General features: G+C 64.1%; 51 protein-coding genes (1 of these 51 cut by a window edge). 35 read left to right on the forward strand and 16 right to left on the reverse strand.

Annotated features, from left to right (window positions below):
- Nucleotides 1-38 precede the first annotated feature (38 nt).
- Together ABGX75_RS04745 and ABGX75_RS04750 are read left to right on the forward strand one after the other, a co-directional pair.
- On the forward strand, nucleotides 39-1673 hold the full coding sequence (locus ABGX75_RS04745; protein WP_035414553.1) for a BCCT family transporter: 1635 nt from the start codon (nucleotides 39-41) through the stop codon (nucleotides 1671-1673).
- 122 nt (nucleotides 1674-1795) lie between these two features.
- On the forward strand, nucleotides 1796-1975 hold the full coding sequence (locus tag ABGX75_RS04750) for a hypothetical protein (protein ID WP_224113890.1): 180 nt from the start codon (nucleotides 1796-1798) through the stop codon (nucleotides 1973-1975).
- Here the strand turns inward: ABGX75_RS04750 and ABGX75_RS04755 are convergent, their stop codons facing one another.
- Complete coding sequence (locus ABGX75_RS04755) at nucleotides 1976-2404, reverse strand: hypothetical protein (protein ID WP_035414555.1); 429 nt, start codon at nucleotides 2402-2404, stop codon at nucleotides 1976-1978. It lies immediately after the preceding gene.
- Nucleotides 2405-2529: 125 nt separating this feature from the next.
- Between ABGX75_RS04755 and ABGX75_RS04760 the strand changes: the two genes are divergently transcribed.
- The 8 genes from ABGX75_RS04760 (at nucleotide 2530) to ABGX75_RS04795 (ending at nucleotide 9683) form a co-directional block, all read left to right on the forward strand.
- Nucleotides 2530-3237 (forward strand): extensin family protein, encoded by a 708-nt coding sequence (locus ABGX75_RS04760; protein ID WP_011505963.1) that lies wholly within the window; start codon nucleotides 2530-2532, stop codon nucleotides 3235-3237.
- A 115-nt stretch (nucleotides 3238-3352) separates the two neighbouring features.
- Nucleotides 3353-3979, forward strand: a complete 627-nt coding sequence (locus ABGX75_RS04765; protein ID WP_035414558.1) for a YbhB/YbcL family Raf kinase inhibitor-like protein — start codon at nucleotides 3353-3355, stop codon at nucleotides 3977-3979.
- Between the two features lie 25 nt (nucleotides 3980-4004).
- Nucleotides 4005-4538, forward strand: a complete 534-nt coding sequence (locus tag ABGX75_RS04770; RefSeq protein WP_011505965.1) for a hypothetical protein — start codon at nucleotides 4005-4007, stop codon at nucleotides 4536-4538.
- Nucleotides 4539-4928: 390 nt separating this feature from the next.
- On the forward strand, nucleotides 4929-5873 hold the full coding sequence (locus ABGX75_RS04775; RefSeq protein WP_011505966.1) for a LysR family transcriptional regulator: 945 nt from the start codon (nucleotides 4929-4931) through the stop codon (nucleotides 5871-5873).
- Between the two features lie 110 nt (nucleotides 5874-5983).
- Nucleotides 5984-7021, forward strand: a complete 1038-nt coding sequence (gene dctP / locus ABGX75_RS04780; protein ID WP_128689966.1) for a TRAP transporter substrate-binding protein DctP — start codon at nucleotides 5984-5986, stop codon at nucleotides 7019-7021.
- Nucleotides 7022-7094: 73 nt separating this feature from the next.
- Nucleotides 7095-7604: a TRAP transporter small permease gene (locus ABGX75_RS04785; RefSeq protein ID WP_347410620.1), complete on the forward strand. Its 510-nt coding sequence runs from the start codon at nucleotides 7095-7097 to the stop codon at nucleotides 7602-7604.
- The gene (locus ABGX75_RS04790; protein ID WP_347410621.1) at nucleotides 7601-8881 is read left to right on the forward strand and encodes a TRAP transporter large permease; all 1281 of its coding nucleotides are present in this window, start codon (nucleotides 7601-7603) and stop codon (nucleotides 8879-8881) included. Before ABGX75_RS04785 ends, ABGX75_RS04790 begins: the two co-directional genes overlap by 4 nt.
- Nucleotides 8882-8921: 40 nt before the next feature.
- The gene (locus ABGX75_RS04795) at nucleotides 8922-9683 is read left to right on the forward strand and encodes a M15 family metallopeptidase (protein WP_347410622.1); all 762 of its coding nucleotides are present in this window, start codon (nucleotides 8922-8924) and stop codon (nucleotides 9681-9683) included.
- Here the strand turns inward: ABGX75_RS04795 and ABGX75_RS04800 are convergent.
- Both ABGX75_RS04800 and ABGX75_RS04805 read right to left on the reverse strand, forming a co-directional pair.
- Nucleotides 9680-11047 carry a VOC family protein gene (locus tag ABGX75_RS04800; RefSeq protein WP_347410623.1) on the reverse strand — a complete coding sequence of 456 codons (1368 nt, stop codon included), beginning with the start codon at nucleotides 11045-11047 and terminating at the stop codon, nucleotides 9680-9682. The two genes, ABGX75_RS04795 and ABGX75_RS04800, sit on opposite strands and share 4 nt — an antisense overlap.
- Nucleotides 11048-11069: 22 nt before the next feature.
- Nucleotides 11070-12338: an aspartate aminotransferase family protein gene (locus ABGX75_RS04805; protein ID WP_347410624.1), complete on the reverse strand. Its 1269-nt coding sequence runs from the start codon at nucleotides 12336-12338 to the stop codon at nucleotides 11070-11072.
- A 200-nt stretch (nucleotides 12339-12538) separates the two neighbouring features.
- Between ABGX75_RS04805 and ABGX75_RS04810 the strand changes: the two genes are divergently transcribed.
- On the forward strand, nucleotides 12539-13453 hold the full coding sequence (locus tag ABGX75_RS04810) for a LysR substrate-binding domain-containing protein (RefSeq protein WP_347410625.1): 915 nt from the start codon (nucleotides 12539-12541) through the stop codon (nucleotides 13451-13453).
- A 129-nt stretch (nucleotides 13454-13582) separates the two neighbouring features.
- Here ABGX75_RS04810 and ABGX75_RS04815 read toward each other — a convergent pair whose 3' ends face one another.
- Nucleotides 13583-14497, reverse strand: a complete 915-nt coding sequence (locus tag ABGX75_RS04815; RefSeq protein ID WP_287125001.1) for a LysR family transcriptional regulator — start codon at nucleotides 14495-14497, stop codon at nucleotides 13583-13585.
- Between the two features lie 190 nt (nucleotides 14498-14687).
- Between ABGX75_RS04815 and ABGX75_RS04820 the strand changes: the two genes are divergently transcribed.
- The 4 genes from ABGX75_RS04820 to ABGX75_RS04835 all read left to right on the forward strand — a co-directional run bounded on the left by ABGX75_RS04820 (nucleotide 14688) and on the right by ABGX75_RS04835 (nucleotide 19336).
- On the forward strand, nucleotides 14688-16181 hold the full coding sequence (locus tag ABGX75_RS04820; RefSeq protein ID WP_287125002.1) for an aldehyde dehydrogenase family protein: 1494 nt from the start codon (nucleotides 14688-14690) through the stop codon (nucleotides 16179-16181).
- Between the two features lie 121 nt (nucleotides 16182-16302).
- Complete coding sequence (locus ABGX75_RS04825) at nucleotides 16303-17754, forward strand: sodium-dependent transporter (protein WP_179152830.1); 1452 nt, start codon at nucleotides 16303-16305, stop codon at nucleotides 17752-17754.
- The gene (locus ABGX75_RS04830; RefSeq protein ID WP_179152829.1) at nucleotides 17751-18059 is read left to right on the forward strand and encodes a hypothetical protein; all 309 of its coding nucleotides are present in this window, start codon (nucleotides 17751-17753) and stop codon (nucleotides 18057-18059) included. Before ABGX75_RS04825 ends, ABGX75_RS04830 begins: the two co-directional genes overlap by 4 nt.
- Complete coding sequence (locus tag ABGX75_RS04835; protein ID WP_287125003.1) at nucleotides 18056-19336, forward strand: FAD-binding oxidoreductase; 1281 nt, start codon at nucleotides 18056-18058, stop codon at nucleotides 19334-19336. Before ABGX75_RS04830 ends, ABGX75_RS04835 begins: the two co-directional genes overlap by 4 nt.
- Before the next feature lie 92 nt (nucleotides 19337-19428).
- On the opposite strand, the gene gnd is transcribed toward ABGX75_RS04835, so the two are convergent.
- From gnd to ABGX75_RS04850, 3 genes are all read right to left on the reverse strand, one after another.
- Nucleotides 19429-20406, reverse strand: coding sequence for a phosphogluconate dehydrogenase (NAD(+)-dependent, decarboxylating) (gene gnd, locus ABGX75_RS04840; RefSeq protein ID WP_110061885.1), 978 nt, complete (start codon nucleotides 20404-20406; stop codon nucleotides 19429-19431).
- 127 nt (nucleotides 20407-20533) lie between these two features.
- Complete coding sequence (locus ABGX75_RS04845) at nucleotides 20534-21796, reverse strand: ribonucleotide-diphosphate reductase subunit beta (protein ID WP_011505974.1); 1263 nt, start codon at nucleotides 21794-21796, stop codon at nucleotides 20534-20536.
- A gap of 136 nt (nucleotides 21797-21932) precedes the next feature.
- Entirely contained in the window at nucleotides 21933-24863 is a 2931-nt protein-coding gene (locus tag ABGX75_RS04850; RefSeq protein ID WP_347410626.1) for a ribonucleoside-diphosphate reductase subunit alpha, read from the reverse strand.
- Nucleotides 24864-25422: 559 nt separating this feature from the next.
- Between ABGX75_RS04850 and ABGX75_RS04855 the strand changes: the two genes are divergently transcribed.
- Both ABGX75_RS04855 and ABGX75_RS04860 read left to right on the forward strand, forming a co-directional pair.
- On the forward strand, nucleotides 25423-26142 hold the full coding sequence (locus ABGX75_RS04855; RefSeq protein WP_011505976.1) for a response regulator: 720 nt from the start codon (nucleotides 25423-25425) through the stop codon (nucleotides 26140-26142).
- A 2-nt stretch (nucleotides 26143-26144) separates the two neighbouring features.
- Nucleotides 26145-27797: an ATP-binding protein gene (locus tag ABGX75_RS04860; protein WP_011505977.1), complete on the forward strand. Its 1653-nt coding sequence runs from the start codon at nucleotides 26145-26147 to the stop codon at nucleotides 27795-27797.
- Between the two features lie 15 nt (nucleotides 27798-27812).
- On the opposite strand, the gene ABGX75_RS04865 is transcribed toward ABGX75_RS04860, so the two are convergent.
- Nucleotides 27813-28727: a LysR family transcriptional regulator gene (locus ABGX75_RS04865; protein ID WP_011505978.1), complete on the reverse strand. Its 915-nt coding sequence runs from the start codon at nucleotides 28725-28727 to the stop codon at nucleotides 27813-27815.
- A 168-nt stretch (nucleotides 28728-28895) separates the two neighbouring features.
- Between ABGX75_RS04865 and metE the strand changes: the two genes are divergently transcribed.
- Complete coding sequence (gene metE / locus ABGX75_RS04870; RefSeq protein WP_179152823.1) at nucleotides 28896-31181, forward strand: 5-methyltetrahydropteroyltriglutamate--homocysteine S-methyltransferase; 2286 nt, start codon at nucleotides 28896-28898, stop codon at nucleotides 31179-31181.
- Between the two features lie 283 nt (nucleotides 31182-31464).
- Complete coding sequence (locus ABGX75_RS04875; RefSeq protein WP_148266791.1) at nucleotides 31465-32157, forward strand: C-type lysozyme, inhibitor; 693 nt, start codon at nucleotides 31465-31467, stop codon at nucleotides 32155-32157.
- A gap of 9 nt (nucleotides 32158-32166) precedes the next feature.
- Here the strand turns inward: ABGX75_RS04875 and ABGX75_RS04880 are convergent, their stop codons facing one another.
- Nucleotides 32167-33045, reverse strand: coding sequence for a MurR/RpiR family transcriptional regulator (locus tag ABGX75_RS04880; protein ID WP_347410627.1), 879 nt, complete (start codon nucleotides 33043-33045; stop codon nucleotides 32167-32169).
- Nucleotides 33046-33176: 131 nt separating this feature from the next.
- Between ABGX75_RS04880 and ABGX75_RS04885 the strand changes: the two genes are divergently transcribed.
- From ABGX75_RS04885 to ABGX75_RS04920, 8 genes are all read left to right on the forward strand, one after another.
- Entirely contained in the window at nucleotides 33177-33974 is a 798-nt protein-coding gene (locus ABGX75_RS04885; protein WP_148266855.1) for an N-formylglutamate amidohydrolase, read from the forward strand.
- Nucleotides 33949-34563, forward strand: coding sequence for a TRAP transporter small permease subunit (locus ABGX75_RS04890; protein WP_347410628.1), 615 nt, complete (start codon nucleotides 33949-33951; stop codon nucleotides 34561-34563). Before ABGX75_RS04885 ends, ABGX75_RS04890 begins: the two co-directional genes overlap by 26 nt.
- Nucleotides 34563-35885, forward strand: coding sequence for a TRAP transporter large permease subunit (locus ABGX75_RS04895; protein WP_179152820.1), 1323 nt, complete (start codon nucleotides 34563-34565; stop codon nucleotides 35883-35885). The genes ABGX75_RS04890 and ABGX75_RS04895 overlap by 1 nt, the downstream gene beginning before the upstream one ends.
- 76 nt (nucleotides 35886-35961) lie before the next feature.
- Nucleotides 35962-37014, forward strand: a complete 1053-nt coding sequence (locus ABGX75_RS04900) for a TRAP transporter substrate-binding protein (RefSeq protein ID WP_347410629.1) — start codon at nucleotides 35962-35964, stop codon at nucleotides 37012-37014.
- A 100-nt stretch (nucleotides 37015-37114) separates the two neighbouring features.
- Nucleotides 37115-38476, forward strand: coding sequence for a glutamine synthetase family protein (locus ABGX75_RS04905; protein ID WP_035414577.1), 1362 nt, complete (start codon nucleotides 37115-37117; stop codon nucleotides 38474-38476).
- Between the two features lie 42 nt (nucleotides 38477-38518).
- Nucleotides 38519-39898, forward strand: a complete 1380-nt coding sequence (locus ABGX75_RS04910) for an aldehyde dehydrogenase family protein (protein WP_011505987.1) — start codon at nucleotides 38519-38521, stop codon at nucleotides 39896-39898.
- 62 nt (nucleotides 39899-39960) lie between these two features.
- Entirely contained in the window at nucleotides 39961-41106 is a 1146-nt protein-coding gene (locus ABGX75_RS04915; protein WP_179152817.1) for an iron-containing alcohol dehydrogenase, read from the forward strand.
- 233 nt (nucleotides 41107-41339) lie between these two features.
- A complete protein-coding gene (locus tag ABGX75_RS04920) occupies nucleotides 41340-41954 on the forward strand; it encodes an NAD(P)H-dependent oxidoreductase (RefSeq protein ID WP_011505989.1) in 615 nt (204 codons plus the stop codon).
- Nucleotides 41955-42056: 102 nt separating this feature from the next.
- On the opposite strand, the gene ABGX75_RS04925 is transcribed toward ABGX75_RS04920, so the two are convergent.
- Together ABGX75_RS04925 and ABGX75_RS04930 are read right to left on the reverse strand one after the other, a co-directional pair.
- The gene (locus ABGX75_RS04925) at nucleotides 42057-43130 is read right to left on the reverse strand and encodes a metal-dependent hydrolase (protein WP_347410630.1); all 1074 of its coding nucleotides are present in this window, start codon (nucleotides 43128-43130) and stop codon (nucleotides 42057-42059) included.
- A 61-nt stretch (nucleotides 43131-43191) separates the two neighbouring features.
- A complete protein-coding gene (locus ABGX75_RS04930) occupies nucleotides 43192-43731 on the reverse strand; it encodes a DNA-3-methyladenine glycosylase I (RefSeq protein WP_110061900.1) in 540 nt (179 codons plus the stop codon).
- Nucleotides 43732-43845: 114 nt separating this feature from the next.
- On the opposite strand from ABGX75_RS04930, the gene ABGX75_RS04935 reads away from it, so the two are divergent.
- Both ABGX75_RS04935 and ABGX75_RS04940 read left to right on the forward strand, forming a co-directional pair.
- Entirely contained in the window at nucleotides 43846-44286 is a 441-nt protein-coding gene (locus ABGX75_RS04935) for a VOC family protein (protein ID WP_011505992.1), read from the forward strand.
- Between the two features lie 84 nt (nucleotides 44287-44370).
- On the forward strand, nucleotides 44371-45066 hold the full coding sequence (locus ABGX75_RS04940) for a uracil-DNA glycosylase family protein (RefSeq protein ID WP_043557932.1): 696 nt from the start codon (nucleotides 44371-44373) through the stop codon (nucleotides 45064-45066).
- A gap of 22 nt (nucleotides 45067-45088) precedes the next feature.
- On the opposite strand, the gene ABGX75_RS04945 is transcribed toward ABGX75_RS04940, so the two are convergent.
- Nucleotides 45089-45493, reverse strand: a complete 405-nt coding sequence (locus tag ABGX75_RS04945; RefSeq protein WP_347410631.1) for a DoxX family protein — start codon at nucleotides 45491-45493, stop codon at nucleotides 45089-45091.
- A gap of 324 nt (nucleotides 45494-45817) precedes the next feature.
- On the opposite strand from ABGX75_RS04945, the gene ABGX75_RS04950 reads away from it, so the two are divergent.
- Nucleotides 45818-46909 carry a GGDEF domain-containing protein gene (locus ABGX75_RS04950; RefSeq protein ID WP_347410632.1) on the forward strand — a complete coding sequence of 364 codons (1092 nt, stop codon included), beginning with the start codon at nucleotides 45818-45820 and terminating at the stop codon, nucleotides 46907-46909.
- Nucleotides 46910-47131: 222 nt separating this feature from the next.
- Nucleotides 47132-48313, forward strand: coding sequence for a GGDEF domain-containing protein (locus tag ABGX75_RS04955; protein ID WP_181950021.1), 1182 nt, complete (start codon nucleotides 47132-47134; stop codon nucleotides 48311-48313).
- Here ABGX75_RS04955 and ABGX75_RS04960 read toward each other — a convergent pair.
- Both ABGX75_RS04960 and ABGX75_RS04965 read right to left on the reverse strand, forming a co-directional pair.
- The gene (locus ABGX75_RS04960) at nucleotides 48296-49006 is read right to left on the reverse strand and encodes a phosphatase PAP2 family protein (RefSeq protein WP_011505997.1); all 711 of its coding nucleotides are present in this window, start codon (nucleotides 49004-49006) and stop codon (nucleotides 48296-48298) included. The genes ABGX75_RS04955 and ABGX75_RS04960 overlap by 18 nt on opposite strands.
- A gap of 77 nt (nucleotides 49007-49083) precedes the next feature.
- Nucleotides 49084-50106, reverse strand: a complete 1023-nt coding sequence (locus ABGX75_RS04965; RefSeq protein WP_347410633.1) for a tRNA-dihydrouridine synthase family protein — start codon at nucleotides 50104-50106, stop codon at nucleotides 49084-49086.
- Nucleotides 50107-50196: 90 nt separating this feature from the next.
- Between ABGX75_RS04965 and ABGX75_RS04970 the strand changes: the two genes are divergently transcribed.
- From ABGX75_RS04970 to ABGX75_RS04980, 3 genes are all read left to right on the forward strand, one after another.
- A complete protein-coding gene (locus ABGX75_RS04970) occupies nucleotides 50197-50439 on the forward strand; it encodes an OadG family protein (protein ID WP_035414592.1) in 243 nt (80 codons plus the stop codon).
- Between the two features lie 70 nt (nucleotides 50440-50509).
- Nucleotides 50510-52324, forward strand: a complete 1815-nt coding sequence (gene oadA / locus ABGX75_RS04975) for a sodium-extruding oxaloacetate decarboxylase subunit alpha (protein ID WP_287125015.1) — start codon at nucleotides 50510-50512, stop codon at nucleotides 52322-52324.
- Nucleotides 52325-52334: 10 nt separating this feature from the next.
- Complete coding sequence (locus tag ABGX75_RS04980; RefSeq protein ID WP_011506001.1) at nucleotides 52335-53657, forward strand: sodium ion-translocating decarboxylase subunit beta; 1323 nt, start codon at nucleotides 52335-52337, stop codon at nucleotides 53655-53657.
- Here ABGX75_RS04980 and ABGX75_RS04985 read toward each other — a convergent pair.
- Nucleotides 53649-54272, reverse strand: coding sequence for a YigZ family protein (locus ABGX75_RS04985; RefSeq protein ID WP_035414596.1), 624 nt, complete (start codon nucleotides 54270-54272; stop codon nucleotides 53649-53651). The two genes, ABGX75_RS04980 and ABGX75_RS04985, sit on opposite strands and share 9 nt — an antisense overlap.
- On the reverse strand, nucleotides 54272-54745 hold the full coding sequence (locus tag ABGX75_RS04990) for a LexA family transcriptional regulator (protein WP_011506003.1): 474 nt from the start codon (nucleotides 54743-54745) through the stop codon (nucleotides 54272-54274). The genes ABGX75_RS04985 and ABGX75_RS04990 overlap by 1 nt, the downstream gene beginning before the upstream one ends.
- Before the next feature lie 194 nt (nucleotides 54746-54939).
- Between ABGX75_RS04990 and smc the strand changes: the two genes are divergently transcribed.
- Nucleotides 54940-56471, forward strand: partial view of a chromosome segregation protein SMC gene (gene smc / locus ABGX75_RS04995; protein WP_035414598.1) — the start only. It continues 1963 nt past the right edge of the window; only the first 1532 of its 3495 coding nucleotides appear in the window; the start codon lies at nucleotides 54940-54942; its stop codon lies beyond the right edge, outside the window.

Raw genomic sequence — 56471 nt, forward strand, 5'->3', positions numbered from 1 at the left:
GGAATATCGCCTTGTGGGTGACTCAAGAGGATAGCAGCATGGCCAACAATGGAAGGCAACGCGTATTTATCGTCTCCGCCTTGATCGTCGCGGTTCTCGTCGCCATCGGGGCGGCGTTTCCCGAGCGTTTCGGCAGCGCGGCGTCGTCGGCATTATCCGGCATTTCGCACTATTTCGGATGGTTCTACCTGTTTTCGGTGTTCGGGTTCGTGGTGTTCTTGCTGACGCTGGCGTGCAGCAAGTATGGCAAGATTCGGCTCGGCCCCCAGGACAGTTCGCCCTCCTACAGTTTCTTCTCGTGGGTCAGCATGCTGCTGGCGGCGGGGTTCGGCGTCGGCCTGGTGTTCTACGGCATGGCCGAGCCGATGACGCACTTCCTCGAACCGCCCTACGGTGATGTGGAAGGCGGTACCGAAGAGGCGGCACGCTATGCCATCCAATACAGCTTCTTCAACTGGGGCATTCATCAGTGGGCCGCGTTTTCCGTGGTGGGGCTGATCATTGCCTATTATCAGTTCCGCAAGGGCCAGGCGGGGCTGGTCTCCAACGTGCTTTCGAGCATGACCGCCAAGCGTCCCAAGATGCGCAAGCTGGGACCGGCGCTGGATGTCTTTGCCGTGGTCGCGACGGTGATGGGGGTGGCGACCTCCATCGGTCTGGCGGTGCTGCAGATCAACGGCGGCCTGCATGCGGTCTTCGGTGTCGAAGAGGGCATGACGTGGCAGTTCATCATCATGGGGGCGATGTTTTTGTGTTACATGGTCTCCACCTGGTCGGGGCTGGACAAGGGCATCAAGCGCCTTTCCAACCTCAACATGGCGCTGTGCTTCGCGTTGATGTTCTACGTGCTGTTCACGGGCCCCACCGTGGCCATTCTCGAGACCATCACCCTGGGGATCGGCGACTACCTGCAGAACATCGTGGGCATGAGCCTGCGGGTCGCGCCGTATAGCGACAACACCTGGGCCAGCAACTGGACGATCTTCTATTGGGCCTGGGTCATCGCCTGGTCGCCGTTCGTGGGCACCTTCGTGGCGCGCGTCTCGCGTGGGCGCACCATCAAGGAGTACGTGTTCGGCGTGTTGATCGTGCCGCCGCTGCTGGCCTGCCTGTGGATCGGGGTCTTCGGCGGCGCGGCGCTCAACATGGAGCTCACCGGCGATGTGGGACTGGCCTCGGCCACGGCAGACAACATCACGGTGGCGCTGTTCCGGATGTTCGAGCTGATGCCGTTCTCCAATGTGCTGTCGGTGGTGGCGCTGTCGCTGATCTTCATTTTTCTGGTGACCTCGGCGGACTCGGCGACCTATATCGTGTCGCAGATGACCGATGGCGGTTCGCTGAATCCGCCGCTGTTCAAGCGGGTGATCTGGGGGGTACTGATCGCGGCGATCTGTCTGACCCTGCTGATCGCCGGCGGGCTGAATGGCCTGCAATCGGCGGCCGTGCTGGCAGCGTTACCCTTCACCTTCATCCTGTACGGCATGATTGCCGTGCTGGTGAAGGAATTGCGCGCCGATCGCAAGGCGATGCTGACATCGCTTTATCATCGTCATGGGGAAACGCCGGTAGGCGCCGATGCCTTCGAGGCGGAAACGCTGGCGGAGGCCGAGCGGTACCGGCGTGCGCCGAACGTGGTCAACCGGCGCATCAATACGCGCGACGGTACCTGAGGACCGCGCTCGATAGTGGCTAATGCCCGGCCCCGGCCGGGCGTTTTGCGTCGTCCTCTGGTGGAATCGGACCACAGCCCTTATCGTTAGTCAGATCGTTCAGCACGGAGTCACGTATGCCCATGGCCAAAGCAAGCCGGCGTCAGCGCCATGGCGCCACGCGTCGTCTGGAAGCGCGCGGCGGCGGGTGGCGTTCGCGTCGCGGTTTCGATGCCTGGCTTGACCGGCTGGTGAGCGGCGCCGTGCTAACGGCGCTGCTGGTCGGCGTCCTGGCATTGCTCGTGACGCTGATATGGGGGTGATCAGGTGCGCGTCGCCGATGCCGGCGCAATGCCGAAGTAACGCGCGAAGATCCAGGTGCCGACGCCCCAGGCGCCATTGACCAGAAAGCCGATGGGGAACCCCGCAAGATTGAGACCGCGCCCCTTGAGCGGGAAGACGATGAACAGGGCCACCAGTGTCAAGGCGATACCGCCGAACACGAGGCCTTTCCACCACCCTCCGTGGCTGATGCGATAGCGCAGGAACAGCCACAGCATGACGATGCCCCACAGGCCGCCCCAGAAACTGGCCGACAGCCATTGCGGCACACCCAGCGGTGGCACCGATGTCGTGCTGTAGGGCGCGAAGGGCACGATCGCATAGGCATGCAGTAGCCCGGCCATCGGCTGGTGGAAACAGAGCACGGCGAGAAAGCCGGCGACGAAGGCGAGCGGAATCCAGCGCGGCATGGTGGCATCTCCTCGAGGATAGGGTGCATTCAGTGTCGCTCAAATTCTCGCAGTGCACCGCCACAATCGTCGCGTTGCCCGTGGCGTTCGCTACACTGGTGACGTTGCATCGACCGGGAACCCGCATGAAGCCTTCGCTTGCCACACTGGCCCTCGGTGGCGTGGTAATCGCCCTGGGCATCGCCCTGGACAAGGGGCTCTGGACGATCCCGCGTGAATGGAATCCCTTCCAACCCCTGTATCTCGAGGATCCGCTGACGCCAGTGACACAGTGGAAGCTCGGCCGCCTCGCGGAGGATCGCCAGGCATGCCTGGCCACGCTCGAGACGGCGCGACCGGGGACGCTGGCCTACACGCCGCTGGAGGATCATACCCCCGTGGCGGGGTGCCCGCTCGACAACGTGGTGCGCGTCCGGCGCGCCGGGGTCGATTTCAATGCCAGTTTCGTGGCCAGCTGCCCCCTGGCGGTGGCCTGGACGCTCTTCGAGCGACACCGCTTGCAGCCCGCCGCCCGGGACGTGTTCGGTGAGCCGGTTGCGTCGGTGCGTCACTTCGGCAGCTTCGCCTGTCGCAATATCTATCATCGCGACAACGCGCGACGCAGTCAGCATGCCACGGCGGAGGCGCTCGACGTGGCGGCCTTTCGCCTGGCAGACGGGCGGCGCATCGTCTTGCTGGACGACTGGGAGGGCGACGATTCGGCGGCCACGTTCCTGCGCCGTGTGCGCGATGGCGCCTGCGACGTCTTCGGAACCACACTGGGGCCGGACTACAACGCGGCTCATGCCAATCATTTTCATCTGGGCATGCAAGGGATGTCGCTTTGCCGCTGATCGCGGCGAAGGCGGCATGCAGGGCAGATTGGGGCGTTGCCATGTGCGCGATGGCGTATGAATGTGCCAAACTGGGTTCGATCATCTCAGCGTTACGTTTTGTCAGGAGACAGCCATGCGTATCGACGTGCAAGGCATCATCGATGGCCAGCCCATCCCGGGGCGCTTCGCGTTCGCCGTGCCCGATCCCGATCAGCACATTCGCTTCAGCGACAATCGTAACCCGGGGGTTCGCTGGCACGATGTCCCCGCCGGGACCCGCAGCCTGGTGCTGCTGGTGGTCGACACGGATGCGCCCTCGGACCCCAGCGACGTGAATCAGGAAGGGCGCAGCGTGCCTGCCGAGCTTCCCCGTAGCGACTTTTATCATTGGGTACTGATCGATATTCCTCCCGAAGTGACGGAAATCCCCGAAGGGGAGGATGCCGACGGTGTCGTGGCCAAGGGCAAGGCGCCGGGCCCAACGCCTCAGGGCGTGCGGGGCATCAACAGCTACACGGATTTCTTCATCGACGACGAACAGCTCGAAGGCATCTATGGCGGCTACGACGGCCCTTGCCCGCCGTGGAACGATAGCCTGGTGCACCGCTACTATTTCACCGTCTATGCACTGGACGTCGCCTCGCTGGAACTGCAGGGCGAGTTCACCGGCGACGAGGTTCTCGAGGCCATGCAGGGGCATGTCCTCGATCAGGCCAGCGTGATGGGCACCTATACCCTCAACCCGGCGCTTGCACGCTGAGCGCCATGACAGGATGACTCACGGAATGAGACGAATACGCGCCCTGTGTGGGCTGATGCTATGGGGCGGGCTGCTGAGCGGCTGCCAGATGTTGCCGCCGGGGGAGCCGACGCAACCCGTCGAGGTCGAAGAGGCCGGGCAGCCGGCGGCGGATGTCGTCGAGCGTCAGGTGGACTTTCCCGCCGCTGAATATGCCAAGCTGGAGAAACACGGTTCCGCGACCCTCAAGGGTCGGTTGCGTTATGCCTCATCGCAATACGGCCTGGTGGCGGGCAAGGGCGAAACCGTATCGATCGCGCCGGCCACGCGCTATTCCGCCGAAGCCGCCGAGGTCGCGCTGGCGGGCAAGCGCATCGAGCCCGCCGACCCGCGGGCGCGCGAGTATACCCATTATGCCGAGACCGACGGCCAGGGATACTTCGAGGCCACCGGCATTCCCGCCGGCGTCTTCTATGTCGCCGGCAGCGTGCGTCTGCCGGACGGTTCGCGCAGCCCGCTGATCCTGAAACAGATCGAAATCGGCAAGGGCCAGACCCGCGAGATCGACCTGCGCCGCTGACGCCACCCAGAGCGTTGCGCGATGCATGCCATGCCGACATGAAAAGGCCCTGCCGATACGGCAGGGCCTTGATGCATGTTCCACTGCCCTCGAGCGGGCACGACCCGATCACGGACGTTAGCGCGAGTGCGTGGGTGTCTTCTTGTAATGTCCGGGGACGGTGACCCGCTCGCCGTTCGGTAGATCGCGAACGTAGGTCGGAACGTAGACACGTTTGATGACACTCTTGGCTTCCGCCATGATTCGGCCTCCTGTGAGTTCGATACCTTGTACGCTACGCCGGTTGCGGATTGGAATCAATCCCATCGCCGGGGTGGCATGGTGTGTCGCGAGCGCCGGGCCGTTTGTCCGAAGCGGGCATTGAACCAGTCGTCGCCGAGCGAGGGAGTCATGAAACCATTCAAGTCGCGTGCCCTGGAGTACCTCGATGCTGCTGTTCATCATGGGTCTCTCCGGCGTGCCGCCGCTCAACTCGGGGTCAATCCCTCGGCGCTGAGCCGCCAACTGCGTGCCCTGGAAGAAGAATTGGGAACACCGTTGCTGGTGCGGACGTCGCGTGTCGCGCTGACGCCGGCAGGAGAGCTGGTGCTGCAGCATTACCGGGACCAGCGTGCCGCCGAACGCGCCACGCTTTCGCGTTTGCAGGCCTTGCAGAATCTGGAGCGCGGCGAGGTGCGCATCGCCGTGGGCGAGGGGTTCATCGCCGATCTGATCTCGGCGCCGCTGCAGAACTTCCTTGCCACCTATCCGGGGCTGGAGATCGAAGTCAGCATGGCGGGACTGACCGAGGCAATCATGCTGGTCAAGGAAGATGCCGTGGATCTGGCCCTGCTGTATGCGCCTCCCGATGATCCACACCTGGTCTCGCATATCGACAGGCGGCAACCGCTCGACCTGATCATGCCGGCCGAGCATCCCCTGGCGCGTTCACCGACACCGCTGCCGCTTGCGGATATTGCCGATCATCCGCTGGCGTTGATCGACGGCCACACCGGCATGGGCCAACTGGTCGATATGGCGCTTTATGCGGCACATCTGTCCTACCGGCCGAGGATGAAGACCAATTCGGTATCGGTTCTCAAGAATTTTGTGCGTTCGGGCTTGGGCGTGACGTTCATGCCGGAGCTCACGGTGCTCGAAGAGATCCATGAGGGCAGTATCGTGGCGCGCGAGGTCGATGCCAGCGTGCTGCGTGATGCCAGGGCGCGAATCGTCACCCGGGCGGAACGGCCGTTGACGATAGCGGCTCAGGCCTTCATCAAGCACTTGCGCCGCAGCATGCGCTTTTTCAGCGCCGATGCGCCGCGGGTTCTGGACACGCAGACGTTGCCTTGAAAGCAACGCTCAATCGCTTGAAAGGTCAACAACGCAACGGCTAGCGTTGGCATGTCGTCGTGGTTCGACACCGATCCCTCTCGATTCTGCATAACAACAAGGAGACATCCATGCGTATCCTCACCCCGCGCAACGTCCTGCTGGCCGCCGTCACGACCGGCATGATGGCCACCGTGAGCCTGGCCAATGCGGCGACCACCCTCAATCTGAGCTACAACGGTCCTCCCGATACCGACAAGAATGCCGTGCACCTCTTTGCCAGCAACCTCAAGCGACTGGTAGAGGAGAAGACCGATGGCGACATTCAGCTCAAGCTTTATCCCAACTCCATGCTTGGCGAAGAGCAGGAACGCATGGAGCAGGTCATCAATTCCCCGAGCTTGAACATCGCATCGTTCGCCGGCCTGTCGCCGATCGTGCCGGAGATTTATGTCAGCGCGATTCCCTTCTTGTTCGAGGACTATGAAGCCGCCCACCAGTTCTTCGACGAGGGCGATTACTGGAACAAGGTCGAGGATACCCTCGAGGAGCGTACCGGCGCCGAGCTGCTCGGTGTCATCGAGGAGGGCGGCTTCCTCGACTTCACCAACTCGAAGCGTCCCATCAGCAGTCCGGAGGATTTCGAGGGCCTGCGCTTTCGTGCCATGGACCCCAGCCAGGTAGCGCTTTACGAGGCCTTTGGTGCCTCCGGCACGCCGATCCCCTGGACCGATACCTACATGGCGCTCAAGACCAACGTCGCCGATGGCCAGATGAACCCGCCGATGTACATCATCATGGGCAGCCTCTACGAGGTGCAGAAGTATCTGACACTGGCCAATGTGCAGTATTCGGACCAGTTCTTGATTGCCAACGGCGAATGGTACGACGACCTTTCCGAAGAAAACCGCCAAGCGATCGAGGCGGCTGTCCAGGAAGCCAGCGAGCTCAACCGGGAAGATGTCGAGAAGCGGGTCGACGAGCGCATCCAGTTCCTGGCCGACCAGGGCATGGAAGTCATCGAGCCCACCGAGGAAGAGCTTGCCGCCTTCCGCGAGAAGGGGCAGCCGGCCTATATCGAGTGGCTGACGGACGAGCAGGGCATTGACCGGGCATGGATCGAAATGGCCCTCGAAGATGCTGGGCAGAGTGACCTGCTCGCCAACTGACGTTTTCTTCCTTCACTTCCTTGAGGCGCGTGTCGCGATCGGCAGGTAGTCGGTCGCGACACGCGGGAACATCATGTATCGAGATACCTTGCTGAGACTATTGGGGCGGGTGACCACGGCGCTTGGTGGTCTGGCCCTGCTCGTGACCCTGGTCGATATCCTCTACGGTGTCGTGACCCGCTATGTCGTCGGCCAGGCGCCGATCTGGAGCGATGAACTGGCCCGCTACTGCCTGATCGCGTCGGCGCTGCTGATTGCAGGAAACGTCTGGGTGCGTGGCGAGCACATGCGCGTGTCGCTGCTCGAACGCCACCTGGGACATCGTTCGCGTCGGATACTGTTGGGCTACCAGTGGTTGTTGACCCTGTCGCTGGCGTTGGCGATGACCTGGTGGAGTTGGCAATACGCCTTGTCGGTCAGCTACTTCACCTCGCAGGGGCTGGGCATCAGCCGCAGCATTCCCATGATGGCCATGCCGCTGGGCTTCGGTCTGCTTGCCTTGCAGGTGCTGCTCCATGGACCGCGCGCGCTGCCCCGGCCCGGTGTCGATGACGCCGGGCCGACCGAGGAGGCGGCATCATGATGGTTGCCACGATGTTCGCCGCCTTGCTGGTCAATACCCTGCTGGGGGTGCCTCTGTTCTTGACCTTGACCGCGACGGCGCTGGTGGGCTTTGTGTTCGTGGATCCTGGAATGATCGCGCGCATGATGCCGCAGCAGTTCTTCGGTGGGCTCAACAGCTTTTCGCTGATGGCCATCCCCTTGTTCATTCTCGCCGGCAACCTGATGAATGCCGTTGGCATGACAGAGCGGCTGATGCGTGTCGCGCGTCTCCTCGTCGGCCATCTGCGCGGTGGCATCGGCCACGTCAACGTGGTCGGCAGCGTGTTCATGTCCGGCGTCAATGGCTCGGCCGCGGCCGATGCCTCGGCACTGGGGTCATTGCTGGTCCCGGCGATGACCCGTGAGGGGTATTCCACTGCCTTCGCCGCCGGGCTGACCGCCGGCAGCTCATTGATCGGGCCGATCATTCCGCCGAGCATCTTCATGATTCTCTACAGCGCGCAGACCAATACGTCGGTGGGGCAGCTGTTTCTGGGCGGCGTCGTGCCGGGGCTGCTATTGGCGCTGGCGTTCATGGCCATGAATGCCATTCACGCCCGGCGTGCCGGCCTCGAGCGTCGCACCACGCTACCCGCGAGGAGTGAGGTGTTCGCGGCAGTGCGGGGCGCGCTGCCGGCGCTGGTGGCGCCTTTCATCATCGTCGCCGGCATCGTGCTGGGCTTCGTCACGCCCACCGAGTCCGGGGCGCTGACCGTGCTTTACGTGGCGCTGTGTGGCCTGGCGTTGGGCGAACTGCGTCCGCTGGCCTTCTGGCGGGCACTGGTCGAGACCACGCGCCTGGCTGCGGCGATCTTCATGATCATCGGCATCTCTTCTGTCATCAGTTGGGAACTGGCCTATGCCCAGGCGCCGGAGCGTTTCGCCGGCTTGCTCGAGCCCTTCATTGCATCACCGGTCATCGTGCTGTTGATGCTCAGTGCCATCACGTTCGTCACCGGCATGTTCATGGAAGAGGTGTCGGCATTGATGCTGCTCTCGCCGGTCTTCACGCCGGTGGCGCTGGCTGCCGGTATCGATCCGGTGGCGTTGGGGATCATCATCACGCTGAATATCACCATTGCCTTGATCACTCCACCGATGGGGGCCTGCCTGTTCATAGCGGCAGCAGTCAGCCGACTGGATATCACCGTATTGTTCCGCACCATCTGGCCGTTCATTCTGACGGCGGTGGCGGTTCTGCTGGTGCTGATCACTTTCCCCGGATTGATTACCTGGCTCCCGAATACTCTTGGCTGACTTCATCTTGGAAACGAACTGCTTGCTGGAAACGAACCGCGTGAACGTGACTGATTCGACGCTCCGTCCCATTGATCCCATCGCCGAGCCGCCGTGGGAGACGATCGCAGCCATTCCCATCGCCGACGAGGGCGGGGCGCTGCACCCGGTCAGCCTCGCCGCGCCGATGCTGCGCACCTTGCCCCTCTACCATGCCCTGGGGGTCCCCGGGGCGGTGCCCGAATGCTGGGCGCGGGAGGCCGTCTATCGGCGGCTTCTCGAGGTGGCGCGGCACTTGCCGGACGGCCTGGGGCTGGTAGTGCTGGATGCCTGGCGACCTTACGTCGTGCAGCGCCACCTCTACGACACCCTGCTGGAAATGGTGGAAACACGCTATGCGGATCTCGACGAGTCGGATCGACGAGCGATGACCCGGGCCTTCGTGTCGCCGCCCAGCGAGCGGGTGGATCGTCCGAGCCCGCACCTCACCGGCGGCGCGGTGGACGTGGCGCTGTGCGATGCCGATGGGCTGCTGCTGGACATGGGATCTGCCTTCGACGAGGCGCGGGCGGCATCGCATACCGTGCATTTCGAGCATCACGCCGGTGACGCCGACACGCGCACCTATCGTGATCGGCGGCGGATTCTCTATCACGCCATGGTCGATGCCGGCTTCGCCAACCTGCCCAGCGAGTGGTGGCACTACAGCTACGGCGACCAGATGTGGGCCTGGTACCGCGGCGAATCCTGCGCGCTGTTCGGCCCCAGCGGCCCCGATAGCCTGGAGGCGCGCTGGCGGCGTTCGCTGGGGCAGGACGCCTAGCGGACTGGCGGGATGCCCAGAGACGTCAGAGCGGCATCCAGAGAACTCCGCTCGCGTTCGGCATAGAGCGTCAGCTCGTCGGTAACCGGCGCGCCCAGTGCCTCCTCGAAGGCTTCGCGGTTGGCGTGACCGGCATAGGCCTCGCTGCCGTCACCGCCGAGGTTCGATTGAAAGATGCCGGCCGCGCTGACCGGCAGGAAATCCTCGTAGGTGATCGGCCGGGCCGTGATCAGCCCCTGCTCGATCAACCGCTCGACCTCGGTCTCGGCGATCGCGCCGGCCTCGTGTCCCGCCTCGGTCGTCCGGTATTCGAAGAAGGCCAGGCCCTGACGGCGCAGTTCGGCCTCGGTATCCGGAAAATCGGCGAAGACCTCGGCCAGCACGCGCTGGTGCGCCTCGTTGCTCAGGCCGGCGGTGCGTCGGCGCGACTCGCCGAGCAGCCGGTCGTAGAGGGCGCGTCCCTTGGCCGTCAGCGCCACGCCGCGCTGTTCGATCTCGCCGAAGCGTGCGGTGTGGGTGCCCTGGCGATCGCCGGCGAAGCGGATCGGCTCCTCCAGGGCCTTGAAGCTGGTCTGGCGCAGCAGGATCGGGCAGGCGCGACGCGGGGGACCTTCGATGACTTCCTTGGGGTTCATCCCCGCCGCCGGCATCCGCCGCTGGACCTCGTCGATGTCCAGGGTGCGCGGCGTCAGGTGATTGATGTGCGGCCCGCGGAAGCAGACCACGTCGGCGATCAGCCGGTGCTCGGCATGCAGCGCCTCGTAGGTGTCCAGATCCACCGTGGCGTCTCGGTGCCAGCGAAAGGTCTCCAGCGCCTCTTCCACGAAGCGCTCGGCCTGCTCGTCGCTCAGTCCCCCCTGTGTTTCATTGAGCGCGATCAGCTCGCGTGCGCCGGTTGTGAAGATGTCGCGCGCGGCAAGAATGCCGGCGGCACGCTCGCGCAGTTCGGGACTCTCGATCAGTTCCAGGCGCAGCAGAGACGTGAAGACACGGAAGGGATTGCGCGCCAGGGCCTCGTCGTCGATGGGGCGGAAGGCGGTGGAATGTACCGGCACGCCGGCTTCGGAGAGATCGTAGTAGCCCACCGGGACCATGCCCATCACCGCGAACAACCGGCGCAGCATGGCGAGCTCCTCGGCGCTGCCGACACGAATGGCACCGTGCCGCTCGACGCCGAGACGATTCAGTTCGTCGTGGGTCGCGAGTCGCTCGGCCAGCTCGGGGTCGCGCTCGAGGGTCTCGCGGTTCACCTCCGCCACCAGCTCGAGCAGGGTTTCGTACTGTGGCACCTCGGTCTGATACATGGCCGACATGGCCTTGGAAAAACGGTCACGAATCTCGTGATGGGAAACGAGGGTTGTCATCGGGTATGCCTCTCGGTGTCGGTCAACATGAGTTCGGCTGGGGCGTCAGCCGCTTCAGAGCTCTCTCGAGCCTCGCCAGCCCTTCGTTCAGCACCTCGAACTCGGCGGTCAGTGGGGGCAGCAGGCGCAGCACATTGCGCCGCCGTCCGCTGGGCATCAGTAGCAGGCCTTCTTCGCGCGCAGCGGCGAGCAGGGCCGCTAGATGCTCGGCGCCGGAGGCCTGGGGCGTATCCTCGAAGACGATGCCGCGCATGGCCCCCACACCGGTGATCTCTCCGAGCATCGGATAACGGCCCGAAGATCGCCAGTCGCGGTACGCCGCCAGGACCGCTGCTTCCTGACGCTCGCTCCAGTCGGCCAGACATTCCTCGCGCATTACGTTCATCACCGCCAGAGCCGCGGCGCAGGCGACGGCATTGCCCGAATAGGTGCCGCCCAGGCCGCCTTTCGGCGGAGCGTCCATGAGTTCCGCCTTGCCGGCCACCGCTGCCAGCGGCAGCCCGGCCGCCATGCTCTTGCCCATCAGCAGCAGGTCGGGTTCGCCCCCCAGGTGGGAAAAGGCGAAACGCCGGCCGGTACGCCCGAAGCCGGACTGGATCTCGTCGAAGATCAACACGATCCCCCGGGCCTCGCACAACGCCCGCAGGCGCGCGGCGAAATCGGCGCACAGCAGGCGAAAGCCGCCCTCGCCCTGGACCGGCTCGACGATGATGCAGGCAACCTCATCGGCGGGTATCTCGACCTCGAACAACCGCGCCAGGGCGGCCATGGCGGTGTCGGCATCGATGTCACTGTCGCGGCTCGGGAAGGGCAGATGATGCACCGGGCCGGGCAAGGCACCGAGGCGGTTCTTGTAGGGCTTGACCTTGCCGTTGAGATTCAACGCCGCCAGCGTGCGGCCATGGAAACCGTCGTCGAAGGCGATTACGCCCTGACGTCCGGTGGCGGCGCGAGCGATCTTGAGAGCGTTCTCGGTGGCTTCGGCACCGCTGTTGGTGAGCATGCAGGACAACGGGTACGACACCGGCACGAAGGCATCCAGGGCCCGAGCCACCGCGAGGTAGCCACGATGCGGCAGGGCATTGAAGGCGGAGTGCATCAGGGTGTCGACTTGCGCCTTGACCGCTTCGGTCACGGCGGGATGGCCATGCCCCAGGTTGAGCACGCCGATACCGCCGACGAAGTCGACGTAATGCTTGCCCTGTTCGTCCCAGACCTCGGCGTTGCGGCCTCGTTCGATGCAGATGGGGTGCACGATGCCGAGCGAGTCACTGATGTGCGGGAGATCCATGTCCTCGTCCTGTGGGAGCGTATGACCATGATGAGAACAGAGCCGCGTTCCGGGCTTCAAACGAAAAAAAGCGCGCTATTCATTCCTTGTCGTCATGCATTATGCTGAAATCCGAAGGCATCGACGATCTGGCGGCCGGTCGACCGGTGTCTCGCCCTTCAGGCATGACCCACGAGAATCCATGAAACCGGAGTCCTGGCATGACGGCACGTCACCTGCCTTCGACCATCACCATGCAGTGCTTCGAGGCGGCTGCGCGGCACATGAGCTTCACCCGGGCCGCCGACGAGCTGAGCATCACCCAGAGCGCGGTCAGCAAGCAGGTGGCACAACTCGAGGCGTACCTGCAGCACAAGTTGTTCCGGCGCGTGCGCCGCACCCTGATACTGACGCCGGAGGGGTCGCTGTATCTCACCGAGGTGCGCAAGATTTTGGCCCAGATCGAGATGTCGGCGAATACCATCATGACGTACAGCGGTCAGGGCGAGGTGCTGCGGGTGGCCTGCCTGCCGACCTTCGGGGCCCGCTGGCTGGCCCGCCAGCTGCCCGACTTCCTGGACGCCAACCCGCACATCGACCTGAGCGTTCGCGACCACGTCGAGGCCTTCGACCTGGACCAGGAGGACATCGACGTGGCGATCTTCCACGGCCATGGCAGCTGGCCGAACCTGGAGTGCCACAAGCTGTTCGACGAGGAGGTGGTCGCGGTCGGCGCACCGGATTACCTGGCCAGACGGCAGCCGACGAGTGCCGCCGACCTCACCGAGTGCCGCCTGCTGCACCTCTCCACGCGCCCGGATGCCTGGCACCGCTGGTTCGCCGACCAGGGCATCACCACCGAGCGCAGTTATCACGGCACACGTTTCGAGACCTTCCAGATGCTGATCCGCACGGCGATGAGCGGCGGCGGGCTCGCCCTGGTGCCGCGTTTCTTCGTCGACGCCGAGCTGGCCGAGGGCCGACTGTCCCTGGCCTGGCCGCACGTCCTCAAGGGACCCGACGCCTACTACCTGGTGCACCCCGAACACCTCGGTGAACTCTCCCGGGTGCGCCGCTTCGTCGCCCATGTGCTGGCGTGTGCCGAGGATGATACGCCGGCCGGCACATCACGTTAGGGAAACACTGATTTATTGCTGCGCTCGATATCCTGGCCGCCGGCGGTACTCAACATCCTCATTTACTGCCAGTAAACTGCGGTGTCTCCGTTCCGGCGGCGCCCAGCCTTTCATCGCTCGCGACATAAATCAGCGCTTCCCCCAGGTCTCGCCGGGACCATCTCGATGCTCGAGTATCCAGTCGATAAAGCCTCTTACCTTGGCGACCTCTCCCTTGTGTTCGGGGTAGGCCAGGTAATAGGCATCCCGGCTGGTCAGGCCGAACGTCCAGGGAATCGTCAGCAGGCCGGCCTGTAACTCCTCCTCGGCCAGGAAACGCGGTACCAGGGCCACGCCGCAGCCGGCCCGGGCCGCACGCAGGGCCATGTAGAAGGTATCGAAACGCGGCCCGTGATAGCTGTGCTCGGTATAACAGTCCTGTGCCTCGAACCAGTCGTGCCAGGCCTCGGGCCGGGTCGCGTTCTGCAGGAGCACCAGCCGTGTCAATGCCAGCGGCTCCTGGATGCCGCCGTCAGGCAAGGCGGAAGGCGCACAGACCGGCACCGTCTCCTCGTCGAGCAACCGGATGCATTCGGCCCGCGGCCAGGCGCCGTGGCCGAAGAAGAAGGCGACGTCGACGCGCTCCTCCTCCAGGTCGAAGGGCTCAGAGCGGTTGGCGATGTTCAGGTAGACCCGTGGATGCCGGAAGCGAAAGCCATTGAGTCGCGGAACCAGCCAGCGCGCTCCGAAGGTCGGCAGGGTGGTGACATTGAGCACTTCGCTCTGGCCGCCGTAGGACTGCATGTAGCGCGTGGACATCTCCACCTGCGCCAAAATCTTCCGCACCTCGGTGAGGTAAAGCGAACCCTCGGGGGTGACCTGGAGCCGCTTGCGTACCCGCCGGAACAGCGGATGCTCGAGCACCGACTCGAGCTGCGCCACCTGCTTGCTGACCGCGCTCTGGGTCAGGTTCAGCTCGTCGGCGGCCCGGGTGAAACTCATGTGCCGCACCGAGGCCTCGAAACACTGCATGGCGGTCAGGCTGGGCAGGTGTGGACGGCTCATGCATCTCTCCTCTTCATGAATCGCTGCTTGTCATGAGCGGCGGCGCGTCGTGGGCTTTCTTTTTTATCTCGAGGGTCATGACCCGAAAAAAAGGAATGACCTCCGTATAAAACGTCGTTTGAAGGGCGTCAAGCGCCGCACCAATACTGGTTTCGTTTTCTGCATCCTGAAACGAAAAGTAGGAGGAAGAATGATCGAATCCCTCATGCATCGCCTCGGCGTCTCCGAGAGCGCTTACCGCCAGGGCGACTTCACGGTCACGTCGCCCACCGATGGCAGCGAGCTCGGTCGGATCCGTCTCGAGGGCGCCGATGCCGTCGAGGCCCGCGTGCTGCGTGCCCAGCACGCCTTCGAGCAGTGGCGCCGGGTGCCCGCGCCTCGCCGCGGCGAGCTGGTTCGGCTGTTCGGCGAGCAACTGCGCCGTCACAAGGAGGATCTCGGCGCCCTGGTCACGCTGGAGTGCGGCAAGATCTATCAGGAAGGCCTCGGTGAAGTGCAGGAGATGATCGACATCTGCGACCTTGCCGTTGGTCAGTCGCGCCAGCTCTACGGCCTGACCATCGCCTCCGAGCGTCCCGGGCATCACATGCGCGAAAGCTGGCATCCGCTGGGCCCGATCGGCCTGATCACCGCCTTCAACTTTCCGGTGGCGCCCTGGGCCTGGAATGCCGCCCTCGCACTGGTTTGCGGCAACAGCCTGCTGTGGAAGCCCTCCGAGAAGACGCCGCTCACCGCCCTGGCCTGTCAGTCGCTGCTGGAACGTGCCATGGCCGACTTCGGCGACGAAGCGCCCGAAGGCCTCAGCCAGGTGATCCCGGGAGACCGCGAGGCCGGCGAACGCCTGGCCGACGACCCGCGCGTGCCGCTGATCAGCGCCACCGGCAGCACCCGCATGGGCCGCGAGGTCGCGCCTCGGGTCGCCGCTCGTTTCGGTCGCAGCATCCTCGAACTGGGCGGCAACAACGGCATGATCCTCGCACCCAGCGCCGATCTCGACATGGCGGTTCGCGCCATCCTGTTCTCCGCCGTGGGCACGGCCGGGCAGCGCTGCACGACCCTGCGTCGCCTGATCGTCCATGAGTCGATCCGCGACGAAGTCGTCGAGCGCGTGAAGAAGGCCTATGCCGGCGTGACCATCGGCGACCCCATGGAAGGCAGCCTGGTCGGTCCGCTCATCGATGCCCAGGCCTTCGACCAGATGCAGTCCGTGCTCGACCAGGCGCGCCAGCAGGGCGCCAGGGTCTTTGGCGGCGAACGCCAGCTCGCCGAGCAGTATCCCGACGCCTACTACGTGACCCCGGCCATCGTCGAGGTCGATCAGCAGGACGCCCTGGTCAAGAACGAGACCTTTGCCCCGATCCTCTATGTGATGAGCTACCGCGACTTCGACGAGGCCATGGCCCTGCACAATGACGTTCCCCAGGGGCTGTCGTCGTGCATCTTCACCAGCGACGTGCGCGAATCCGAAGCCTTCATTTCTGATGTCGGCAGCGACTGCGGCATCGCCAACGTCAACATCGGGCCGAGCGGTGCGGAGATCGGCGGTGCCTTCGGTGGCGAGAAGGAGACCGGCGGCGGTCGCGAGTCCGGCTCCGACGTCTGGAAGAGCTACATGCGTCGCCAGACCAACACCGTCAACTACTCCCGCGAGCTGCCACTGGCTCAGGGCATCAAGTTCGATTGATCACAGGCGCCGTCCCGATGCGGGGCGGCGCCTCGTTGCATGAGCGTGCTCGAAACCTCGACGCATGGTCGGGTCTGGGAGCGTTCGACCATCCAGGCAGAACGTGTCATGGAGTCCAAAGATGACAACAACAATTTCTCGAGAACAATGGGGTAGTCGCTTCGGCTACCTGATGGCCGTCGTCGGCGCCATGGTGGGGGCCGGCAATATCTGGCGCATGCCCTACGTGACGGGAGAGAACGGCGGGGGCGCCTTCCTGATCGCCTACTTCCTGCTGCTCTACCTGATCGCGGTACCCGGCCTGATGGGCGAGACCAGTCTCGGTCGCCATACTCGGCAGGGATTGATCGGCACCTTCCGCAAGCTCTACGGCAACAACCGCCTTGTCGGCCTCGGGCTGGTGATCCTGATCTTCAACATCGTGCTGATGTCCTACTACTCGTCGATCGTCGGCTGGTCGATCTACTATGCCTTTCATGCCGTGATCGGCACCTTCACCCAGACCGACTTCGACACCGCCGCCCTGTGGCAGGCCTTCAGCGGGAACACCGCCCTGAACGTCGGCATGCACAGCGTCGCCATGCTGCTGGTCACCGGCATCCTGCTGTTTGGCATCAAGGGCGGTATCGAGCGTCTGGCCAAATGGATGATGCCGATCCTGACCATTGCCCTGATCGCCATCGCCATTCGGGGCGTGACGCTGCCGGGCGCCATGGCCGGTCTGGAGTTCAGCTTCTCCCCCAACTGGGCCTACCTGGCACGAGGCGAAACCTGGCTGGCGGCCCTGGGACAGGCGCTATTTTCCACCGGGCTCGGCTGGGGCATCGCCCTGACCTATGGCAGCTACCTCGGCCGCAACGATGACATCCCCCTCGGTGGCGGCATCTTCACGGCAATCGGCAACACCAGCTTCGGCCTGCTCGCCATCTTCGCCGTCTTTCCCATCGTCTTTGCCTTCGGCATCTCGCCCAGCTCCGGCGCCGAACTGGCGTTCGTGGCCCTGGCCAATGCCTTCGGCAGCATGACGGGCGGTTATCTCTGGGCCCTGCTGTTCTTCATGGGCTTCTTCTTCGCCAACCTGACCACCGCCATCGCCATCACCGAGGTCGGCGTCACCACCTACCGGGAGGAGCGCAACACGAGTCGCACCAAGGCCGTGCTGACCATCTGCGGCATCATCTGGCTGCTGGGCATCCCCAGCGCCATGAACGCCAATATCCTCGGCTACCTGGATTTCGTGGTCGGCAACTGGGGACTGCCGCTGGCGACCTTCATCATCATGATCGCCATCGGCTGGAAGTTCGATGCCCGTCGGCTGCGCGTGCTGAGCCTCAACCGGGGCGCTGATGTTTATGTGCCGCGCATCTGGGAGCTCGTGGTGCGCTACCAGATCCCTGCCATCATGCTCGGTATCATGGCCTACTTCCTCTATACCAACCTCGGTCAGACGCCATGGAAGACGATCAGCGGCCTGGCCCTCCTGACCCTGATGATCCCGCTGTGCATGTGGATCATGAAGCGTCGCCATGACACCCCCCATGTCGCCACGTCCACCGGAGATCAGTCATCATGAGCCTGTCCGCCATCATCGTCATGCTCGCGTCCATCGTGGCCCTGTGGGGCGTAGCCGGCTATGCCCTGATCGTCTCGATGCGCCATGAAGAACGTAAATTGTCCCTGCTTCACTCTCAGGGCGATTTCGAACCTTATTCGCCACGCGCCTTCCGGGATCTCGAGCACTGGTTGACGCAGCATCCCGACAGCGAACACGCTCCGGAAATCCGGGAATGGCAGGATCGGCAGCGCCAGTCCCTGCAGCGCAACCCGCGACGCTTCTACGACTGGTCGAGCGACGACGACCCCGGGGAGGCAGCATGAAATCGGCCTGTATCTGGACGTCCACCTCCCCCGAATGCCAGCGGGAGTATCCCCGCCTGGAGGGCGATAGCAGGGCCGATGTCGTCGTCATCGGAGGCGGCATCACCGGGCTCAGTACCGCTCTGCACCTCGCCGAGGCCGGTGTCTCGGTGCTGCTGCTGGAGGCGGGCGACATACCCAGCGGCGGCTCCGGGCGCAGTGTCGGCCTGGTCAACGCGGGGATGTGGATCCCGCCGGACGATATCCTGGAGGCCCTGGGGCCGGAAAACGGCGAGCGCGCCAACGAGGTGCTTGGCCGTGCGCCTGCCCAGGTCTTCGCGCTCATCGACCGGCATGACATCGACTGCCAGGATACCCGGACCGGCACCCTGCACCTCGCGCACAACAGCAAGGGCGCCGAGGAGCTGGTGCGCCGCTTCGAGCAGTTCTCGCGGCGCGGCGCACCGGTCGAGTTGCTCGAAGGGGACGAGTGTCGGCGACGTGTCGGCACCCACCGCATCCAGCGAGCCTTGCTCGACCGGCGGGCCGGCACCCTCAACCCGACAGCCTATACTCGAGGACTCGCCCGGGCGGCTCATGCCGCAGGCGCCAGCCTGCACACTCACAGCGCTGCCGAGGGGATTCGGCGCGACGGTGACGCCTGGCGGGTCGACACGCCGCAGGGCAGCGTCCGAGCTCCGCGACTGGTGATCGCCACCAATGCCTACACCGAAGGGCACTGGAATCAGGTGCGCGAGCACTTCTTCCGCGGGCACTTTTATCAGGTTGCTTCCCCGCCGCTCTCCGACGAGCTTGCCGGCGACATTCTGCCTGAACGCCAGGGAGCCTGGGATACCCGCACGGTGCTCAGCAGCCTGAGGCGCGATGCCGAGGGCCGATTGATTCTCGGCAGTCTGGGCTGCGGCGACAGCAAGCCGGCGTCGTTCCTGCGCTGCTGGGCCGATCGGGTGCAGCGCCATTATTTTCCGCAACTGGGACGGGTGGACTGGGAGTGTACCTGGACAGGGCAGGTCGGCTTCACGCCGGACCACACCCTGCGGCTTTTTGAGCCGGCACCCGGCATCCTGGCCGCGGCCGGTTACAACGGTCGCGGCATCACCACCGGCACGGTGGTCGGCCAGGGCTTCGCCCATTACCTGAACACTGGCGATGACAGCCTGTTGCCTCTGCCGCTATGCACGCCTCGGCCGATACGTGCGAAACCGTTGTGGAGTTCCGGTTACGAAGGCGGGTTCACGCTCTACCATGCCGGGCAGTGCCTGCGCGTGCTTATATGAGGATGGGCTGCGCCGGCTGGCCCGTCGTGGCGTCGTGCTAGTGCCTGCCGCCGGCGCTTCCGGCGGCAGGCGCCACGGCTTTCAATCAGCGCTCACTTCGGCGGTTCGACGTGGCCGCCGAAACCGAAGCGCATGGCGGAGAGCAGCCGGTTGGCGTAGGTGCTGTCCTTGCGCGAGTTGAAACGCGCGAACAGGGCGTTGGCCAGTACCGGGGTGGCGACGCCTTGCTCGACGGCGGCGTCGATGGTCCAGCGTCCCTCGCCGCTGTCGGCGACGGCGCCGGAGTAATGATCGAGCTTGGGGTCGCCGGTCAGTGCCTGGGCGGTGAGGTCGAGCAGCCAGGACGAGACCACGCTGCCGCGACGCCAGACTTCGGCCACGTCGGCGAGGTTGAGGTCGAAGCGCTCGTCTTCCGGCAGGTCCGGCGACGACTTGCTCTGCATCAGCTCGAAGCCCTCGGCGTAGGCCTGCATCAGGCCGTACTCGATCCCGTTGTGCACCATTTTCACGTAATGCCCGGCGCCCACCGGCCCGGCATGGATGTAGCCGCGCTCGGCGCTGTCGTGCGGCGCGTTGCGGCCGTGGGTGCGTTCCAGGTTGCCGTAACCGGGGGCCAGGGTATCGAACAGCGGATCGAGGTGCTCGAAGACATCGCGTTCGGCGCCGACCATCATGCAGTAGCCGCGCTCGAGGCCCCAGACGCCGCCCGAGGTGCCCACGTCCGCGTAATGGATGCCCTTGGTGGCCAGGGCCTTGGCGCGGCGGATGTCGTCCTTGTAGAAGGTATTGCCGCCGTCGATGATGATGTCGCCTGGCGCCAACCGTTCGGCGAGGGCCTGGATCGTTTCCTCGGTGGGGTCGCCGGCGGGCAGCATGACCCATACCACGCGTGGCGCTGCCAGCTTGTCGATCAAGTCGATCAGCGAGTCTGCCTGAGTGGCGCCATCCTCGATCAATGCCGAGGCGATGGATTGATCGCGGTCGTAGGCGACGACCTCGTGATCGCCACGCATCAAGCGCCGGGCGATATTGCCGCCCATACGGCCGAGTCCGATGATACCGAGTTGCATGTTCTTACCTTTCGAGGTGATCTGGGTAGGGAAGTCGGAACGGCGGCAAGCCTACCGCTAGCGAAGGCATGACGCAAAGCGGGCCATGCCGTCCGGCATGGCCCGCGGCGCACGTTCAGGCGGCGCCTCAGTCCCAGCTCAGTGCGCCGCCGACCTGGTATTCGGTGACGCGGGTTTCGAAGAAGTTCTTTTCCTTGCGCAGGTCGATGATCTCGCTCATCCACGGGAACGGGTTCTCCGCGCCGGGATACTGTTCCTTCAAGCCGATCTGCGCCAGGCGGCGGTTGCAGATGAAGTGCAGGTACTCCTCCATGATCGCCGCGTTCATGCCGAGTACGCCGCGCGGCATGGAATCGCGCGCATAGGCGATTTCCAGCTCGGTGCCCTCGATGATCATCTGCGTGACCTCGTCCTGGAATTCCGGCGTCCAGAGGTGCGGGTTCTCGATCTTGATCTGATTGATCATGTCGACGCCGAAGTTCAGGTGCATGGACTCGTCGCGCAGGATGTACTGGAACTGCTCGGCGACGCCGGTCATCTTGTTGCGCCGACCCATGGAGAGAATCTGGCTGAAGCCGCAGTAGAAGAAGATGCCTTCGGTCACGCAGTAGAAGGCGATCAGGTTGCGCAGCAGCTCCTGGTCGGTCTCCGGGGTGCCGGTGTGGAAGTCCGGACGCGCCAGCGACTGGGTGTGCTTGAGGCTCCACGCCGACTTGGCGGCGACCGAGGGCACTTCGCGATACATGTTGAAGACTTCGCCTTCGTCCATGCCCAGCGATTCCACGCAGTACTGGTAGGCGTGGGTGTGGATGGCTTCCTCGAACGCCTGGCGCAGCAGGTACTGGCGGCACTCGGGATTGGTGATCAGGCGATAAAGCGCCAGCACCAGGTTGTTGGCGACCAGCGAGTCGGCGGTCGAGAAGTATCCCAGGCTGCGCTCGACGATGCGGCGCTCGTCTTCGGTCAGGCCGTCATTGCTTTTCCACAGCGCAATGTCGGCGTTCATGTTCACTTCCTGCGGCATCCAGTGATTGGCGCTGCCATCCAGGTATTTCTGCCAGGCCCATTCATACTTGAAGGGCACCAACTGGTTGAGGTCGGCGCGGGCGTTGATCATCTGCTTGTCGTCGACCTCGATGCGTGCCGCGCCCATTTCCAGCTCTTCCAGGCCGGCGGCGACGTCGAGTTCGTCCAGTGCCTTGCGCGCCCGTGTCAGGCGATCTTCATCGGCAACCTGATAACGGGAAGCGCTTTCGCGCACTTGCTCGGGGGCCGGCGCCTCGGGCGTGGCCTGCGGTGTCGGCTTGGCAGCCGGCGCGGGCTTTTGCGCCTCGGCGGCGGCGCTCTCGTCATCAACCGTGTCTTCGTGGAATTCGTCCCAGTTCAGCATGTGTCCGTCCCGTTCTCTCGCTGGCGGCGTCATGCGCTGACGCCGGTGGCTAGACTGTGTGCGCTACGAGCTACGAGCTACGAGCTACGAGCGGTTTGTGGCTCGCGACTCGAAGCCCGTAGCCGGCGCGAAGCGCCTATTGGCAAGCCTCGCAGCCCAGTTCGTCGATGTCGCCTGCCGAGGGCGCGCGTGAGCCGCTGCCGCTCTTGCCGGTCAGGAAGTCATCGATGCCGCGTGCCTCGCCGCTGGCGTCGCTCGCCGCCGGGCTGGGGCTGGGCGAGGGAGCAGCCGCGGGTTGCGGGCTGGCGGTGCCGCCGGTATTGCCCACGGCATTGAGCTTGCCGCGATCGACGGTGGACTTCTCCACCGAAGTGGCGCCCAGCGCACGCAGGTAATAGGTGGTCTTGAGACCGCGGAACCAGGCCATGCGGTAGGTGACATCGAGCTTCTTGCCCGAGACGCCGGCGATGTAGAGGTTCAGCGACTGGGCCTGATCGATCCACTTCTGGCGCCGCGCGGCGGCTTCCACCAGCCACTTGGGCTCGACCTCGAAGGCGCTGGCATAGCGTGCCTTGAGATCGTCCGGAATCCGGTCGATGGGCTGCACGCTGCCATCGTAGTACTTGAGATCGTTGATCATGACCTCGTCCCACAGGCCGCGGGCCTTCAGGTCATTGACCATGTAGGCGTTGACCACGGTGAACTCGCCCGACAGGTTCGACTTGACGAACAGGTTCTGGTAGGTCGGCTCGATGGACTGGGTGACGCCGCAGATATTGGAGATCGTCGCGGTCGGGGCGATCGCCATGACGTTGGAATTGCGCATGCCCTGGCGGGTGACCTTGTCGCGCAGACGCGCCCAGTCCTGGGTGGTGGACGTGTCCACCTCGATGTAATCGGCACCGCGTTCCTCGGCCAGCTTGGCGATGGAGTCGATGGGCAGCACGCCCTTGCTCCACAGCGAGCCCTCGAAGCTCTGATAGCGCCCGCGCTCGGTGGCCAGGTCGCTGGAGGCTTCGATGGCGTGGTAGCTGATCAGCTCCATCGAGGTGTCGGCAAACGTCACCGCGTCGTCGCTGGCATAGGCAATGCCCAGCTGGTACAGGGCATCCTGGAAGCCCATCAGGCCCAGGCCCACGGGGCGATGCTTGAAGTTGGAGTTCCTGGCCTGCGGCACCGCGTAATAATTGATGTCGATGACGTTGTCGAGCATGCGCACGGCCGTCTTCACGGTCTTCTTCAGCTTGTCGCCGTCGAGCCGTCCGTCGACGATGTGTTGCGCCAGGTTGACCGAGCCCAGATTACACACGGCGATTTCGTCCGCCGAGGTATTCAGCGTGATCTCCGTGCACAGGTTGGAGCTATGCACCACGCCGGCATGGTTCTGCGGGCTGCGCAGGTTGCAGGGATCCTTGAAGGTGATCCACGGATGGCCGGTCTCGAACAGCATGGACAGCATCTTGCGCCACAGGTCCTTGGCCTTGACCCGCTTGAAGAGCTTCAGCTGTCCGTTGCGGGTCATCTCCTCGTACTCGGCGTAGCGCTTTTCGAAGGCGGCGCCATACAGGTCGTGCAGGTCCGGGCAGGTGGACGGCGAGAACAGCGTCCACTCCTCATCGTCGAAGACACGCTTCATGAACAGGTCGGGCACCCAGTTGGCGGTGTTCATGTCGTGGGTGCGGCGGCGATCGTCGCCGGTGTTCTTGCGCAGCTCGAGGAATTCCTCGACGTCCAGGTGCCAGGTCTCGAGGTAGGCGCACACCGCGCCCTTGCGCTTGCCGCCCTGATTGACGGCGACGGCGGTGTCGTTGACCACCTTGAGGAACGGCACGACGCCCTGCGACTTGCCGTTGGTGCCCTTGATGTAGGAGCCCAGTGCGCGTACCGGCGTCCAGTCGTTGCCCAGGCCGCCGGCCCACTTGGAGAGCAGGGCGTTGTCGCGGATCGCGCTGTAGATGCCGTCCAGCTGATCCGGCACGGTGGTCAGATAGCAGCTCGAAAGCTGACTGCGCTGGGTGCCCGCATTGAACAGCGTGGGCGTGGAAGCCATGTAGTCGAAGCTGGAGAGCAGTTCGTAGAACTCGATGGCCCGCGCTTCGGGATCGTCCTCGTTGAGCGCCAGCCCCATGGCGACGCGCATGAACATGACCTGCGGCAACTCGTACCGGACGTCGTCGTGGTGCAGGAAGTAACGGTCGTAGAGCGTCTGCAGGCCCAGGTAGGTGAACTGATTGTCGCGCGTATGGTCCAGCGCCGCGCCGAGGCGGTCGAGATCGAACTCGCGAAGGCGTTCGTCGAGCTGCTCGAACTCGATGCCCTTGTCGATATACGCCTTGAAGGCGGGGGCGTACAGTGTGGCCATCTCCTGGTAGGTCGCCTCGTCGGCGATGCCCAGGAAGGACAGCGCCTCGCGGCGCAGGTTGTCCTGCAGCAGGCGTGCGGTCGCGTAGGTGTAGTTGGGTTCCTTTTCGACCAGCGTGCGCGCGGTCATCATCAGCGCGGTGGCCACGCCGTCGATGGGGACGCCGTCGTAGAGGTTCTTCAACGAGGCATCGACGATCTTTTGCGGCTCGACGTTGGCAAGGCCTTCGCAGGCATCGGCCACCAGGGTCTCGACCCGGCCCAGATCGAGGGGACGCACGGTGCCGTCGGCCTGGGTGACGTTGAGGCTGGGGTGCGGTTTGGCGATATCGGCGCCCTGGGGCTGGCGAGCGCGAGCATGCTCCTCGCGATACAGCACATAGGCACGGGCGACCTTCTGCTCGCCGGCGCGCATCAGTGCCAGCTCCACCTGGTCCTGGATGTCCTCGATATGCAGCGTGCCGCCGTCGGGCATGCGCCGCAGGAAGGTGTCGACGATGCTCTGGGTAGCCTCGCTGACGAATTCACGGATGCGCGACGATGCAGCGGCGTTGTCGCCTTCGGTGGCGATGAACGCCTTGGTGATCGCCACCGAGATCTTGCTGCCGTCGAAGGCCGCGACTTCACCCCCACGCTTGATGACGCGCAGTCGTTGCGGCGCGGTGATGTCCACTGACGCCTTGCCAGGGGAAATAGAGGTATCCATGACGCCTTCCTGTCGTTACGGGTCCGGGTAAGAGCTGCCGTTCGATGTCCGTATCTCGAGAAATCCCGTGATAACGTGACGATCGCCGATTTCGTCGCTTTTAGCGGCATTTTCATGCCACGAAAGTACCAATCGGGGCGAGCACGAGAAATACGAGCGTCCCTATATATGGGGGCCGTCTGTGTGATGAGCACAAGATAGAGCCGTTTTTCGGGGGTCGCAAGTGGATAAGTTGTGGATAGTCTGTGGCTCTCCTGGGGGCTGTTCTTGCGCTTCGTCAAGTTTTTCGTAACCCGCTGGCACGGGACGATTTTTCAAGATGCGTATCTATCTCTATGATGCTCGACATCTAGTCGAGAGTGATTTCGGGTATCATTGTCCGCTATCCGCTATGGTAGGGAGTGGCGACATTCAACCCCCGTCATGTCGCTCATTCCGGCCAAGCCGGAATAGCGTGCAGACAGACAAGAAAGGCGCGCTAGACAATAAAAAAGAGGCGAAAGGAACTCGCACGACAAGGCCGAAGGTAGGCAGGGCTTCATGGCACCAATGCAAAGGGATGGATGACAGCTTGGACAGCAGCAAACATCACGATCACGTCCTGATCATAGAGGACGACGAGCGGCTGGCGCACTTGACGCGCGAATATCTCGAGGCCAACGAGTTCCGGGTCGACCTGGAATACGACGGCGCGCGTGCCGTCGAACGCATCCTCGATGAACAGCCGGACATAGTGATTCTCGACCTCATGCTACCCGGTGAGGATGGCCTTTCCATCTGCCGCCGGGTACGCGGCCATTACGCCGGCCCTATCCTCATGTTGACCGCGCGTACCGATGACATGGACCAGGTCCTGGGGCTCGAAATGGGGGCGGACGACTACGTGCCCAAACCCGTTCAGCCGCGTGTCCTGCTGGCGCGCATGCGAGCCTTGCTGCGGCGCGCCGATACACTGGATGCAGCCAGCGGGGCCACACGACTGACCTTCGGCAATCTGCTCATCGATAGCGCCACCCGCGAAGCATGGCTCGACGACGAGCGCATCGACCTGACCAGCGCCGAGTTCGATCTGTTGTGGCTGCTGGCCGACAATGCGGGACGCGTGCTGACCCGGGAGGAAATCTTCTCGCAGTTGCGGGGGATCAAGTACGACGGTCAGGATCGTTCGATCGACGTGCGCGTATCGCGAATCCGGCCCAAGATCGGCGACGATCCCAATCATCCGCACCGGATCAAGACCGTGCGCAGCAAGGGCTATCTTTTCGTCAGGGATAGCTGACGTTGATCCGGCGCACGCTGTCGGATAGCACCTTCCTGCGTGTGTATGCGCTATTGCTGCTCGCGCTGGTGCTGACCTTCGGGCTGGCCCTGCTCGGCTATCTCGTGGTCGATCAAGTGCGCCAGGAGAACTACCGTGAACGCCTCGCCAGCGGGCCGATGCAGGTGCTCGCGCAACTCGCCGCCGAGCAGCCGGCCGCGGAACGCGACGAGTGGCTGGCGTCGATGTCGTCGACCCTGGGCGTGCCCATGACACTGCGACCCATGAACGGTGTCGCGTTGAGCTATTTCGAGCGTTCTCGCCTCGATGAGGGGCGCCCCCTGATCGAGCGTCACGACTCGGCCTGGTCGGCATTGCGCCGCCTGCCGGACACGGACTGGCTGTTGGAAGTGCGTGTCGGGGCGCTCAAGGAGATGCAGTTGCGGGGCGCCACCGAGGCGTTGCGGACCTGGCTCAGCGGGGTCTCGGAAGACGAGAGTGCCGCGCGCCTGGCGCGGCTCAAGCGTGCCTTCAAGATTCCCCTGGGGGTGGCGCCGGAGCCACCGTCGGGGGTCGACCCCATTCAACAGGCGCGGCTCGAGGGAGGCGAAGTCGTCGTGCGTCTCGAGCCGGGGCTCGGGGTGCTCTACGTGCATGCGCGTCTGGGATCGGACCGCTGGCTGACGATCGGGCCGATTCCTTCCTTCGAACCGATGCCGGTATCGCTGGCGCTCGCCTTGCTGGGGATCGTGCTGCTGGTGCTGGCCGGCACCATCTATCTCGTGGTGCGCGGCGTGGAGGGACGCGTGGAGCGTCTGGAGCGGGCGGCGACACGCATCGCCGGGGGCCACCTGGATACCCGCGTCAAGGTGGAGAGCAGCGACTTCTTGGGGCGCCTGGGCATGGCGTTCAACGGCATGGCCGCCCAGGTGCAGTCGTTGCTGCGCACCCAGCAGGAAATGATTCGCGCCGTGTCCCATGAGCTGCGTACCCCGGTGGCGCGAATTCGCTTCGCCGTGCAGATGGTCGAGGACATGACTGACGAGCCGGTGGTGCGCCGCCAGCTGCAGGATATCGACGGCGATATCGAGGAGCTCGATCAACTGGTCGACGAGATCCTGACGTACGCCCGTCTGGGCAGCGACAGTGCCCAGGGCATCCAGCTCGCCACTGAAACCACCGATTGCCGGGCCATGGCACGTCGCGTGGTCGAGACGCTGGCGCCGCTGCATCCGCACCTGACGCTGGAAGTGCTGGATGGCGAGGACGTCGACGTCGAGGCCGACCCGCGCTATCTGCAGCGTGCGCTTTCCAACCTGGTGGCCAACGCGTGCCGGCATGCGGAAGCGCGTGTCTGGGTGCGGGTGATGCGCGACCCCCGTGCGGTTCGTCTGGATGTCGAAGACGACGGCGCCGGGGTGCCCGAAGCCGATCGTCTGCTGATCTTCAAGCCTTTCGCGCGGCTCGACGACAGCCGCACGCGGCGCTCCGGAGGCTACGGGCTGGGGCTGTCCATCGTGCAGAAAATCATGATCTGGCACGGCGGTAGCGTGGTGGTCGAGCGCAGCACGGAACTCGGCGGCGCGCGCTTCAGTCTGCTGCTGTCCACCGCCGGAGTGGCCCAGCACGAGCGGCGCCAGGGCAAGGCCAGGCCGTCGCACGGTGGCGAGGCCTGATGCCCGGGGCGATGCCTACGCCGGCTTGATGCCCGCGAGGACGGCGAAGGACGTTTCCCTCGCGGTGCGCAGAAAATCCTCCATCCACGGGGCGTCGCGGCTTTCTTCGCGGATCGCCGCGAACAACGTGCTCCACACCCCCTGCTCGCCGAGATGCAGGGCGCGTACATAGCCGCGCTCCAGGTATTCGGTGAGCGCCCAGTTGGGCAGCGCGCAGACGCCACGCCCGCTGGCCACCAGCTGCATCATCATGATCGTCAACTCGGCGGTGCGCACCTCGGCCGGCGTGAAGCCCGCGGGCGTCAGAAACTGCGTGAAGACATCCAGGCGCGTGTGTTCCACCGGGTAGGTGATCAGCGTTTCGCGTGCCAGTTCCTCGGGAGTCACCCAGTCGCGCCGTGCCAGCGGGTGCTGCTTGCCCACGGCCAGCAGGCCTTCGTAACGGAACAACGGCTCGTAATGAATGCCGGCCAGCGGCTGGGGGTCGGCGGTGATGACCAGGTCCAGCGACTCCCGCGCCAGCGAGGGCAGTGCATCGAAGCTGTAGCCGCTGGGAATGTCGACCTCGACTTCCGGCCAATGGTCGCGGAAATGATCGATGGTCGGCATCAACCACTGAAAGCAGCTATGGCACTCGATGGCCATGTGCAGCCGGCCCTGTTCATGACCGGCCAGGCGTGCCAGGTCGCGTTCGGCCATGCGGATCTGCGGCAGGATCTGTTCCGCCAGCGCGAGCAGGCGTTCCCCGGCACGCGTGAAGGTGACCGGGCGTGTCTTGCGTAGAAACAAGGGGCTGCCCAGGCGCTCCTCGAGATCCTTGATCTGGTGCGACAGCGCTGACTGCGTGAGATGCACCCGTTCGGCGGCTTCGACGAGCGAGCCGGCGTCGCGTAGGGCGATTAGGGTGCGGAGGTGGCGAAGCTCGAGCATGTTGTATGAGTGCCGTTCATTTTGATGATTAGTTAATTTAGTTTGATTCACTCAGTGTCGCCAGCGAGACTGCTGCCAGCGCGTCACGGCACCGCGACGCCGTGATACAGAAAGTCACTTATTGCTGAAAGTCACTCATTCTAGCCGGATACCGCAAGGGGAAACACGATGGCGCTGGCACACATTCTTGGCTATCCGCGCATTGGCGCGAATCGCGAACTCAAAAAGGCCGTCGAGGCTTACTGGAAGGGAGATATCGACCAGGCCGAGCTGGAACGTCGTGGCCAGGCGTTGCGGGCCGAGCACTGGCAGGCCAGCCGCGATGCGGGACTCGATTTCGTGACCGTCGGCGATTTCGCCTTCTACGACCAGGTGCTGAACGTCAGCGCGATGCTCGGCGCGGTGCCGCCGCGCTTCGGCGCCATCGACGGCGATGTCGACCTGGATACGACATTTCGCATGGCGCGTGGCCGCGCGCCGAGCGGCACCCCCGCCGCCGCCTGCGAAATGACCAAGTACTTCGATACCAATTATCACTACCTGGTGCCCGAGCTGCATGCCGGCCAGCGCTTTCGGGTGGCGTCCACGCGCTTGTTCGACGAGGTCGCCGAGGCCCAGGCCGCGGGGCATCCGGTCAAGGTGGCCCTGCTGGGGCCGGTGAGCTGGTTGTGGCTGGGCAAGGAAAAGAGTGCCGGGCTCGACCGCCTGACGCTGCTCGACGACGTGTTGTCGGTCTATGGGGAAATCCTCGAGCGTCTCGCCGCGCAAGGTGTCGAATGGGTGCAGCTCGACGAGCCGGCGCTGGTGCAGGATCTGCCCCGCGATTGGCGCCAGGCGTTCGAGTCCGCCTACAACAAGCTGCAATCCGCCCCGGTCAAGCTGTTGCTGGCGACCTACTTCGGGGCGCTGGGCGACAACCTGGGCCTTGCCGCAGGGCTGCCGGTAGCCGGCCTGCATATCGACACGGTGCGGGCGCCCGAGCAACTCGACGCCGTGCTCGATCGCCTGCCCACCTACAAGGTGCTGTCCCTTGGCGCCATCGACGGGCGCAACATCTGGCGCGCCGATCTGGCAGCGCTGCGTGAGCGTCTGCAGGTAGCCCGGGCGCGTCTCGGCGAGCGCCTGTGGATCTCCGCCTCCTGCTCGTTGCTGCATGTGCCGGTGGACCTCGACGCGGAAACCGACCTCGATGCCGAGCTCAAGAGCTGGCTGGCCTTCGCGCGGCAAAAGCTCGACGAGATCGTCACGCTGGCGCATCTGCTCGACGGTCGCGCCACGCCGGAAGACACCGCGCGACTGGAAGCTGCGACGGCGGCGCTGGACGCACGCCGTCAATCGCCGCGCATCCACAAGCCGGCCGTGGGCGAGCGTCTGGCGGCGGTGTCCGCCGACGATGCCGAGCGTGCAAGCCCCTACGCGACGCGTGCCAAGGCGCAGCATCGCCACCTGGACCTGCCACTGTTTCCGACCACCACGATCGGCTCCTTTCCGCAGACCCAGGACATCCGGGCCGCACGACGCGCCTTCAAGAGCGGCGAGCTGAGCCGCGATGACTACGAGGCCCGCATGCGCGACGAAATCGCCCATGCCGTCGAACGCCAGGAAGCGCTGGCCATCGACGTGCCCGTGCACGGCGAGCCGGAACGTAACGATATGGTCGAGTACTTCGGCGAGCTGCTGGACGGCTTTGCCTTCACGCGTTTCGGCTGGGTGCAGAGTTACGGCTCGCGCTGCGTGAAGCCGCCGGTGATCTTCGGCGATGTGAGCCGTCCCGGGCCGATGACGGTGCGCTGGAGCGAATACGCGCAATCGCTGACCGACAAGCCCATGAAGGGCATGCTCACCGGCCCGGTGACCATCCTGCAGTGGTCCTTCGTCCGCGATGACCAGCCGCGCGATGCCACCTGTCGGCAGATTGCCCTGTCCCTCCGGGACGAAGTCGCCGATCTCGAGGCGGCAGGCATCAAGATCATCCAGATCGACGAGCCGGCACTGCGTGAAGGCCTGCCGCTGCGGCAGGGTGAGTGGCAGGAGTATCTCGACTGGGCAGTGAAAAGCTTCAAGCTGAGCGCGGCGGTGGCCCGTGACGAGACGCAGATCCACACGCACATGTGCTACTCGGAATTCAACGACATCATCGCGGCGATCGCGGCCCTGGATGCCGACGTCATCACCATCGAGACGTCGCGTTCCGACATGGAACTGCTCGATGCCTTTCAGGATTTCGCGTATCCCAACGAGATCGGCCCGGGGGTGTATGACATCCATTCGCCGAACATTCCCGAGGTGGAATGGATGGTGAGCCTGATGGAAAAGGCCGCCGAGAAAATCCCGGCCGAGCGGCTTTGGGTGAACCCGGACTGTGGCCTGAAAACACGCGGGTGGGCCGAAGTCGAGCCGGCGCTGGCCAACATGGTGGAGGCCGCACGGGAGTTGCGTCGCCGTTACGGCTGAGGTCGTCCGACGACGTCCTGCACGCGCCGCCGGGGCATCCCCCGGCGGCGTTTGCGTTTCTTGCGGCAGTGACGTTTCTCACGGCGAACGGGCTGTTATGCTATCGGCCGTCTTTGATTGAACGATATCGCATGGAGCATGCTCTCGATGCATGGGCATGCGCCATCCAGCAAGGAGAAGCTGAATGTTTCCCAGCGTGTCTCGACGTGCACGGCACGTCCTGTCGGGTGTGATGTGCGCGGCCGTATTGAGCGGTTGCGCGAGTTCCACAGAGCCGCCACGCGTGAGCGACGCCTCGGGAGAAGAGTTCACGCCACCGCCGCGTCTCGATGACGTGGCGGACAAGGCCGACGATGCCCCCACGTCGCCGTTGCTGCCGAGCGCCTTCTTCGCCGATGGCGCGGAGGCGTTCGTCTCCTGGCGCTGCACGCCGGCTCAGGACCTGATCTCGGCGGCGCCCAAGGGGCATCTGCGGCTATGGTCCGGCCAGGGCTACTACGAACTGGCGCGCACCGTCGTCGCCGAGGGCGAACGCTATGAGAAGGGCACGTTGTCGTTCGTGGAGCACGACGGGCAGGCGCATGTCGAAAGCGATAACGGCCAGCTCGCGTGCCAGCGCGACGCGCGTCGCGAGTCGACGACCCGGAAGGCGGCGCCGGGCGTGATCTTTCAGGCACGCGGCAACGAGCCTGGCTGGCTGCTCGAACTCGATCGCGAGACGTCCCGGATGACGCTCACCACGGATTACGGCGAGCACGTGCGAACCTTGCCTTATCATGTCGCCCGGCTGGATAACGGGCATCAAGCGGCCATGACGCTGCGCGCGCATGACGATGGCACTCCCATCACCGTCCGGCTGCGGGCACGGGCATGTTTCGACAACATGAGCGGCAAGCCCTACCCGGTGCAGGTGAGCGTCGAGCAGGGCGATCAAACGCTGGTGGGCTGTGGCCAGGGCGTGGAGCGAAGAGACTGAATCTCGGCGTCAGGTGAACTTGCGAAAGAAATGAGTCTTGTCGAACAACTCATCCAACCGCTCATAGCGATCACGAGCGTCGGGCCAGCGTTGCTCCTGGACCGAGGCGATCATGGTTTCCAGCAGCATCATGGTCGCTACGTTGGAATCCCAGCCCGAGGGGATTTCCACCCGGCAGTGAAAGGTCAAATCGGCGAGCGTCGAGATGGGGGAGCCCCACTGATCGGTGAATAGCACGATTTGCGCACCGCGCTTTTGGACTATTTCCGTCAGGCGCAGCAGGTTGGTCTCGTACCGCCGGACGTCGAAGATCAGCAAGGTGTCCCCGGGCTCCATGTCCAGCACGTAATGCGGCCAGGTGCCCGAGGATGAGGTCATATGGGTTACCCCGGGGCGCACCGCCTGGAAATGCGTGAAGGCATAATCGGCCAGCGCCTGGGTGATGCGCCCACCGACAATGTAAAGACGCTTCTCGGTATTGGCCAACTGGCGGGTCGCTTGATCGAACCGTTCGGTATCGATATGAGCGAAGGTCTGCTGCAGGTTGTTCGTGACCGCCTGGGAGAACCGGTTGAGCAGATGCTCCTGGGGGGCCTCGGATGACCAGTTGTCACGCCTCTTGGTGGGCCCGACGCCCTTTGCTTCCAGCTCGCTCAGCAGTGCCTTGTGGAATTCCGGGTAGCCCTTGAATCCCAGCTTCTTGACCATCCGCGCCACGGTGGGAGACGACACCCCCACGTTGCTCGCCACGATAGTGATCGAGGCGAGACCCGCCGCGGGATAGTTATCGAGTAGTGCATTGGCAAACTTGCGTTCCGCTTGCGTCAACGCCGAGTAGTGCTCTCGGATCAGTTCACGCACGGTCGAGGCGGCATTGGTGGTCGCCATCACATTCTCCTCCCGAGTCGTTCTGCGCGGATGCTGACCGTGACATTTCAGCGTTTTCATGGTCTTTGAAAAAATATTGACACGTGGTCTTGGCGACGTCTATATCTTTACATAGTCGCGGAGAAATCATGATGTCCAGCGAATTAGAACAATTATCCCAGAACGTCGAGATTCTCTATCGGTATGCCAAGGGCCCGGCTCTCCTGCTGTGCGAGCACGCGTCGTACCATATTCCCGAGTGCTACCACGGACTGGGACTGGACCCCGCCCACCGCCGCAGTCACGCCGCCTGGGATCCTGGCGCACGCGATGTGGCCATTGCGCTGTCGGGATTGCTCAATGCTCCGCTGGTGGCAAGTCGTGTCTCGCGGCTGGTCTACGACTGCAATCGTCCTCCCGAGGCGGCCAGCGCAATGCCGGAGCGCTCCGAGATCGTCGAGGTGCCGGGTAACCGCGGGCTGACGTCAGCGCAGAGAGCCGCTCGGGTCGAGGCCGTCTACGAGCCGTTTTGCAAGGCTGTGACTCAGGTGCTGGCACAGCGCAAGGCTCACGATATCCCTACCGTGCTGATCACGGTTCACAGTTTCACGCCTACCTTTCATGGCCGGGTGCGTAAGGTCGAGATCGGCATTCTGCATGATGCCGATCGCCGTCTGGCCGATGCGATGCTGGCGAACGCCCATCGTCTGGCCCATCGACGCATTCAGCGCAACGCGCCCTACGGGCCGCAGGACGGCGTCACCCATTCGCTGGTGCGCCACGGTATCGACAATGGCCTGGCGAACGTGATGATCGAGATTCGCAACGACCTGCTGGCCACGCCGGAAGATGCTCATTCCATGGCCCGGGAGTTGATGCAGCTGATTCAGCCGGCGCTGACCGCTCTGGGCGTCGAGCTTGCTCATGGCGGGGGTAGGCATGATGCCTAGAGTCATTCTCGGTTACATCAGCGCGATCGATGCGATGAACCGTTTCATCGGGCGGATCGCGATGTATCTGATCTTCGTGCTGATCGCGGTGCTGCTGTGGTCCTCGGTCTCCAAGGTGTTTCTGACACCCACGATGTGGACGCTGGAGACCGCACAATTCGTCATGGTGGCGTATTTCGTGCTGGGCGGACCCTACTCGATTCAAATGGGCTCGAATGTGCGCATGGATCTTTTCTACGGCGACTGGAGCCCGAAGACCAAGGCGTGGGTCGATGCCTTCACGGTCTTCTTCCTGATCTTTTACCTCGGTGTCCTGCTTTATGGCGGGTTGGTATCGACGGCCTATTCTCTCGGCTACTTCGGTAACGAGCCGTTCGACTTCCTCTTGAGCCTCGTTGGCACTTTCTTCACGGAAGGGACCGCGGCGGCCGGTGACAAGCTCGGTTTTCTGGAACGTAGCCCGACGGCCTGGAGACCCTGGCTGTGGCCCATCAAGGTCGTGCTCTGTCTCGGTGTGCTGCTGATGATCCTTCAATCTCTTGCCGAATTTTTCCGGGATGTCGGCCGTCTGCGCGGGGTGCTCGACTGATGTCATATGAAATGATCGCCATCGTGATGTTCAGCTCGATGATGCTGATGCTGCTCACCGGACAACGTGTTTTCGGCGCCATCGGCTTCGTCGGCGCCCTGGCGGGGGTCCTGCTGTGGGGAACCGGTGGAGTGGACATTCCGTTCTCGTCCGCGATGAAGCTGATGAAATGGTACCCGCTGCTGACCCTGCCAATGTTCATCTTCATGGGGTACGTGCTCTCGGAAAGCCGTATCGCCGATGACCTCTATCGGATGTTTCATGTCTGGATGGGGCCGATCAAAGGCGGCCTGGCCATTGGCACGATCGGGCTGATGGTGTTGATCTCGGCCATGAACGGGCTGTCGGTGGCCGGTATGGCGATCGGCGCCACCATCGCCCTGCCCGAACTGCTCCGGCGCGGGTACGACAAGATCATGGTCACCGGCGTCATCCAGGCGGGGTCCAGTCTCGGCATCCTGGTGCCGCCTTCGGTGGTGCTGGTGCTGTACGCCATGATCGCGCGCCAGCCCGTAGGACAGTTATGGCTAGCCGGCGTGCTACCGGGGCTGATGATGGCGACGCTCTTCATCATCTATATCTATGTGCGCTGCCGCTTTCAGCCAAGCCTGGGCCCCGTTCTTCCCGCCGAGGAACGGAACGTGTCGCTGGCCGAGAAACTGCGCCTGCTGAGGGCGGGGCTGCTGCCCCTGGTGATCTTTGCGGTGATGATGGTGCCCTTCGTCAAGGGCTGGACATCCTTAGTCGAAAGTTCGGCGGTCGGCGCGATGGCCGCGCTGCTGGCGGCTATCCTCAAGGGACGAATGACGCGCCAGGTCTTCGAGGTATCGGTGCGCAAGACGCTGGCCATTTCCTGCATGTTCATGTGGATCATCCTGGCAGCCTTGGCCTTCGGGGCCATATTCGACGGCCTGGGGGCGGTGAAGGCCATCGAGGGCCTGTTTACCGAGCGTCTGGGGCTCTCGCCCTGGACGATTCTGATCCTCATGCAGCTCAGCTTCATCGTCATGGGGACCTTCCTCGACGATACCGCCATGCTGGTGATCGTGGCGCCACTTTACGTGCCGTTGGTCGAGGCGCTGGGATTCGATCTGATCTGGTATGGCGTTCTCTACACGATCACGACGCAGATCGCCTACATGACGCCGCCATTCGGATACAACCTTTTCCTGATGCGTGCCATGGCGCCCCCGGAGATCGGGCTGCGTGACATCTATTTATCCATTCTCCCCTTCGTGGCGGTGATGATGGCAGCCTTGAGTCTGGTCATGGTCTTTCCGCAGATCGCCCTTTGGCTTCCAGGCTACATTTATGGGAGTTGACAGCAGCGTGACCGAGCAACGATAGCCCTGACAAGGGCCATGTCCATTCGATAGTGACACCAGGAGAGCTACAAAAATGACAACAAGACGCAAATTTCTGATCAATGCCGCAGCCGGTGCAGCCATCATGCCGCTGGCCTCGAGGGTCATGGCCCAGTCATCCTCCGAGCCGACCATCAAGTGGCGCATGCAGACCTATGCCGGGGCCGCCCTGGCCGAGCATGTGGCCAAGCCTGCCATCGACCTGTTCAACCGGATCGCCGGGAATCGCATGCAGATCGAGCTGTACAGTGCCGATCAACTGGTGCCGACCGGAGAGCTGTTCCGGGCGATGCAGCGCGGCACCATCGATGCCGTGCAGTCGGATGACGATTCGATGGCATCTCCCACCGAGGTCACCGTCTTCGGAGGGTACTTCCCCTTCGGTTGCCGTTATAGCCTCGATGTGCCGGTACTGTTCAATCAGTACGGGCTCAAGGAAATCTGGGAAGAGGAGTACGCCAAGGTCGGCGTCAAGCATGTGAGCGCCGGCGCCTGGGATCCGTGCCATTTCGCCACCAAGGAGCCGATTCGCAGCCTCAAGGACCTGGAGGGCAAGCGTGTCTTTACCTTCCCCACCGCCGGACGTTTTCTGTCCCGGTTCGGTGTCGTGCCGGTCACGTTGCCTTGGGAAGACATCGAGGTGGCCTTGCAGACCGGCGAGCTGGACGGGATCGCCTGGTCCGGCATCACCGAGGACTACACGGTCGGTTGGGCCAACGTGACCAACTACTTCCTGACCAACAACATCTCGGGTGCCTGGATCGGCCATTTCTTCGTCAATATGGAACGCTGGGAGGAGCTTCCGGAAGACCTCAGACTCCTGTTCGAGGTGTGCTGTGAGCAGTCTCACTACCATCGCCAGTACTGGTACTGGGGTGGCGAGGCCAGGCTGCGCGTCCACGGTGACAAGCTGGAGCTGACTTCCATTCCCGACGCCGAGTGGGATCAGGTAGAAACGGCGGCCCAGGAGTTCTGGGATGAAATCGCGGCGCAATCCGAGACCAAGGCCAAGGTGGTCGAAATCTTCAAGCAGTACAACGCCGATATGCGCAAGGCCGGCAGGCCCTATCGTTACGTCGATGCATGAGTCGGCCCCGTGCCCTGGCACCTGCCGGGGCACGCCGCTTGAAAGGGGACCGGCCGTGCGTCGGGCCTCGTCATGGTGATGGCTATTGGGAACCTCGGAAATGACCAACACGCTGGCTTTGGATGACCTGAAGACTAGGGTCGAGAGCGGTGAGATCGACACGGTGCTCGTATGCATTGTCGACATGCAGGGGCGCCTGATGGGCAAGCGGCTGCATGCGCGCCACTTCGTGGACCATGGCTGGGAGGAGACTCACTGCTGCAACTATCTATTGGCCACGGATCTCGAGATGGCAACGCCCGGTGGCTATGCAAGCACCTCCTGGCAGGCAGGCTACGGCGACTACATCATGAAGCCGGATCTGGCCACGCTGCGATCCGTGCCGTGGCTGGAGGGCACGGCCATGGTGCTGTGCGATCTTCTGGATCATCGCACGCACGCGGAAGTCCCCCATGCGCCGCGAGCCATTCTCAAGCGACAGCTGGCGCGACTGGAGGCGATGGGGCTGGAGGCGATAATGGCCACCGAACTGGAGTTTTTCCTGTTCGAGAAAAGCCTCGACGAAATTCGCAAGGGAAGGTTTCGCGACCTGCAGCCGATCAGCGGGTACAACGAGGACTATCATATCTTCCAGACCACCAAGGAAGAGCATGTGTTGCGTCCGCTACGTAACCACCTGCATGCGGCGGGCATACCCGTGGAAGGCACCAAGGGGGAGGCCGGAGCGGGTCAGGAGGAGCTCAACATACGTTGCGCGAAAGCACTCGATACGGCGGATTACCATACCATTGCCAAGCATGCGACCAAGGAGATCGCCTGGCAGCAGGGGCGGGCGGTGACTTTCCTGTCGAAATGGCACCACGCCCATGCGGGGAGTTCCAGTCATATCCACCAGTCGCTGTGGAAGCAGGGCCTGTCAGCCTTCCACGATGAGCGCGATGCGCTGGGCATGTCCGCTTTGATGAAACATTACCTGGCGGGGTTGCTGAAATACGCGCCCGACTATACCTACTTCCTGGCTCCCTACCTCAATAGCTACAAGCGCTTCCAGAAGGGCACCTTCGCACCCACGCGCACGGTCTGGTCGGTGGATAATCGTACCGCAGGGTTTCGCCTCTGCGCCGAAGGTACACGGGCGGTGCGCATCGAGTGCCGCATCGGCGGCTCGGACCTGAACCCCTATCTGGCCATGGCCGGCCAGTTGGCCGCCGGCATCAAGGGGATCGAAGAATGCCTGGCGCTGCCTCCTCCCGCCGAGGGCGATACCTACGAAGGGGGGAGTGGCCTGATACCACAGAATCTGCGCGATGCCATGGAGGCCCTGAGGGGGTCCACCATGCTGCGCGAGGCCATGGGGGAAGATGTGGTCGACCATTACGTGCGAGCCGCCGAAGTGGAGCTCGAGGACTTCCAGCGGGTGGTCTCCGACTACGAGGTGGCACGCGGTTTCGAGCGGTGTTGAGGTCAGGTCCGCAAAACGGGAAATGGCAAACGGGAGGGGATGATGGGGCATATTCTGAGATGTATCTCGCCGATCGATGGGTCGGTCTTCGCCGAGCGTGAGGCGCTGTCGCCCGAGGCTGCACGGCAGGCAGCGGATCGGGCGCGTGCGGCCCAGGCCGAGTGGGCCGCACGTCCTCTCCGGGAGCGCATCGATCTGGTGCGGGCCGGCATCGCCGCCGTGGGAGCGATGAATGACGAACTGGTGCCGGAGCTCGCGCAGATGATGGGGCGCCCGGTTCGCTACGGTGGCGAGTTCGGTGGCTTCGAAGAACGGGGTAACCATATGGCGACCATCGCCGAAGAGGCGCTGGCCGATATTGCGGTGGGCGAGGACGCCACCGTCAAACGCTACATCAAGCGCATTCCGCATGGGGTGGTGCTGGTAGTGGCCCCCTGGAACTACCCCTATATGACGGCGATCAACACGGTGGCGCCGGCGCTGATCGCAGGCAACAGCGTACTGTTGAAGCATGCCACCCAGACCCTGCTGGCAGGCGAGCGGATGGCGCGTGCCTTCCATTCGGCCGGCGTGCCCGAGGCAGTGTTCCAGAATGTCTTTCTGGATCACGCCACCACCTCGACGCTGCTTGCCGATCGAGCGTTCGATTTCGTCAACTTCACCGGTTCCGTGGACGGTGGACGTGCCATGGAACAGGCGGCGGCCGGTACTTTTACCGGGCTAGGGCTCGAGCTGGGCGGCAAGGATCCAGGCTATGTCATGGAGGATGCCGACCTCGATGCCGCGGTGGCGGCCCTGATCGACGGCGCGATGTTCAATTCAGGCCAATGCTGCTGCGGGATCGAACGCATCTATGTGCACGAGAGCCTCTATGAAGCCTTCGTCGACAAGGCGGTAGCGATCGTCGAGGGCTACAAGCTCGGCAATCCGCTGGCCGCCGATACGGATATCGGTCCGATGGCGAACATCCGTTTTGCCAGGGAGGTCCGTAGCCAGATCGATGAGGCCTTGGCCGCCGGCGCGAGGGCCCATGTCACGCAGAAACCCGAAGATGACGGCGGCACCTACCTGAGTCCGCAGATCCTTACCGAGGTAACGCATGACATGCGTGTGATGCGCGAGGAAACCTTCGGTCCGGTGGTCGGCATCATGAAGGTGAGTGGTGATGAAGAGGCCATTCGTCTCATGAATGACAGCCGGTTCGGGCTGACCGCGAGCCTGTGGACGGCCGATATCGCGCGTGCCCAGCGAGTGGGTGATCGGGTCGAGACCGGTACCGTATTCATGAATCGTGCGGATTATCTGGATCCTGGCCTGTGCTGGACCGGCTGCAAGGAGTCGGGGCGCGGTGGTGGCTTGTCGGTGATTGGCTATCACAACCTGACACGCCCCAAGTCCTACTATCTAAAGAAAACGACATAAAGAAAACGACATAAAGAAAAACGACATGAAGAAAACAACAACAGGTTGAAGAGGGTGGCGACATGACATTGACTGGAAACTGGACGTATCCCACCGCCATCCGTTTCGGGGCGGGTCGGATCAAGGAGTTGCCCGCGGCCTGTGCCGAGGCGGGCATCACCCGACCGCTGCTGGTGACGGATCGCGGTCTGGCCGAGCTGCCCGTCACCGCTGCCGCGCTGGACATCCTGGAGGCCTCGGGGCTGGGACGGGGGCTCTTCGCCGAAGTCGATCCCAACCCCAACGAGTGCAACCTGACGGCAGGGATCGAGGCCTTTCGGGCGGGGGGGCATGACGGGGTGGTCGCGTTTGGCGGTGGCTCCGGGCTGGACCTGGGCAAGATGGTGGCCTTCATGTCGGGTCAGACGCGCCCGGTGTGGGACTTCGAGGATATCGACGACTGGTGGACGCGGGCCGATGCCGACGCGATCGCCCCCATCGTGGCCGTGCCTACCACGGCCGGGACCGGCTCGGAGGTGGGGCGGGCCAGCGTCATTACCAACGCCAAGACCCATGAAAAGAAGATCATCTTCCACCCCAGAGTCCTGCCCAGGGTGGTGATCTGTGATCCCGAACTGACGATAGGCATGCCCAGGGCGATCACCGCTGGCACCGGGCTCGATGCGTTTGCTCACTGCGTGGAAGCGTTCTCGAGCCCGCATTATCATCCGATGAGCCAAGGCATCGCACTGGAAGGGATGCGGCTGGTCAAGGAATATCTGCCACGCGCTTATGCCGACGGCACCGATATCGAGGCTCGTGCGCACATGATGAGTGCGGCGATGATGGGCTCAACTGCCTTTCAGAAGGGGTTGGGGGCCATCCATGCGATGAGTCACCCCATTGGCGCGGTGTTCAATGCTCACCATGGCACCACTAATGCGATCTGCATGCCGGCGGTGCTGGCGTTCAACGCCGATAGCATCCGCGAACGGTTCGACATGGCGGCGGCCTACCTGGGGATCGAGGGCGGCTTCGACGGTTTCAGGGCATTCGTGCAAGCGCTCAACGATCAGATGGGGATCCCGCGTACGCTCTCCGAGGTCGGCGCCGATCCGGCGCGCATCGACGAATTGGCTGCCATGGCTATCGAGGACCCCAGCTGTGGAGGGAACCCTGTGGCCCTGACCGTCGAGGATTTCAAGGTGCTGTTCCGTCGGTGCATGTGAGCACTGGGCGGCAACGCTGAAAGCGACTTACGCCCGACAGGGCCCTTCAGGACAGGGCCCTGTGGCGTGCATGTCTATCAAGAGCCTCGCACGAAAGTGCCGAGACGTAGAAGAGAATCAGTTCATGCCATCGAATGGTTCATGGGCTTTTTTGCGTTTTTCTTTTCAAAAATGACAACGAATAATGTCGCCATGCGGACACAACCCCGTAACCCGACGAAAAGGATACTCCCATGGCCGTTCGTAACATCTTGCTGGTGACTGCCTCCATCCTCGGCGAGCACGGACAATCACGTGCGCTGGCGGCACATTTCAAGGCGCAGCTCGAACAGCGCGACGATGTCCAGCTCACCGAGCGCGATGTCGTGACGCTCGATCTTCCTCACCTCGACGGCGAGGAGATGCGCAGCTGGATGACCGATCCCGCCGAGCGCGACGCCCACCAGCACGATCTGGCGGCGCGTTCCGATACGCTGATCGAGGAACTCCTGGCGCACGATCTCATCGTGCTGGCCGTGCCGTTGTACAACCTCGGCATCCCCAGCCAGCTCAAGGCCTGGTTCGATCGTGTGCTGCGTGCCGGCAAGACATTTCGGTATACCGAGAACGGCCCGGTGGGCCTGGTGGAAGGCAAGCGCGCGCTGATACTGGCGGCGCGCGGCGGTCAATATGCGGGCACCGCGCTGGACACCCAGACCGGCCACGTCAACAGTCTGCTGGGCTTGATGGGCATCCAGGATACCGACTGGATCTATGCGGAGGGGCTCAACATGGGCGAGGCGCTGCGGGATCGGGCGATGGGCGAGGCCCGTCAGGCCGTGACGCACTACGTGACCGAGCGTCTCTGACCGCGCACCGCGGGCGCCAATCGCGTGATATCCATGCGCCGAGGCGGCTCTTCATAAGCCGCCTTTTTCATGCCTGCGCGAGGTGCGTCAGTACGTCGTGCATCAGGGCACGACCTTCGGCGTCAGGCATCGCGCCAGGCGTTCGTCCACCGGCAAGCAAGCGTTGGCCTGAGGGACGAGCAGACGCTGAAAGAGCGCGGCAAAGGCGTCGCCATCGGGGCGTGGCCCCTCGAGCCGTTCGCTGACGACGGGGCGCCAGCCATCCTCGGTGCGCTCGGCGAGCGTGAAGTTGAACATGTGATAGCCCGGAGAGCCCAGGCGCAGGTCGGTGGCCACCAATCGGGTCTCGCCCTCGTGCGAGTCGACACGGTAGCGCAGGAAGGGGCCGGCAAACCATTGCAGGCGTTGCCCGGCCGCCGTGGCGAGTGCCGCGTCCTCCCATTCGGCCCCCCGCGGCAGCTGGGTCAGTGCCAGCGGTGTCTGACCGTCGAAGAGGCTCACGACCCCCTCGTAATAGGTGCCATCCTCGACCACCGTGACGCGCCACAGCAGGGTGTTGAACGGTGTCGGCTGAACCAGGCGCGGGGCCTCGTCGAGTCCCAGACTGGCGAGACTCGGGGCGATGCGTGCATTCACCGTGTTCTGCGCGGCGACCGCGAAGGTCAGATAAAAGCAGGCGATCGTCAGGCCCCAGCCCAGCAGGCGCGGCGAGTCGCCCTTGATCAGGGCCGCGACGACGCCCACCAGCAGGGGCAGCGTGAAAAGCGGGTCGATGATGAAGATGCTGTGCCAGCTCACCGGCGGCGTGGTCAGCGGCCACCAGAGCTGGGTGCCATATGTGGTAAAGGCATCCAGCACGGGGTGCGTCAGCAGACAGCCGCCGAACAGCAGCCCCCAGCGCAGCGTGCCGATGGGCGGCGTGACGCGTCGCCAGCGCTCTCCCGCCCTGGCCAGCAAGGTCAGCGATAGCGCCAGGGCCGCCAGCACCAGCAAGGAATGGCTGAAGCCGCGATGATAGGTATAGTCCGCCACGGCATCGCCATAATCGATGACGACATCGAGATCGGGTAGCGTGCCGAGTGCGGCGCCGGCGAGGACCGCCTTGCGGCCGAGACGGCGGCCCAGCACGGTGCCGCCGATGGCGGCGCCCAGGCAGGCCTGCGTCAGTGAATCCATGCGCTGTTGTCTCCCCTGGAAGCGGCATTGGGCAATTCGTGCGGGACGTCTCGATGCGCTGTCAGGTCGCGTCGCGCCACGGCGGTCGCCGTGCGATGACCTGGCGTTGCACCGGGCAATCGTCGCGATGCGCGCCCGGCAAGTAGCCGGTACTCATCAGGAACTCGTTGACGATCTCGGGGCCTGTGAACCGGAAGGTGCGTTTGAACAGGCGTACCCACTCGTCCAGCGAACGCGGATGATGTGCATCGAGCCAGGCGGCAAAGCTGCCGTGCGAGCGCTGCAATGCCAGCACCACATTGGCATTGTGAATCGCGGCATCGACCTTGCGCCGATTGCGGATGATACCTGCATCGGCGAGCAGGCGCGCCCTCTGCGTGTCGTCGTAGGCGGCGACGCGTGCCACGACGAAGTCATCGAACGCTGCCGAGAAGGCCTCGCGCTTCTTGAGCACCGTCAGCCAGGAAAGGCCCGCCTGGTTGATTTCCAGGATCAGGCGCTCGAACAGTCGATCGTCGTCGCGTACGGGAAATCCGTATTCGTTGTCATGATACGGGCCATGGAACGGGTGGCCGGGGGCGTGGTCGCAATACGTCGTCATCGAGAGCCTCGTGAAAGCATGAACAAAGCGGTCCGGGCGGTCCAGCGTTCGCGGCAATCGCCGGGCTGGTTTACCATTGACGTTTAGCCTGCATAACATCAGGGGGAGATTACCATGCAGTACCTGCATACGATGGTTCGTGTCGCCGATCTCGACGCGTCGCTGCATTTCTATTGCGACCTGCTGGGCCTCAAGGAGGTTCGCCGCAAGGAGAACGAAAAGGGCCGCTTCACGCTGGTGTTCCTTGCCGCGCCCGACGACGAGCAGCGCTCGCAAGAGTTGAAGGCCCCCGAGCTGGAGCTGACCTACAACTGGGACCCCGAGACCTATACGGGCGGACGCAACTTCGGCCACCTGGCATATCGGGTCGAGGATATCTATGCGCTTTGCCAGCACTTGATGGACAACGGCGTGACCATCAATCGGCCCCCGCGCGACGGTCACATGGCCTTCGTCCGCTCGCCGGACGGCATCTCCGTGGAGTTGCTGCAAAAAGGCGATGCGCTGCCCGTACAGGAGCCGTGGGCCTCGATGGAAAATACCGGAAGCTGGTAAGCGAGCCATGCCGCGCCCCGCGAGGAAACGATGCCGGGCGCGGCATCATCGATATTGCCTGCAAGGCGAGAAAGGAATCTCCGCATGTCGCAAGACGTAACCTTGCCCCCGGCGTTACGCACGGCGTTTCGTCGCGAAGCCGACGCGCTCGAGGGCGTGGATCTCGACGTGTACCGCACTTACGGTCGCGATCCATGCGAGCCGATCATCGGCCTGGGGCCGCGTGCGGCGCCGCTCGGTTTCTTCGGGCGCGACCCCGGGCGCCGTGAAGTCGAACATGGCGAGCCCTTCGTGGGCAGTGGTGGACAGAAAGTGCGCGCCGAGCTCTACCGCCACCGATACGGTGAAGCGCTGCCCGATTTCCAGGCATCGCTCGACGTGGGGCGGCAGTATTTCTGGGCCAATACCGTGCCCTACAAGCCACGTGGCAACAAGGCATGGTCGATGGCGGTCAAGAAGCGCTTTCAGCCCTTGATGGCGGAACTTCTGATCGATCACTGGCAGGGCCGGACGCTGATCACGCTGGGGCGCGAGGCCTTCCTGTGGTTTGCCATCGGACAGCCTCGCGATATCAAGCGCGAACTCGAGGCCTTCTGGGCCCGCGAGGACCGTTTCGAGGCCGTGCACACGACGCCGCTGTTCCTGCCCGACGGGCGCGGGGGCGAGTTTCGCCTGGCGCCGCTGCCGCATCCCTCGCCACTCAATCAGACCTGGTTCAAGCGTTTTCCGGCATTGCTGGCCGCGCGCCTGGCCGCCCTGGATGTCCCGCCCGAATCCTGACGGCCGGGACCGAGAGAGCGGGTCAGTCGGGATGCATCGCCAGGCGCCCGCTTCCCATGAAAGCGATCGCCAGCGCGCCGATCAGGAACAGCCCCTGCAACTCCAGCGCCCAGCCGCCCTGGGCGTTGAGCGCCAGCCATTCGTCGTGATGCACCAGCACGAACGCGACCAGCATGTTGCCGGCCATCAACAGACCGCCGATGCGTGCCTGCCAGCCGAGAATCACCATCAAAGGTGCGACGATTTCCCCGATCAGCACGCCATACGCCAGGAAAACCGGGATGCCCATGGCATCGAGCATGTTGCCGATGTCGGTGATGCTGGCGGGGTTCAGCAGCTTGTCGATGCCATGTAGAAGTATCAACCCACCCACGGCCAGGCGCAGGAGCAATTTTCCCAGGTCGTCATGGTGTAGTAGTCGTGACATGGAGGTCGGCATCCTTGGTAGATCATGAAAGTCGGCATGCTTGCCAGCCGCCAACCTTCTCATGTTCACCCGGAAGCCACTAGTGACGCCATATGGCGACATTAGAGTAACATTAGTTTACGTTTTGCTAGCGCTCGAGCGCATATTGGCTAAGCTTTCTTAGTCAATGCCGCTGGAAGCGGGCCCGAGTGCAAAGGTACCTAAACTGGCGGGATGCCGTTACCTGGTGGCGATACACAACGATCCTTGCCCCGATGCCGGTTCGGAGGTGGGGACATTGCGTTGTCATTGCGCAGCGCGGCGCGGGCAGAAAGGGATATCCAAATGAACTCATGGGCCTGGCTACGGCTCTGGCAGTGGTCGTGCGATGCCCCGGGGGGGCTGCCGCTGGAGCGGCGACGCGGTTACGAGGTCATGTCGCAGATCTTCTTGATCGCGAGCTTGGGACACATGGCATATGCCTGTGTCCTGATCGGCTTGCAGATGCCTTGGGTGACCCTCCTGAACCTGGCCTGCGTGGCGGCCAACGCGGTGGCATTGATGCTGCACCGGCGCTTGCAGCTGAGACGCGCGATGACCGTCAAGATGACGGTCACGCTGGTGGTGCTGTCGCTGAGCATATTCGGGCTCGGCCCTGACGCCGGGTTCGAGTATTATTTTTTCCTGCTGCTGTGCGAAATGCTGATCAGCGACATGGGGGCGCGTTACAAGGTCGCGATGAGCGTTTCGATCGGTAGCGTCGCGGTGGCGACCCTGACGCTGGCACCGCTTGCCACTCCCTGGATGGCGGGTGGTACTGCCTTGCACCAGGAACTGCAGATCATCAACCTGGTGGCAGTCTTCCTGGTCCTTGGGCTGATCATGTGGCGACTGCACGTGATCACCGAGCGCTGCGAACATCATTTCCGGCGCGACGCCACCCATGACTATCTCACCACGGTGCTCAACCGTCGTGCCATCTTCCACGAAGCCGACATGCTGTGGCATCAGCAACGCCACTTCACGCTGCTGTTGCTCGACGCCGATCATTTCAAGCAGATCAACGACGAATACGGCCATACGGCTGGAGATGAAGTGCTGCGTCACCTGGCGAACACCCTGCGGGGTGCCTTGCGGGAGCATGATCGGCTGGGACGTGTCGGCGGAGAGGAGTTCCTGATCGTGCTGCCCGAAAGCGAACGCGAGGAGGTGCTCGCGGTGGCGGCGCACATTCGGCAGTGTCTGTCGGATCGTCCCTGCCAGCTGGATACGCTGACGCTGCCCGTCACGTTTTCCATGGGGCTTGCCGCTTCCGACGAAGCGGCCTTGCTATCCGAGGTGATCGATCTGGCCGACCGTCGCCTGTATCGCGCCAAGTCCGCTGGCCGCGATCAGTTGGTAATGGGCGAGCTGGAGTCCGTCGAGACGACGGCCTGAGCGGAACCGTGAGTCTAGTACGGATAGCCGAGCGCAACGGTGCATGCAACATGGCGTTTTGCTTATTTGGCGTTTGACGAATTTCATGCCGCAAAGTGGCTAAATTCATACACGAATCGTCCTTTTGATACGCCGAGTCTGGCTAACCTTGCTAGGGAATCGATGCAGGGGAAGGTCCGTCGCATGACGTGGCCTAACGCAATGAAAAGGGATTCGTTGATCATGCCACTACGTCTACATCGCCCATGGGGCGAAGGAGGGCCGCCGCTGCCGCCGCGCTGTCCTTTGCCACCGGAACGCCGTCGCTATTTCGACACTTTCGCCCATCTTTACGGCATGGCGCTGGTGGCCTATGCCGGCTTGATGATGCCGTTGTTTCTCTGGCTGGGACACCCATGGCCGGTGGGGATCGTGCTGGCCAGCCTGGTGGCGACGCTGGTTGCACGTGGCCTGCATCTGCGGGGCCACATGGCATGGGGCGCGGGACTGTTGTGGGCGGTGATGGTGTTGCTCATTTGCGAGGCCATCCGCCTCTACGGCGCCGGCGTCGGGTTCGAATTCTATGTCGGGCTGGCGTTGCTCGTGCTGCATATCAGCGCGCTGCCGAAATCCTGCAAGATCGTCTTGTCATGCCTGCTGGTGGGTATGGTCGGCGTCTTGCTGATGAGTGTGCACCGCGACATGCCGCCGGCGTCTCTTTCTCCGGCCATGGCCACGGGGCTGTTATGGATCAATCTGGCCATGATGGGGATGCTGTTCGGCGGTGTGCTCATGGGGCTGGAAGGCGTCACCGAGCGCCTCGAGCGCACCTACCGCCGTGAGGCGCTGCACGACATGTTGACCGGCGCGCTCAACCGGCGTGCGATCCTGTCCATCGCCGAGCGCTGGCGTCGCGCGCAGTGTCCCTTCGCGCTGGTGCTGCTGGACGTCGATCATTTCAAGCGCTTCAACGACCTGCATGGCCATGCCACGGGGGATGCAGCCCTGTGTCACCTGGTGAACTGCTTGCAGCAGGGCCTGCGAGAAGGTGACATGCTGGGCCGCTACGGTGGCGAGGAATTCATGCTGTTGCTGCCCGGCATGACGCGTGGTGCCGCCATGACGGTGGCGGAGCGTATCGCCGCGCTGGTACGCGAGCAGCCCCTGGCATTGCCCGACAAGTCGCTTGGCATGACCGTCAGCCAGGGCATCGCGGCCGAGGATGAAGCCGCGACGCTTGGCGAGATGATCGAACTGGCCGACCGACGGCTGTACGCCGCCAAGCATGCCGGGCGCGATCGCGTCATGGCATGGGACGCGTTCGAGACGCTGTCGCCGCTTCCCGATCAGCGAATCGCCGAAGGGGCGGAGGCCTGTGCGTTCTCGCCCCCTCGGCGGCATGACGATTCAGTGATCAAGGCGTGACATCAAGCGGGCGAGCCCATGCTGAAGCCGCTCGCTGAGGCGCGCGGCGCAGGCGGTGCACAGCACCCAGGGGAGCGTCAGCAGGGCGATGGCCAGGGCCCCCATGTAGACATCGCTGAACCAGTGGCCGCCACCGATGATGCGGGGTGCACTCAGCACGATCACCGCCGCGACGCTGACCAGCCCCACTCGGCGTCCGGCGAAGTGCCACATGAAGGCAGCAAACGTCATCAACATCAGGCCATGATCGCCCGGAAAACTGTTGCCGGAGGCGTCCTTGGTCGCGAAAGGCACTTCCTGGGAGAGCAGATGGACGCCGGCGTGGGTGAGGGTCGGACTGGGGTGACCGTACGTCACCAGCTTGTTGACCAGCAGGCTCACCAGACCGGCGGTGATCAGCATGGTCAGGCCGATGGCGATCCAGCGCTGCAGGCGTTGCGGGCGCGGGTCCCGACGTACCGCCCAGGTGAAGATCGCCGCCAGGATCAAGAAGCTGACGGCATCGAAGCCGCGGTTGTTGAAGATGGCGACCAAGGTCGTCCACAGCGGATGATCGGCGATCGAGAGCGTCCGGTTGAAGAGCCAGAAGACGTCGTCGTCCAGGGTCGTCCACAGCGGGAGGTGAGGCCACCACCAGCTGAGGAGCAGAACCAGCCCCAGCATATTGTAGTAGGCGATGCGCGTGATTTTCATGAGCGTGCGAACGGTGTGAGTGAGGTGAGAATTCTACCGCGCCGCCGTTATCGTGAACAGTGTTTTATAATTCGGCATCAGGCCCGTTCACCGCTCGCATCGACCCGTGGCTGCGTGTCGGTGGCAGGCGTCATTGGCCCCAGGCCGGCTAGAAAATCGGCAAGCTCGGTGCGTCGCCGCAAGGCGGCGAAACGCCGGGCGGCTTCCTCGTGACGTCCGCGCATCTGGTTGAGCCACTGCTTGAGCAGCGACACCACGACCTTCTCGGGTAAATGCGCGCGCATGCGCTGGGCATAGGCATGGAGTATCTCGGCGCGGGCCGACCAGGGCGTCGCCGGGAGCGTCTCGCCGTGGCGTTGCCAATGCTTGATGCGGCGTGCCAGCCAGGGGTCGGCGAGAATGCTGCGACCCAGCATCACGTCCGCGCACCCCGACAGGGTGCGAGCCTTCCAGTAATCCTCCAGTGTCCAGATATCGCCGTTGGCGATCACCGGAATCGACAGACGGGCCTGTATCCTGCCGATCCATTCCCAGTGGGCCGGCGGCCGATACCCTTCGCGACGGGTGCGGGCGTGCACGACCAGGTGGGCCGCGCCCCCGCTCTCGGCGGCCTCGGCGCAGGCCAGCGCGACATGCTTGTCGTCGAAGCCCAGGCGGATCTTGGCGGTCACGGCGATGCCCAGCGGTGCCAATGCCTCGGCAACGGCACGCACGACGGTGTGGACGCGCTCGGGCTGGCGCAGCAACGATGCTCCGCCGTCGTGGCGGTTGACGGTTTTCGCCGGGCAACCGAAGTTGAGATCGACCTGGCGTGCGCCGAGCGCCTGGGCACGCACTGCGTTCGCCGCCAGTGCTTCGGGATCGGACCCCAGCAATTGCAGGTGAACCGGGGTGCCGGAGGCAGTGGCACAAGCGGCGGTTTCCAGCTCCGGGCAGTGACGCAGGAATACCCGCGCCGGCAGACGGGTGTCGACCACGCGCACGAACTCGGTCACCGTCCAGTCGAGCGCACCGTCGGCGCTCAACAGTTCACGCGTGACCACATCGATCACCCCTTCCATCGGTGCCAGACCGATGCGCCCGCTGGCCACTTGCGTCATGTCGTCGTCATCACCCTTGGTGTCATTGCAAAATCCCGCGAATCGGGCAGGGTATTATGTCATTACCTCCGGACGATAAGGAAAACGCCAATGTCCGATTCGTTGCTGTTGCAGGAAGGCTTGAGCCTGATGGCTTTCGGCATGGGCTTCGTGTTCGTGTTCTTGACGCTGCTGGTCGCGGCGACCAGCGGCATGTCGCGGCTGGTGATGCGCTTCGCGCCGCCCGAGGCGCCCTCTCCGTCGCCAAGCGCCCGGGCACCGTCCGATGATCCCGAGCTGCTGGCGGTGATCGGCGCGGCGGTCAAGCGTTACCGCCGTCATCACGGCGATTGAGCGACCCTCTCGCCGCCGCGCATCGACACGCTTCGACAAGACCCCGCATTCTTCACAATCAGGAAGGGCCATGAGCGATACTCAACGTCCGCTGGGCATTACCGACGTGGTGCTGCGCGACGCGCACCAATCCCTCTTCGCCACGCGCATGCGCCTGGACGACATGCTGCCCATCGCCGAGAAACTCGACCGCGTGGGATTCTGGTCGCTGGAATCCTGGGGCGGCGCGACTTTCGACGCCTGCATTCGCTATCTGGGCGAGGACCCCTGGGCGCGTATTCGGGCTCTGAAGGAAGCCATGCCCAACACCCCGCAGCAGATGCTGCTGCGAGGTCAGAACCTGCTCGGCTATCGGCACTACGCCGACGACGTGGTCGATGCGTTCGTCGAGCGTGCCCGGGCCAATGGCGTGGATGTGTTCCGGGTCTTCGACGCCATGAACGACACCCGCAATCTGGAACGCGCGCTCAAGGCCGTGGTGGCTTGCGAGGGACATGCCCAGGGCACCCTGGCGTACACCGTGAGCCCCGTGCACACCCTGGAAAGCTGGCTGGACATGGCCAAGCGCATCGAGGACATGGGCGCGCACTCGCTGGCGATCAAGGACATGGCCGGTCTACTGACACCCTACATGGCGCATGAGCTGGTCTCGCGGCTCAAGCAGACCGTGGCCTTGCCCATCCATGTGCATTGCCATGCCACCACGGGGCTTTCCACCGCGACGCTGCTCAAGGCCGTCGAGGCCGGCGCCGACACCGTCGACACGGCGATCTCGTCGATGGCGATGACCTACGGCCACAGCCCAACCGAGTCCCTGGTGGCGATGCTGCGCGAGACGCCGCGCGATACCGGGCTCGACCTCGAGCTGCTCGAGGACATCGCCGCCTATTTTCGTGAGGTGCGCAAGAAATACACGGCGTTCGAAGGCTCGCTGCGCGGCATCGACTCGCGCATCCTGGTGGCGCAGGTGCCCGGCGGCATGCTCACCAACATGGAAGGCCAGCTCAAGGAGCAAGGCGCGGGAGACCGGCTCGACGAAGTACTCGGCGAAATTCCCCGTGTGCGCGAGGACCTGGGGTACATTCCCCTGGTCACGCCCACGTCGCAGATCGTCGGGACCCAGGCGGTGATGAACGTGATGATGGGCAGCCGCTATCAGTCGATCTCCAAGGAGGTGCAGGCGCTGCTCAAGGGTGAATACGGCGCCGCGCCGGCGCCCTTCGATGCGGACTTGCAGGCGCGTGCCCTGGCGGGAGAGCAGCCGATCACCTGCCGACCCGCCGACCGTCTGGCGCCGGAGATGGAACGCCTTGCGGCGGAGCTCAAGGAAAAGGCCCGGACGGACGCGGTACGTCTGGCCGAGGGCGAGCGCGAGACCGACGACGTGCTCACCTACGCACTGTTCCCGCAGATCGGCTTCAAGTTCCTCGCCCACCGCGACGACCCCTCGGCGTTCGAGCCGGCACCGCAAGCGCCGGGGGAGACGCCGCCGCCATCCCGTGACGAGTCGCCTGCCACGGCACCGTCCGCCGCGCCCCGCGCGCCTGAAACCTATACCGTCACCGTCAACGGCAAGGCCTACGTGGTCGAGGTGGCCGAGGGCGGCGAGGTCTCGCAGGTGGCTGCCCGGGCGGACGCGTCGCCCGCGCCCACGGCGGCGCCTGCGCCGGCCAGCGGCGAGGCGATCACTGCGCCGCTGGCCGGCAACATCTTCAAGGTCAATGTCGCCGCCGGCGACAGCGTCGCCGAGGGCGATGTGGTGATCATCCTCGAGGCGATGAAGATGGAAACCGAAGTGCGCGCGGCGCAAGCGGGCACCGTCTCCGCCGTCGCGGTCAAGGAGGGCGACAGCGTCGCCGTCGGTGACGAACTGATCCGTTTGTGAGGCGCGTCGCATGGATAAATTGCTAGGCCTATGGCAAGGCTCGGGCCTCTACAACATGAGCATCGGCCAGGCGGCGATGATTCTCGTCGGGCTGGTACTGCTGTTTCTGGCCATCCGCAAGGGCTTCGAGCCGCTCTTGCTGGTACCGATCGGCTTCGGGGGAATACTCGCCAACATTCCGCAGGCGGGGCTGGCGCTGTCCGCGGCGGAGCAGGCCGTGCATCTCGGTGGCGGCGATGTGCTGCGCGCCCTGGCCGGGGCGCTCGACGTGGGGCTCACCCCGGGGGCGGGCATCGAAACCTGGCGGGCGAGCCTGACCCAGGCGCTGCACGGCGATACCGCACCGGCGGTGCTGCGCGCGGCGGGAGACGTGGCGGAAGGCGCTGGATACACCAACGGCATGCTCTACAATTTCTACAGCGTCGCCATCGCCTCCGGCGTGGCCCCGCTGGTGATCTTCATGGGCGTCGGGGCGATGACCGATTTCGGTCCGCTGCTGGCCAACCCCAAGACGCTGTTCCTGGGCGCCGCCGCCCAGTTCGGCATCTTCGCCACCCTGCTGGGCGCGGTCGCGCTATCGGCACTGGGCGTCATGGACTTCTCTCTCAAGCAGGCGGCCGCCATCGGCATCATCGGCGGTGCCGACGGACCCACCTCGATCTATGTCTCGAGCCTGCTGGCACCGGAGCTGCTCGGGGCGATCGCCGTGGCGTCCTATTCCTACATGGCGCTGGTGCCCTTGATTCAGCCGCCGATCATGCGCGCGCTGACCTCCGACAAGGAACGCCGCATCGCCATGACGCAGCTGCGGCCGGTCTCGAAGACCGAGAAGATCTTCTTTCCCCTGGTCTTGCTGATCCTGGTCGCGCTCTGCCTGCCGGATGCTGCGCCGCTGCTGGGCATGTTCTGCTTCGGCAATCTGATGCGCGAATGCGGCGTGGTCGAGCGCTTGTCGGATACCACGCAAAATGCGCTGATCAACATCACCACCATTTTCCTGGGGCTGTCCGTGGGGTCAAAGCTGGTGGCCGATCGCTTTCTCACCGTGGAGACCCTGGGCATTCTGGCGTTGGGCGTGGTGGCCTTCGGCATCGGTACCGCCTGCGGTGTCCTGATGGCCAAGCTGATGAATCGCCTGACGCGCGAGCCGATCAATCCGCTGATCGGCTCGGCCGGCGTCTCGGCGGTGCCCATGGCGGCACGGGTCTCGAACAAGGAGGGACTGCGTCACAACCCGCAGAATTTCCTGCTGATGCACGCCATGGGGCCCAACGTGGCGGGCGTCATCGGGTCGGCGGTGGCGGCGGGGGTGATGATCAAGTACCTAGGTTGAAGCATCGAGCCGGGTGAGCCGCCCCTTGAGACGCGACGTCAGCTCGCTCAGGTCGGCGTCGCGTTCGCGGGGCCAGGCCACGTCGAGCGTGACGCCATCGCCCGCGTAGTCGGCTCCCTCCACGCGCGCATCCTGGGTGGCGAACCATTCCCGGGCGATGGCCTCGCCGGCGAAATCGACGCGCACCGTCAGCGGGCGACGCTCGACGAAGGCGCGGCGCGGCAACCGTTCCAGCGCCTTGACCACCGCCTGGGTGTAGGCGCGTACCAGCCCGCCGGTGCCGAGCTTGGTGCCGCCGAAGTAGCGAATCACCACGCAGCCCACCTGGCCCATTCCCGATCCTTCCAGTGCCTGATACATGGGGCGCCCCGCGGTACCGCCGGGTTCGCCGTCGTCGGAAAAGCCGATGGCGTTCTGCTCGCCCGGGGCACCGGCGTTGTAGGCCGTGCAGTGATGGCTGGCATTGGGATGTGCCTCCCGTGCCCGTGTCAGCAGGGCCTCGAAACTGGCGGGGTCGGGCACGAACGCCGTCCAGGTGATGAAACGGCTTTTCTCGATCTCGATTTCGTGCTCCAGATGCTCGCCGGGCGCCAGGTCGGGAATCTCGTAACGCATCAGTGGCTCGTGGCGGCGTGGCGCATCACGCCCATCACCAGGCCGAGCACCTGGACGTCGTCGTTCTTGAGATAAATCGGCGGCATGTCATCGTTGGCCGGCTGCAGGCGCACGCCGGATTTCTCGATGAACAGCTTCTTGAGGGTGACTTCCTGATTGTTGATCAACACCACGGCGGTTTCCCCGTTCTCGGCGGATTCGAAACGCTCGATGATGATGATGTCGCCATCGAAGATGTTGCAGTCGATCATCGAATCGCCACGCACGCGCAGCGCGTAGGTGTTGCGACGAACCATGCGCGACGGCACGTGAATGGCCTCGTCGTCGCGGCAGGCCTCCATGGGCAGGCCGGCGGCAACCACGCCCAGCAGGGGAATCTCGACGAAGTCGGTGGCGTCGATTTCCTCCCAGGCGGCGTCCGACAGTGGCAGGTTCGGCAGGCGCTGCAGATAGTGCGGCGTAACGTGCGACATGACCCTCTCCCTCGGATGATCCTTCGGCATCATAGCAAGGCGGGGCGAGGCGGCAAATCCCGGCGATGTCTCGAACGATGGGGTTTGGGCGCGAGGGGCTTGGGCCACGCCCGCGCCTCGGATAGACTGCGGGCTCTCATGGCCCGGCGCCGCCGGGCCACGACTCACTGTTTAGTTAGGAATCCTGGCTGCGCATGCGCCTCACGTCCATCAAGCTGGTCGGTTTCAAGTCGTTCGTCGATGCGGTCAATGTGCCGTTCGCCGGCAACATGACCGCCATCGTCGGCCCCAATGGTTGCGGCAAGTCGAACATCATCGACGCCGTGCGCTGGGTGATGGGCGAATCCTCCGCCAAGACGCTGCGCGGGGAGTCGATGACCGATGTCATCTTCAACGGTTCCACCGGACGCTCGCCGGTGGGCCAGGCCTCCATCGAGCTGGTATTCGACAACAGCGACGGCACCATGGGCGGCGCCTATGCCCAGTACGCCGAGATCTCGGTCAAGCGCCAGGTCACCCGCGACAGTCAGTCCAACTACTTCTTCAATGGCCAGAAGTGTCGCCGTCGCGACATCTCCGATCTTTTCCTGGGGACCGGGCTGGGGCCGCGCTCCTACGCCATCATCGGGCAGGGCATGATCTCGCGGCTGGTCGAGGCGCGTCCCGAGGAGCTGCGCTCGACGCTGGAGGAAGCGGCCGGCATTTCCAAGTACAAGGAGCGCCGTCGCGAAACCGAGAACCGCCTGCGCCGCACCCAGGAAAACCTCGAGCGACTCGACGACATTCGCGAAGAGCTCGACAAGCAGCTCGAGCGCCTGAAGCGTCAGGCCGATGCCGCGCGCCGTTACCAGACCCTCAAGGACGACGAGTATCGTCTCAAGGGCGAACTGGCATTGTTGCGCGGTCGGGCGCTGCGCAGCCAGCAGGAAGGCCAGGAGCGCCAGGTACGCGAGCTGGAAACCCAGGTCGAGCGCGAGATCCTCGGTCAGCGCCAATGCGAGAGCCAACTGGAAGAGTCGCGCCTGGCGCATGATGAGATCGCCGCCGAACTGGAGGCCCACCAGGCACGTTTCTACGAGACCGGCGCCGCCATCGCGCGCATCGAGCAGTCCATCGAACACGCCCGCTCGCGCGATCAGCAACTCGCCCAGGACATCGACGACGCCCGTCGCGAGCTCACCGAGCTGGAACAGTTGGGCGCCCACGACGACGAGCGTCGCGCGGCCCTGGACGAGCGCCTGGAAAGCATCGCGCCCGAGCTGGAGGAGGCCCAGGAAACCCTGGAAATGCTCCAGGAATCGCTGGATGCCGCCGACGAGGAAGCCACCGCCGCGCAGCAGGAATGGGAACGCTTCAACGAAAGCGACCGCGACGTGGCGCATGGTGCCGAACGTGCCCAGGATGACGTGCGGCGCCTCGAAAACGCCATTGCCGAGCTCGACGCCCAGATCCATAAGCGTCGCCAGCAACGCGAGGAGGTGCCCGATGTCGATGCGCTGCGCGATGAGCGCAGCGAATTGCGCGAGCAGCTGACGGCGCTGGATCTCGACCAGGAAGCCCTGGAAAGCCAGCGCGACGGTCTACAGCAGCAACGCGAGCAGGCCCAGGCGGGGCTCGACGATGCCGCCGCCCAGCGCGATGCCCAGCGCACGCAGTTGAGCCGCCTGCAAGGCGAGCTGGCCTCGGTGGAGGCCCTGCTCGACGCGGCGCTGGCCGACGACGATGC

The sequence above is a fragment of the Chromohalobacter sp. genome (genome assembly GCF_039830575.1).
In the GTDB taxonomy this organism is placed as follows: Bacteria; Pseudomonadota; Gammaproteobacteria; order Pseudomonadales; family Halomonadaceae; genus Chromohalobacter; species Chromohalobacter israelensis.

Excerpts from the sequence above, each read along its gene's own strand:
- ABGX75_RS04745 (WP_035414553.1), top strand. The coding sequence starts at position 39 with ATGGCCAACAATGGAAGGCAACGCGTATTTATCGTCTCCGCCTTGATC.
- ABGX75_RS04750 (WP_224113890.1), top strand. The coding sequence starts at position 1,796 with ATGGCCAAAGCAAGCCGGCGTCAGCGCCATGGCGCCACGCGTCGTCTG.
- ABGX75_RS04755 (WP_035414555.1), bottom strand. The coding sequence starts at position 2,404 with ATGCCGCGCTGGATTCCGCTCGCCTTCGTCGCCGGCTTTCTCGCCGTG.
- ABGX75_RS04760 (WP_011505963.1), top strand. The coding sequence starts at position 2,530 with ATGAAGCCTTCGCTTGCCACACTGGCCCTCGGTGGCGTGGTAATCGCC.
- ABGX75_RS04765 (WP_035414558.1), top strand. The coding sequence starts at position 3,353 with ATGCGTATCGACGTGCAAGGCATCATCGATGGCCAGCCCATCCCGGGG.
- ABGX75_RS04770 (WP_011505965.1), top strand. The coding sequence starts at position 4,005 with ATGAGACGAATACGCGCCCTGTGTGGGCTGATGCTATGGGGCGGGCTG.
- ABGX75_RS04775 (WP_011505966.1), top strand. The coding sequence starts at position 4,929 with ATGAAACCATTCAAGTCGCGTGCCCTGGAGTACCTCGATGCTGCTGTT.
- dctP (WP_128689966.1), top strand. The coding sequence starts at position 5,984 with ATGCGTATCCTCACCCCGCGCAACGTCCTGCTGGCCGCCGTCACGACC.
- ABGX75_RS04785 (WP_347410620.1), top strand. The coding sequence starts at position 7,095 with ATGTATCGAGATACCTTGCTGAGACTATTGGGGCGGGTGACCACGGCG.
- ABGX75_RS04790 (WP_347410621.1), top strand. The coding sequence starts at position 7,601 with ATGATGGTTGCCACGATGTTCGCCGCCTTGCTGGTCAATACCCTGCTG.
- ABGX75_RS04800 (WP_347410623.1), bottom strand. The coding sequence starts at position 11,047 with ATGACAACCCTCGTTTCCCATCACGAGATTCGTGACCGTTTTTCCAAG.
- ABGX75_RS04805 (WP_347410624.1), bottom strand. The coding sequence starts at position 12,338 with ATGGATCTCCCGCACATCAGTGACTCGCTCGGCATCGTGCACCCCATC.
- ABGX75_RS04810 (WP_347410625.1), top strand. The coding sequence starts at position 12,539 with ATGACGGCACGTCACCTGCCTTCGACCATCACCATGCAGTGCTTCGAG.
- ABGX75_RS04815 (WP_287125001.1), bottom strand. The coding sequence starts at position 14,497 with ATGAGCCGTCCACACCTGCCCAGCCTGACCGCCATGCAGTGTTTCGAG.
- ABGX75_RS04820 (WP_287125002.1), top strand. The coding sequence starts at position 14,688 with ATGATCGAATCCCTCATGCATCGCCTCGGCGTCTCCGAGAGCGCTTAC.
- ABGX75_RS04825 (WP_179152830.1), top strand. The coding sequence starts at position 16,303 with ATGACAACAACAATTTCTCGAGAACAATGGGGTAGTCGCTTCGGCTAC.
- ABGX75_RS04830 (WP_179152829.1), top strand. The coding sequence starts at position 17,751 with ATGAGCCTGTCCGCCATCATCGTCATGCTCGCGTCCATCGTGGCCCTG.
- ABGX75_RS04835 (WP_287125003.1), top strand. The coding sequence starts at position 18,056 with ATGAAATCGGCCTGTATCTGGACGTCCACCTCCCCCGAATGCCAGCGG.
- gnd (WP_110061885.1), bottom strand. The coding sequence starts at position 20,406 with ATGCAACTCGGTATCATCGGACTCGGCCGTATGGGCGGCAATATCGCC.
- ABGX75_RS04845 (WP_011505974.1), bottom strand. The coding sequence starts at position 21,796 with ATGCTGAACTGGGACGAATTCCACGAAGACACGGTTGATGACGAGAGC.
- ABGX75_RS04850 (WP_347410626.1), bottom strand. The coding sequence starts at position 24,863 with ATGGATACCTCTATTTCCCCTGGCAAGGCGTCAGTGGACATCACCGCG.
- ABGX75_RS04855 (WP_011505976.1), top strand. The coding sequence starts at position 25,423 with ATGGATGACAGCTTGGACAGCAGCAAACATCACGATCACGTCCTGATC.
- ABGX75_RS04865 (WP_011505978.1), bottom strand. The coding sequence starts at position 28,727 with ATGCTCGAGCTTCGCCACCTCCGCACCCTAATCGCCCTACGCGACGCC.
- metE (WP_179152823.1), top strand. The coding sequence starts at position 28,896 with ATGGCGCTGGCACACATTCTTGGCTATCCGCGCATTGGCGCGAATCGC.
- ABGX75_RS04880 (WP_347410627.1), bottom strand. The coding sequence starts at position 33,045 with ATGGCGACCACCAATGCCGCCTCGACCGTGCGTGAACTGATCCGAGAG.
- ABGX75_RS04885 (WP_148266855.1), top strand. The coding sequence starts at position 33,177 with ATGTCCAGCGAATTAGAACAATTATCCCAGAACGTCGAGATTCTCTAT.
- ABGX75_RS04890 (WP_347410628.1), top strand. The coding sequence starts at position 33,949 with ATGGCGGGGGTAGGCATGATGCCTAGAGTCATTCTCGGTTACATCAGC.
- ABGX75_RS04895 (WP_179152820.1), top strand. The coding sequence starts at position 34,563 with ATGTCATATGAAATGATCGCCATCGTGATGTTCAGCTCGATGATGCTG.
- ABGX75_RS04900 (WP_347410629.1), top strand. The coding sequence starts at position 35,962 with ATGACAACAAGACGCAAATTTCTGATCAATGCCGCAGCCGGTGCAGCC.
- ABGX75_RS04905 (WP_035414577.1), top strand. The coding sequence starts at position 37,115 with ATGACCAACACGCTGGCTTTGGATGACCTGAAGACTAGGGTCGAGAGC.
- ABGX75_RS04910 (WP_011505987.1), top strand. The coding sequence starts at position 38,519 with ATGGGGCATATTCTGAGATGTATCTCGCCGATCGATGGGTCGGTCTTC.
- ABGX75_RS04915 (WP_179152817.1), top strand. The coding sequence starts at position 39,961 with ATGACATTGACTGGAAACTGGACGTATCCCACCGCCATCCGTTTCGGG.
- ABGX75_RS04920 (WP_011505989.1), top strand. The coding sequence starts at position 41,340 with ATGGCCGTTCGTAACATCTTGCTGGTGACTGCCTCCATCCTCGGCGAG.
- ABGX75_RS04925 (WP_347410630.1), bottom strand. The coding sequence starts at position 43,130 with ATGGATTCACTGACGCAGGCCTGCCTGGGCGCCGCCATCGGCGGCACC.
- ABGX75_RS04930 (WP_110061900.1), bottom strand. The coding sequence starts at position 43,731 with ATGACGACGTATTGCGACCACGCCCCCGGCCACCCGTTCCATGGCCCG.
- ABGX75_RS04935 (WP_011505992.1), top strand. The coding sequence starts at position 43,846 with ATGCAGTACCTGCATACGATGGTTCGTGTCGCCGATCTCGACGCGTCG.
- ABGX75_RS04940 (WP_043557932.1), top strand. The coding sequence starts at position 44,371 with ATGTCGCAAGACGTAACCTTGCCCCCGGCGTTACGCACGGCGTTTCGT.
- ABGX75_RS04945 (WP_347410631.1), bottom strand. The coding sequence starts at position 45,493 with ATGTCACGACTACTACACCATGACGACCTGGGAAAATTGCTCCTGCGC.
- ABGX75_RS04950 (WP_347410632.1), top strand. The coding sequence starts at position 45,818 with ATGAACTCATGGGCCTGGCTACGGCTCTGGCAGTGGTCGTGCGATGCC.
- ABGX75_RS04955 (WP_181950021.1), top strand. The coding sequence starts at position 47,132 with ATGCCACTACGTCTACATCGCCCATGGGGCGAAGGAGGGCCGCCGCTG.
- ABGX75_RS04960 (WP_011505997.1), bottom strand. The coding sequence starts at position 49,006 with ATGAAAATCACGCGCATCGCCTACTACAATATGCTGGGGCTGGTTCTG.
- ABGX75_RS04965 (WP_347410633.1), bottom strand. The coding sequence starts at position 50,106 with ATGACGCAAGTGGCCAGCGGGCGCATCGGTCTGGCACCGATGGAAGGG.
- ABGX75_RS04970 (WP_035414592.1), top strand. The coding sequence starts at position 50,197 with ATGTCCGATTCGTTGCTGTTGCAGGAAGGCTTGAGCCTGATGGCTTTC.
- oadA (WP_287125015.1), top strand. The coding sequence starts at position 50,510 with ATGAGCGATACTCAACGTCCGCTGGGCATTACCGACGTGGTGCTGCGC.
- ABGX75_RS04980 (WP_011506001.1), top strand. The coding sequence starts at position 52,335 with ATGGATAAATTGCTAGGCCTATGGCAAGGCTCGGGCCTCTACAACATG.
- ABGX75_RS04985 (WP_035414596.1), bottom strand. The coding sequence starts at position 54,272 with ATGCGTTACGAGATTCCCGACCTGGCGCCCGGCGAGCATCTGGAGCAC.
- ABGX75_RS04990 (WP_011506003.1), bottom strand. The coding sequence starts at position 54,745 with ATGTCGCACGTTACGCCGCACTATCTGCAGCGCCTGCCGAACCTGCCA.